This is a genomic window from Streptomyces sp. NBC_00386 (genome assembly GCF_036063235.1).
Taxonomy (GTDB): domain Bacteria; phylum Actinomycetota; class Actinomycetes; order Streptomycetales; family Streptomycetaceae; genus Streptomyces.
The window spans coordinates 5,348,674-5,406,205 of the sequence record NZ_CP107950.1 but is presented as its reverse complement, the minus strand read 5'-3'; the positions used below and the strand labels follow the sequence as shown (position 1 = coordinate 5,406,205).

The 57,532-nt window shown below is 72.4% G+C and carries 48 protein-coding genes (1 of these 48 cut by a window edge); 21 read left to right on the top strand and 27 right to left on the bottom strand.

What is annotated here, in order from left to right; genetic code table 11:
- Nucleotides 1–570: 570 nt before the first annotated feature.
- From OG780_RS23850 to OG780_RS23835, 4 genes are all read right to left on the bottom strand, one after another.
- Complete coding sequence (locus OG780_RS23850) at nt 571–1,032, bottom strand: ATP-binding protein (protein ID WP_326787140.1); 462 nt, start codon at nt 1,030–1,032, stop codon at nt 571–573.
- A gap of 479 nt (nt 1,033–1,511) precedes the next feature.
- Complete coding sequence (locus OG780_RS23845) at nt 1,512–2,525, bottom strand: acyl-CoA dehydrogenase (RefSeq protein WP_328451320.1); 1,014 nt, start codon at nt 2,523–2,525, stop codon at nt 1,512–1,514.
- A 9-nt stretch (nt 2,526–2,534) separates the two neighbouring features.
- Nucleotides 2,535–3,689, bottom strand: a complete 1,155-nt coding sequence (locus OG780_RS23840) for an acyl-CoA dehydrogenase (protein WP_328451318.1) — start codon at nt 3,687–3,689, stop codon at nt 2,535–2,537.
- The gene (locus OG780_RS23835) at nt 3,689–4,876 is read right to left on the bottom strand and encodes an amidohydrolase family protein (protein ID WP_328451316.1); all 1,188 of its coding nucleotides are present in this window, start codon (nt 4,874–4,876) and stop codon (nt 3,689–3,691) included. Before OG780_RS23835 ends, OG780_RS23840 begins: the two co-directional genes overlap by 1 nt.
- Before the next feature lie 166 nt (nt 4,877–5,042).
- On the opposite strand from OG780_RS23835, the gene OG780_RS23830 reads away from it, so the two are divergent.
- Nucleotides 5,043–6,575, top strand: a complete 1,533-nt coding sequence (locus tag OG780_RS23830) for a class I adenylate-forming enzyme family protein (protein WP_328451314.1) — start codon at nt 5,043–5,045, stop codon at nt 6,573–6,575.
- A gap of 24 nt (nt 6,576–6,599) precedes the next feature.
- Here OG780_RS23830 and OG780_RS23825 read toward each other — a convergent pair whose 3' ends face one another.
- Together OG780_RS23825 and OG780_RS23820 are read right to left on the bottom strand one after the other, a co-directional pair.
- The gene (locus OG780_RS23825; protein ID WP_326787135.1) at nt 6,600–7,112 is read right to left on the bottom strand and encodes an EF-hand domain-containing protein; all 513 of its coding nucleotides are present in this window, start codon (nt 7,110–7,112) and stop codon (nt 6,600–6,602) included.
- A gap of 247 nt (nt 7,113–7,359) precedes the next feature.
- Nucleotides 7,360–7,692 carry an STAS domain-containing protein gene (locus tag OG780_RS23820; RefSeq protein ID WP_326790909.1) on the bottom strand — a complete coding sequence of 111 codons (333 nt, stop codon included), beginning with the start codon at nt 7,690–7,692 and terminating at the stop codon, nt 7,360–7,362.
- 536 nt (nt 7,693–8,228) lie between these two features.
- Between OG780_RS23820 and OG780_RS23815 the strand changes: the two genes are divergently transcribed.
- Both OG780_RS23815 and OG780_RS23810 read left to right on the top strand, forming a co-directional pair.
- Nucleotides 8,229–8,810 carry a sigma-70 family RNA polymerase sigma factor gene (locus OG780_RS23815; RefSeq protein WP_328451312.1) on the top strand — a complete coding sequence of 194 codons (582 nt, stop codon included), beginning with the start codon at nt 8,229–8,231 and terminating at the stop codon, nt 8,808–8,810.
- A gap of 107 nt (nt 8,811–8,917) precedes the next feature.
- Nucleotides 8,918–10,201, top strand: coding sequence for a maleylpyruvate isomerase N-terminal domain-containing protein (locus OG780_RS23810; protein ID WP_328458328.1), 1,284 nt, complete (start codon nt 8,918–8,920; stop codon nt 10,199–10,201).
- A 56-nt stretch (nt 10,202–10,257) separates the two neighbouring features.
- Here the strand turns inward: OG780_RS23810 and purU are convergent, their stop codons facing one another.
- Entirely contained in the window at nt 10,258–11,142 is an 885-nt protein-coding gene (gene purU, locus OG780_RS23805) for a formyltetrahydrofolate deformylase (protein WP_328451310.1), read from the bottom strand.
- Between the two features lie 107 nt (nt 11,143–11,249).
- Complete coding sequence (locus OG780_RS23800; protein ID WP_328451308.1) at nt 11,250–11,750, bottom strand: SCO4402 family protein; 501 nt, start codon at nt 11,748–11,750, stop codon at nt 11,250–11,252.
- Between the two features lie 117 nt (nt 11,751–11,867).
- Between OG780_RS23800 and OG780_RS23795 the strand changes: the two genes are divergently transcribed.
- Nucleotides 11,868–13,169, top strand: coding sequence for an ABC transporter substrate-binding protein (locus OG780_RS23795; protein ID WP_328451306.1), 1,302 nt, complete (start codon nt 11,868–11,870; stop codon nt 13,167–13,169).
- A 201-nt stretch (nt 13,170–13,370) separates the two neighbouring features.
- Here OG780_RS23795 and OG780_RS23790 read toward each other — a convergent pair whose 3' ends face one another.
- Entirely contained in the window at nt 13,371–15,017 is a 1,647-nt protein-coding gene (locus OG780_RS23790) for a hypothetical protein (RefSeq protein WP_328451304.1), read from the bottom strand.
- Nucleotides 15,018–15,546: 529 nt separating this feature from the next.
- On the bottom strand, nt 15,547–16,932 hold the full coding sequence (locus tag OG780_RS23785) for a transcriptional regulator (protein ID WP_328451302.1): 1,386 nt from the start codon (nt 16,930–16,932) through the stop codon (nt 15,547–15,549).
- 306 nt (nt 16,933–17,238) lie between these two features.
- Here OG780_RS23785 and OG780_RS23780 point away from each other — a divergent pair, with 306 nt between their 5' ends.
- The 3 genes from OG780_RS23780 to OG780_RS23770 all read left to right on the top strand — a co-directional run bounded on the left by OG780_RS23780 (nt 17,239) and on the right by OG780_RS23770 (nt 20,434).
- The gene (locus tag OG780_RS23780; RefSeq protein ID WP_328451300.1) at nt 17,239–17,898 is read left to right on the top strand and encodes a bifunctional DNA primase/polymerase; all 660 of its coding nucleotides are present in this window, start codon (nt 17,239–17,241) and stop codon (nt 17,896–17,898) included.
- A 128-nt stretch (nt 17,899–18,026) separates the two neighbouring features.
- A complete protein-coding gene (locus OG780_RS23775) occupies nt 18,027–18,824 on the top strand; it encodes an ABC transporter ATP-binding protein (protein ID WP_328451298.1) in 798 nt (265 codons plus the stop codon).
- Nucleotides 18,821–20,434 (top strand): transporter, encoded by a 1,614-nt coding sequence (locus tag OG780_RS23770; protein WP_328451296.1) that lies wholly within the window; start codon nt 18,821–18,823, stop codon nt 20,432–20,434. Before OG780_RS23775 ends, OG780_RS23770 begins: the two co-directional genes overlap by 4 nt.
- 221 nt (nt 20,435–20,655) lie before the next feature.
- Here OG780_RS23770 and OG780_RS23765 read toward each other — a convergent pair whose 3' ends face one another.
- Both OG780_RS23765 and OG780_RS23760 read right to left on the bottom strand, forming a co-directional pair.
- Entirely contained in the window at nt 20,656–21,525 is an 870-nt protein-coding gene (locus OG780_RS23765; protein WP_328451294.1) for an alpha/beta fold hydrolase, read from the bottom strand.
- 703 nt (nt 21,526–22,228) lie between these two features.
- Nucleotides 22,229–22,921: a metal-dependent transcriptional regulator gene (locus OG780_RS23760; protein WP_326787123.1), complete on the bottom strand. Its 693-nt coding sequence runs from the start codon at nt 22,919–22,921 to the stop codon at nt 22,229–22,231.
- Between the two features lie 359 nt (nt 22,922–23,280).
- Between OG780_RS23760 and OG780_RS23755 the strand changes: the two genes are divergently transcribed.
- On the top strand, nt 23,281–24,036 hold the full coding sequence (locus tag OG780_RS23755; protein ID WP_328451292.1) for an SIS domain-containing protein: 756 nt from the start codon (nt 23,281–23,283) through the stop codon (nt 24,034–24,036).
- 52 nt (nt 24,037–24,088) lie between these two features.
- On the opposite strand, the gene OG780_RS23750 is transcribed toward OG780_RS23755, so the two are convergent.
- Nucleotides 24,089–25,471, bottom strand: coding sequence for a PAS domain-containing protein (locus OG780_RS23750; RefSeq protein ID WP_328451290.1), 1,383 nt, complete (start codon nt 25,469–25,471; stop codon nt 24,089–24,091).
- A gap of 754 nt (nt 25,472–26,225) precedes the next feature.
- Between OG780_RS23750 and OG780_RS23745 the strand changes: the two genes are divergently transcribed.
- Entirely contained in the window at nt 26,226–27,290 is a 1,065-nt protein-coding gene (locus OG780_RS23745; RefSeq protein WP_328451288.1) for an isopenicillin N synthase family dioxygenase, read from the top strand.
- Nucleotides 27,291–27,311: 21 nt separating this feature from the next.
- Here the strand turns inward: OG780_RS23745 and OG780_RS23740 are convergent, their stop codons facing one another.
- Nucleotides 27,312–28,412 carry a citrate synthase 2 gene (locus tag OG780_RS23740; RefSeq protein WP_328451286.1) on the bottom strand — a complete coding sequence of 367 codons (1,101 nt, stop codon included), beginning with the start codon at nt 28,410–28,412 and terminating at the stop codon, nt 27,312–27,314.
- A 453-nt stretch (nt 28,413–28,865) separates the two neighbouring features.
- On the opposite strand from OG780_RS23740, the gene pdxH reads away from it, so the two are divergent.
- A complete protein-coding gene (gene pdxH, locus OG780_RS23735; RefSeq protein ID WP_328458326.1) occupies nt 28,866–29,504 on the top strand; it encodes a pyridoxamine 5'-phosphate oxidase in 639 nt (212 codons plus the stop codon).
- A 55-nt stretch (nt 29,505–29,559) separates the two neighbouring features.
- Here the strand turns inward: pdxH and OG780_RS23730 are convergent, their stop codons facing one another.
- The 8 genes from OG780_RS23730 to OG780_RS23695 form a co-directional block, all read right to left on the bottom strand.
- A complete protein-coding gene (locus OG780_RS23730; protein ID WP_328451284.1) occupies nt 29,560–30,177 on the bottom strand; it encodes a TetR/AcrR family transcriptional regulator in 618 nt (205 codons plus the stop codon).
- Complete coding sequence (locus tag OG780_RS23725; protein WP_328451282.1) at nt 30,165–30,899, bottom strand: enoyl-CoA hydratase family protein; 735 nt, start codon at nt 30,897–30,899, stop codon at nt 30,165–30,167. The genes OG780_RS23730 and OG780_RS23725 overlap by 13 nt, the downstream gene beginning before the upstream one ends.
- Entirely contained in the window at nt 30,896–32,461 is a 1,566-nt protein-coding gene (locus OG780_RS23720; RefSeq protein ID WP_328451280.1) for a 4-coumarate--CoA ligase family protein, read from the bottom strand. Before OG780_RS23720 ends, OG780_RS23725 begins: the two co-directional genes overlap by 4 nt.
- A 17-nt stretch (nt 32,462–32,478) precedes the next feature.
- Nucleotides 32,479–33,639, bottom strand: coding sequence for an acyl-CoA dehydrogenase family protein (locus tag OG780_RS23715; RefSeq protein ID WP_328451278.1), 1,161 nt, complete (start codon nt 33,637–33,639; stop codon nt 32,479–32,481).
- Between the two features lie 113 nt (nt 33,640–33,752).
- On the bottom strand, nt 33,753–35,633 hold the full coding sequence (locus OG780_RS23710; RefSeq protein ID WP_328451276.1) for an acetyl/propionyl/methylcrotonyl-CoA carboxylase subunit alpha: 1,881 nt from the start codon (nt 35,631–35,633) through the stop codon (nt 33,753–33,755).
- Nucleotides 35,634–35,641: 8 nt separating this feature from the next.
- Nucleotides 35,642–37,240 (bottom strand): acyl-CoA carboxylase subunit beta, encoded by a 1,599-nt coding sequence (locus OG780_RS23705; RefSeq protein WP_328451274.1) that lies wholly within the window; start codon nt 37,238–37,240, stop codon nt 35,642–35,644.
- Nucleotides 37,237–38,910, bottom strand: coding sequence for an acyclic terpene utilization AtuA family protein (locus tag OG780_RS23700; RefSeq protein WP_328451272.1), 1,674 nt, complete (start codon nt 38,908–38,910; stop codon nt 37,237–37,239). The genes OG780_RS23705 and OG780_RS23700 overlap by 4 nt, the downstream gene beginning before the upstream one ends.
- Nucleotides 38,907–39,701: a TIGR03084 family metal-binding protein gene (locus OG780_RS23695; RefSeq protein ID WP_328451270.1), complete on the bottom strand. Its 795-nt coding sequence runs from the start codon at nt 39,699–39,701 to the stop codon at nt 38,907–38,909. The genes OG780_RS23700 and OG780_RS23695 overlap by 4 nt, the downstream gene beginning before the upstream one ends.
- A 150-nt stretch (nt 39,702–39,851) precedes the next feature.
- Here OG780_RS23695 and OG780_RS23690 point away from each other — a divergent pair, with 150 nt between their 5' ends.
- The gene (locus OG780_RS23690) at nt 39,852–40,622 is read left to right on the top strand and encodes an SDR family oxidoreductase (RefSeq protein WP_328451268.1); all 771 of its coding nucleotides are present in this window, start codon (nt 39,852–39,854) and stop codon (nt 40,620–40,622) included.
- A gap of 218 nt (nt 40,623–40,840) precedes the next feature.
- Here the strand turns inward: OG780_RS23690 and OG780_RS23685 are convergent, their stop codons facing one another.
- Both OG780_RS23685 and OG780_RS23680 read right to left on the bottom strand, forming a co-directional pair.
- Nucleotides 40,841–41,797 carry an EamA family transporter gene (locus tag OG780_RS23685; RefSeq protein WP_328451266.1) on the bottom strand — a complete coding sequence of 319 codons (957 nt, stop codon included), beginning with the start codon at nt 41,795–41,797 and terminating at the stop codon, nt 40,841–40,843.
- Between the two features lie 212 nt (nt 41,798–42,009).
- Nucleotides 42,010–43,257 carry an RNA-guided endonuclease InsQ/TnpB family protein gene (locus OG780_RS23680; RefSeq protein WP_328451264.1) on the bottom strand — a complete coding sequence of 416 codons (1,248 nt, stop codon included), beginning with the start codon at nt 43,255–43,257 and terminating at the stop codon, nt 42,010–42,012.
- Nucleotides 43,258–43,280: 23 nt separating this feature from the next.
- Between OG780_RS23680 and tnpA the strand changes: the two genes are divergently transcribed.
- Nucleotides 43,281–43,709, top strand: coding sequence for an IS200/IS605 family transposase (tnpA, locus tag OG780_RS23675; RefSeq protein ID WP_328451262.1), 429 nt, complete (start codon nt 43,281–43,283; stop codon nt 43,707–43,709).
- A 23-nt stretch (nt 43,710–43,732) separates the two neighbouring features.
- On the opposite strand, the gene OG780_RS23670 is transcribed toward tnpA, so the two are convergent.
- Nucleotides 43,733–44,884: a lipid II:glycine glycyltransferase FemX gene (locus OG780_RS23670; RefSeq protein WP_328451260.1), complete on the bottom strand. Its 1,152-nt coding sequence runs from the start codon at nt 44,882–44,884 to the stop codon at nt 43,733–43,735.
- 46 nt (nt 44,885–44,930) lie between these two features.
- Nucleotides 44,931–48,086 carry an FAD-binding and (Fe-S)-binding domain-containing protein gene (locus OG780_RS23665; RefSeq protein WP_443062196.1) on the bottom strand — a complete coding sequence of 1,052 codons (3,156 nt, stop codon included), beginning with the start codon at nt 48,084–48,086 and terminating at the stop codon, nt 44,931–44,933.
- A 228-nt stretch (nt 48,087–48,314) separates the two neighbouring features.
- Here OG780_RS23665 and OG780_RS23660 point away from each other — a divergent pair, with 228 nt between their 5' ends.
- The 7 genes from OG780_RS23660 to serC all read left to right on the top strand — a co-directional run bounded on the left by OG780_RS23660 (nt 48,315) and on the right by serC (nt 55,278).
- Nucleotides 48,315–50,102 carry an ATP-binding protein gene (locus OG780_RS23660; RefSeq protein ID WP_328451258.1) on the top strand — a complete coding sequence of 596 codons (1,788 nt, stop codon included), beginning with the start codon at nt 48,315–48,317 and terminating at the stop codon, nt 50,100–50,102.
- The gene (locus OG780_RS23655; RefSeq protein WP_261701833.1) at nt 50,099–50,506 is read left to right on the top strand and encodes a roadblock/LC7 domain-containing protein; all 408 of its coding nucleotides are present in this window, start codon (nt 50,099–50,101) and stop codon (nt 50,504–50,506) included. The genes OG780_RS23660 and OG780_RS23655 overlap by 4 nt, the downstream gene beginning before the upstream one ends.
- Nucleotides 50,503–50,859, top strand: coding sequence for a DUF742 domain-containing protein (locus OG780_RS23650; RefSeq protein ID WP_326787105.1), 357 nt, complete (start codon nt 50,503–50,505; stop codon nt 50,857–50,859). The genes OG780_RS23655 and OG780_RS23650 overlap by 4 nt, the downstream gene beginning before the upstream one ends.
- A complete protein-coding gene (locus OG780_RS23645) occupies nt 50,840–51,478 on the top strand; it encodes a GTP-binding protein (protein ID WP_443062195.1) in 639 nt (212 codons plus the stop codon). Before OG780_RS23650 ends, OG780_RS23645 begins: the two co-directional genes overlap by 20 nt.
- Nucleotides 51,475–52,695, top strand: coding sequence for a cytochrome P450 (locus OG780_RS23640; RefSeq protein ID WP_326787104.1), 1,221 nt, complete (start codon nt 51,475–51,477; stop codon nt 52,693–52,695). The genes OG780_RS23645 and OG780_RS23640 overlap by 4 nt, the downstream gene beginning before the upstream one ends.
- A gap of 108 nt (nt 52,696–52,803) precedes the next feature.
- A complete protein-coding gene (locus OG780_RS23635) occupies nt 52,804–54,027 on the top strand; it encodes a cytochrome P450 family protein (RefSeq protein ID WP_328451252.1) in 1,224 nt (407 codons plus the stop codon).
- 132 nt (nt 54,028–54,159) lie between these two features.
- The gene (serC, locus tag OG780_RS23630; RefSeq protein ID WP_328451250.1) at nt 54,160–55,278 is read left to right on the top strand and encodes a phosphoserine transaminase; all 1,119 of its coding nucleotides are present in this window, start codon (nt 54,160–54,162) and stop codon (nt 55,276–55,278) included.
- Nucleotides 55,279–55,414: 136 nt separating this feature from the next.
- Here the strand turns inward: serC and OG780_RS23625 are convergent, their stop codons facing one another.
- Entirely contained in the window at nt 55,415–56,416 is a 1,002-nt protein-coding gene (locus OG780_RS23625; RefSeq protein WP_328451248.1) for a WD40 repeat domain-containing protein, read from the bottom strand.
- 176 nt (nt 56,417–56,592) lie between these two features.
- Here OG780_RS23625 and OG780_RS23620 point away from each other — a divergent pair, with 176 nt between their 5' ends.
- The gene (locus OG780_RS23620) at nt 56,593–57,276 is read left to right on the top strand and encodes an SGNH/GDSL hydrolase family protein (RefSeq protein ID WP_328451246.1); all 684 of its coding nucleotides are present in this window, start codon (nt 56,593–56,595) and stop codon (nt 57,274–57,276) included.
- Between the two features lie 70 nt (nt 57,277–57,346).
- Nucleotides 57,347–57,532, top strand: the 5' end (the start) of a protein-coding gene (locus tag OG780_RS23615; protein WP_328451244.1) for an aldo/keto reductase. The gene runs 807 nt beyond the window's last position; only the first 186 of its 993 coding nucleotides appear in the window; it begins with the start codon at nt 57,347–57,349; its stop codon lies beyond the right edge, outside the window.

Genomic DNA, 57,532 nt, shown 5'->3' with positions numbered 1-57,532 from the left:
AGGACCGGCCCAGGGCTTCTCCGTCCGAGGGCCGGTCCAGAGCCTGTTCGTCCAAGGGCCGGCCGGCGGCGCGCCTCCCCCCACTCTCGACTGCGCCCGGCCGGAAGGTCCCCACCTCTCCCCGGGCACGGCATCGCGCGCCGCCATCCGCCTCCGGCGTTCCCGCCCTGCCTCCCCTGGCCGCGGGGAAGCCGACGCCGAATCACGACCCACACTCGCCGAGGGCCCCCGTCACCGGAACCCTCGTCGTCCCCTCGCGGTGAATCGCTGAACACAAGCGTGATCAAACGGACACGCCACGTCAACACCCGATCGGGGATTTGCGGTGCTCCACCCTATTTGAGACCACGCGTACGGAAGCACGACCCGGCGCATTCGGCCACAACCGCGGCTGTGTACAGCGGTTTCGTGCATACATGCACAAAACGCGAGATGTGCGCGAAGAGGAGGGATCGCCAGGACACCCTCGACCGCCCCGCCCCGCACGGCAGCGCACCGCGCGTCACGTCACGGCACGGCGCGGCACCCACGAGGAAGCGGGCCGGACGGGCCGGGCCGGACGGACAGGCCCTAGACCGCCTCGTACGCGAAGCCGCCATAGGCTCCGTACGGGGAGTCCTGCGCGGCGCCCGAGGCGCAGCGGTCCAGCTCGCACCAGATGCGCTTGCCGGCACCCTCGGGATTCCAGCCCCAGCGGTCCGCCAGGCCGTCGACCAGTTCCAGGCCGCGGCCGTTGGTCTCGTCACCGTCCGCGTGCCGGGGCATCGGCGGCCGGGCGCTGGAGTCGGCCACTTCGAGGCGCACGGTGGCGTCCCCGGCACCGCCCGGCAGACACAGGCGCAGCACGGCCGGACACCCGGTGTGCACGACCGCGTTCGTGACGAGCTCGGAGACGAGCAGGATCAGCGTCTCGGCGAGTGGTTCATCGGCGTCTATCCCGGACCCCGCAAGCCTCGAACGGGCCCACCGCCGGGCTCGCCCCACCTCTGCGGGGTCGGGCCGGATCTCCAGCTGCACTTGAAGCACCTGCACCGCTCACACCATCCGAACCGGCGGACACATCGCCTCGCGCCTCACAAGGGCCACGATCGTAGCCATTTTCTGCATGGCCAGAACAAGGATCACGGAACGTGATTCCCTTGCGAGACAGCATGGTTGACGTACAGTCACCCCAACAAGCGCTTCGGGCATATTCCAGCGCGAAGGAGTACGCGTGCGGCATACTGTGCGACGCTCGCCAAGGGGAGTCGAACAGGCAGGTACGGGGGTCCGTCCCGCCTTGCGAACGGCACGCATCGCCGGGTCCGGCGCGGCCTCGGGGGCAACACCGGGATGGCTCAGCCTCAGAACCACTCGCATCCCACACAAGGTACCGGAGCCCGGCGCCGACTCCAGGCCGTGACAAGTCACGCCTAGGACACAACCCGGTCTCAACGCTCCGTGATCCCGTTCTGCCACGATCCGCGACATCCGTCCCCGTTCCTCCCGCGCCGCCCCGGCGCGGCGGCCCTTCACGCCGTCCCGGCCACCAGATCGTCCGCCGACTCCTCCTCACTCCGCGTGGTTCCACCGGCACGGTGCGTCCGTGTCCACGCTCTCTTCAGGTGCAGATGGACGTCAGACTCCCAGGTGAAGCCCATGCCGCCGTGTACCTGGAGGCAGTCGCGGGCACCGCGCACGGCGGCCTCGTCGGCGAGCAGGCGGGCCGCCGCGATGTCCACCGGGTCGGCGGTGACGGAGGCGGCGTAGACGGCCGCGCGGGCCACCTCGACCCGTGCGAGCATGCCCGCGCACAGATGCTGCACCGCCTGGAAGGCACCGATCGGCTGCCCGAACTGTTCGCGCGTCCGGGCGTGTTGCACGGCGCTCTCGCAGGTTCGGGCGGCACTGCCGAGCTGTTCGGCGGCGGTGAACAGCGACGTGAGAAGCCCGTCCGGCGTCCGGGCCCCCCGGAGTGCGCCCCCGCCGGGCGGCCGGCCGTCGGTTGCGGGCAGCCGGTGCAGGGGGGTCAGCGGGTCCACGGGGACCAGCGGCTCGGCTCCGGTGACGTCGCCCCGGACGACGTCGGCCTCCTCCAGCCATTCCACGAGTGCTCCGTCGGCGGACGTCACGACCACCTCCCCGGCGGCGGCCCCGGCCACGACGCCCGCGGCGAGGTGCGTGGCGATCAGCGGGCCCGGCAGCAGGACCCGCCCCGCCTCCTCGAAGGCCAGCACCGCCTCCGGGAGGCCCTGCCCTACGCCGCCCTCGGCCTCGGGCAGGCGCAGCGCGAAGAACCCCGCCGCGCCCAGCTCGCGCCACAGCTCCCGGTCGAGAACCCGGCCGCCCTCCCGGCGCCTCCCGGCCGCCCCCTCTCTCCCGCCCGCCGTGGCCTTCCCGTCCGCCCTCTCCGGAGCCTCCGCCCCGCGCCTCCCGTCCGCCCGGTCCACGGCCGCGCGCAACGCCTCCCGTCCGAACCGGCCCTCGAACAGGTCGCGTATGCCCTGCTTCAAGGCCCGTTGGTCGTCGGTGAGCCGGAAGTCCATCTCTCGAACTCACCTCCCCCTGGGAAGGCCGAGGATCCGCTCGGCCACGATGTTCCGCTGGATCTGCGACGTGCCGGCCGCGATGGTGTACGACAGCGACGAAAGCCGGTCCAGGGTCCACTCCCGGCCCAGGTCCAGCGCCTCGGGACCGAGAACCTCCGCGGCGGCGTCGAACAGCTCCTGGCGGGCGTGCGAGTACCTCAGCTTGAAGACCGAACCGCCGGCACCGGGCACGCCCCCGGTGCTCTGCGCCTCGCTGACGTTCCACTGGGTGAGCCGCCACAGCGCGCGGAACTCGGCGTTCAGCCTGCCGAGACGGCGGCGCAGTACGGCGTCGTCCCAGCGGCCGTTCTTGCGTGCCTCGCGCGCGACCTCGGACAGGACGCGTCGGCAGGCGACCACCTCGCCCACGAAGGCGGTGCCCCGCTCGTAGGAGAGCGTCACCATGGTCACGCGCCAGCCGTCGTTCTCGGCGCCCACCCGGTTGGCGACCGGGACCCGCACCTCGTCGAGGAAGACCTCCGCGAACTCGGTGGAGCCCGCGAGCGTGCGCAGCGGCCGGACGGTGATCCCGGGTGCGTCCATGGGCATCGCGAGCCAGGTGATGCCCCGGTGCTTGCGGGCGGCCGGGTCCGTCCGCACCAGCAGCTCGCACCAGTCGGCGACCTCGGCGTGCGAGGTCCAGATCTTGGACCCGCTCACCACGTAGTCGTCGCCGTCGCGCCACGCGCGCGTGCGCAGCGCCGCGAGGTCCGAGCCCGCGTCCGGCTCGCTGAAGCCCTGGCACCAGACCTCCTCGCCGCGCAGCACGGGCGGCAGCCAGCGCGCCCGCTGCCCGGCGCTCCCCTCGGAGGCGATGGTCGGCCCCGCGTGCAGCAGCCCGACGAAGTTGGCTCCTACGTAGGGGGCGCCCGCCTTCTCCGTCTCCTCCAGGTAGATGAGGTGCTGCGTCGGGGTGGCACCCCGACCGCCGGCGTCGACGGGCCAGTGCAGCCCCGCGTACCCGGCGTCGTACAGCATCCGCTGCCAGCCGAGGTCGTACGCCCGTCGGGCGGGCCAGTCGCGCGGGGACGGTTTCGGCGGCAGCGCCGGCAGGACCCCGGCGAGCCACGCCCGCAGCCGCGCGCGGAACTCCTCCTCCTCGGGGGTGTACGCAAGGTCCACTACAGGTCCAGCTCCAGCATGCGGATGGCGTTGCCGCGCATCAGCTTGTGGATCGTCTCGTCGTCGAGGCCCTTCACATGGTCGAGGGCGACCTCCTTGGTGTGCGGGAAGGTCGAGTCGACGTGCGGGTAGTCGGTCTCGAAGGTGGCGTTGTCGCGGCCCACCACGTCCAGGGACGCCACCCCGTGCTTGTCGCGGAAGAAGCAGCAGAAGATCTGCCGGTAGTAGTACGTGGACGGGGGCTCCGGGATCAGATCCCTGACCCCGCCCCAGGCGCGGTGCTCCGACCAGACGTCGTCGGCGCGCTCCAGGGCGTACGGGATCCAGCCCATCTGGCCTTCGGAGTAGGCCAGTTTGAGGCGCGGGAACTTCACCAGGACGCCGCTGAAAAGGAAGTCCATCATGGAGGCCATCGCGTTGTTGAAGGACAGCGAGGCCTGGACGGCGGGGGGCGCGTCGGGGGACGCGGCCGGCATCTGGGAGGACGAGCCGATGTGCATGTTCACGACCGTCCCGGTCTCCTGGCAGACCGCGAAGAACGGGTCCCAGTGGCCGGAGTGGATGGAGGGCAGCCCCAGATAGGTGGGGATCTCGGAGAAGGTGACGGCCTTGACGCCCCGGGCGGCGTTGCGGCGGATCTCGGCGACCGCGAGGTCGATGTCCCACAGGGGGATCAGGCACAGCGGGATCAGCCGGCCGCCGCTGTCGCCGCACCACTCCTCGACCATCCAGTCGTTGTACGCCCGCACGCAGGCCAGGGCGACCTCCTTGTCGTGGGCCTCGGCGAAGGTCTGGCCGCAGAAGCGCGGGAAGGTGGGGAAGCAGAGGCTCGCCTCGACGTGGTTGAGGTCCATGTCCTTGAGCCGCTCGACGGGGTCCCAGCAGCCGCGCCGCATCTCCGCGCGGGTGATGCCCTCCAGCGTCATCTCGTCGCGGTCGAAGCCGACGGCGGCGATGTTGCGCTTGTACGGGAACTTGAGGTCCTCGTAGATCCACCAGTCGGTCGGCGGACCGTCCGGGTCCATGGTGATCTGGTACTTGCCCCCGACGTAGGCGAGTTCACCGATTCCGGCGGTCAGCGGCTTCGGCCCCCGGTCGTGGTACTTCCGAGGCAGCCAGGTCTCGAAGAGGTGCGCGGGCTCGATCACATGGTCGTCGACGCTGATGATGCGGGGCAGTTCGGTCATGGTCCCCTCCGCCTGGCGTACGTTTCTGATGGCCCGTCAGATTCAATTCCACAAGCAGGCTAGCCCCGCGCCTATGGACCGACAAGGCGCCGAGCCCTACGCTCTGCCCACGATCTGACTGCCTGTCAGTTACAGAGGTCGAAGTGACCGACCACAGGGGGTCGAAGTGACCGACACCGCACACGCCCTGAGCTCCGCGCGCACACTGTGGGAACTGGTCGAGCGCCGCGCCGACCTCACCCCCGACCGGCCCGTCCTGCTCCAGGGCGACCGCTCCCTGAGCTTCGGCGAGCTGCGCGACCGCGCCGAGCGGGTGGCGGCGGGCCTCCACGACAAGGGCGTACGGCCGGGCACGGTGGTCGCCTGGCAGCTTCCCACCCGGATCGAGACCGCCCTGCTGTCCTTCGCCCTGGCCCGCGTCGGCGCCGTGCAGTCGCCGGTGATCCCCTTCTACCGCGACCGTGAGGTCGGCTTCGCGCTGCGGGAGTCGAAGGCCGAGTACGTCGCCGTACCGGGCCGGTGGCGCGGCTTCGACCACACCGCGATGGCACACCGGCTGGACGCGAAGAACGTCTTCGAGGCGTACGACGATCTGCCCGACGGTGATCCCGCCGTCCTGCCCGGCCCGCCCTCGGACGGCACCTCCGTCCGCTGGATCTACTGGACCTCGGGCACCACCTCCGACCCCAAGGGTGTGCTGCACACCGACCGTTCGCTGATCGCGGGCGGCTCCTGCCTCGCCCACGCGCTGCGGCTGTCCGGGAGCGACGTCGGCTCGATGGCCTTCCCGTACGCGCACATCGCCGGGCCCGACTACACGGTGATGCTGCTGCTGTACGGCTTCCCGGCCGTGATGTTCGAGCACTTCGCGCTGCCCGCCGCCCTGGAGGAGTACCGCAGGCACGGCGTGACGGTGGCGGGCGGGTCGACCGCCTTCTACTCGATGTTCCTCGCCGAACAGCGCAAGCAGCCCGGGGAGCCGGTCATTCCCACGCTGCGGCTGCTCGCCGGCGGCGGGGCCCCGAAGCCGCCCGAGGTCTACCACTCCGTCGTCCGGGAGATGGGCGTACAGCTCACCCACGGATACGGGATGACCGAGGTCCCGATGATCACGATGGGCGCGCCGGACGACACTGCCGAGAACCTGGCCACCACGGAGGGCAGGCCCCCGCAGGGCATGGAGATACGGATCGTGGACGCGGCGGGCGCCGCCCGGCCGTGCGGTGTCGACGGTGACGTGCGGCTCAGGGGGGAGGCCGTCTGCCAGGGATATCTGGACCCGGAACAGACCGCGGAGGCGTTCGACGCGGACGGGTTCCTGGTCACCGGGGACGTGGGGCATCTGACCGGGAGCGGTCACCTCGTCCTGACCGGCCGGGTGAAGGACATCATCATCCGCAAGGGCGAGAACATCTCCGCGAAGGAGATCGAGGACCTGCTGCACCGGCACCCGGCGGTCGGCGACGCCGCCGTGATCGGACTGCCCGACGCCGAACGCGGGGAACGCGTGTGCGCGGTGGTGGAACAGCCGCCGGGTGCCCCGGAGCTGACGCTGGCCGCGGTGACGTCGTACCTGCGCGGGGAAGGGCTGTCCGTGCACAAGCTGCCGGAGCAGCTGGAGGTCGTGGACGCCCTTCCGCGCAACGAGACGCTACGGAAGGTGCTCAAGTACCGGCTCAGGGAGCGTTTCTCGGGGTGAGGCCCGCCCGACGGGCCGCTCCGGCTACTCCGGGACGGTGAAGTAGCGGGCGAACCCGCTCACGATCTCCGTCTCGCCGATCCGTCCGTCGGTGTCCGCGTCCAGGGCGGCGGCCACGGTGGCGGCGATGCCGTCGCCCACTCCCAGGGCCCTGAGGACGCGCGTGGTCTCCTCGACCGTGGCCGCGCCGTCCCCGTCGGTGTCCGCCACGGCGAGGGCCGCGTGCAGGAAGGGGCGGGCGATCTCGGCGAACCGGTCGGGGTTGTCGCGCAGCCGCTTGACGGCGCCGCTCACGAACTCCTCGCGCGTGATCCGCTGGTCGCCGTCCCGGTCCGCTATCCCCGCCATGCCCTGCCAGAACGCCTCGGCCCCGATGTAGAGGGCCTGACCCTTGTCCGACCGGGCCGGCGTGCCGAACTCGGCGAGGACCGCCTTGGTCGCGGCGTTGAAGTCCTCCCGGTCGATGTAGCCGTTGCCGTCCTGGTCGAAGCCGGCGAACCGGGCGGCGATCCTGCGCTCGTACTCGGAACTGACCATGGTGTGTCGGACCGCCTCACTTCTCAGCCGGCCTCGGCCGGACTGCGGTTCATCTGGGACGGAGCGTACGACGCCCGAACCGTCCGGGGCGCCGGAAAGCGACGGTTGTACCAAGACCGAAAGAATTCCGGGACAACGGCGTGCTGGTGTGCCGCGCGGTGATCAGGTGCTGTCGCTCCGGGCGAGGGGCCAGAGCCAGGGGTGGGGAAGGGGAGGCGCGGGCCGTGACCGGGCCGCGACCGGGCCGTCAGGCCGACAGCGGGCGGGACTCCTCGTCCGTGGCCGCGTCGACGTCTGGGTACACGTCGAAGAGCCGGCGCACGCCGAGGGCCCCGAGGACGCGGTTCACGTGGGAGCCGTCGACCGCGCCCTGAGCGGGCAGGATCAGCCGCAGACGCCCCCGGCAGGAGCGCATGAGACGGCGGGCGGCGATCAGGACCCCGACGCCGCTGGAGTCGCAGAACACGACCTCGGACAGGTCCAGGACGACGCTGTGCCGGCCCGCCGCCACCACGTCGTGGACGTTCTGGCGCAGCGCCGGCGACGTCACGAGGTCGAGCTCGCCCGACACCCGCAGCACGGCCCACTCGCCCTCGTGGCGGCGCGGAACGTCCGAACCGCCCGTACTCCCTCTCCCCGTACCGTCCGCGCCGCTCTCGCCGTCGGTCACGTCGGGCACGTCGGTCACGTGCGTCACCTTGAGCGTCACCGCCACGCCTCTCGCTCGCCTCGCCCAGCAGAAACGGAAGCACTCCGTACGCTTCCTTCCAGCGCGGCTGCCCCGCCGTAGTTCCATGAAACACGGATCCCGCCAGGAAGAAACGCCTGTCTACGGTCGAAAATGCTTCACGAGGGTTCTCTTTCGGTCGCATATGGCCAATTGCGATCAGGTACGAGGGTGGAACGGGTGCGCTTCTACCATCCACGGCCCGCCGAGGGGCGCACATTGACGCAAAGGGGCGTGCGCTGTCGGACGTGCCGACTACATTCAAGACAGCGGGTGCGCACAGGCTGGACGGCAGCAACCGCATGGCTGGACAGCGACAGGGGACACGGTCGGTACACCGGCCGGACGCAGGGACGGGCGCCGGGCACGACCAGGGGTGAGGGGGCCGTATGGCGACGCAGGACGCACCGCCCCGCTGGGACCGCAGGATGCAACAGCGGCTCTCGCGCGGGGAGGCCGCCGCGCTCGGCGAGCTCTACGACCGGTTCGCCTCGCTCGTGCACGGTCTCGCCCATCGTGTGCTCGGGGACGAGCGGGCCGCCGACGGGATCACCCGCGAGGTCTTCACCCATGTCTGGGAGAACCCCGACGCCTACGACCCCAAACAGGGCCCGCTGCGTTCCTGGGTCGCCACCCTGACCCACCGGCTGGCCGTGCAGCGCCTGCGCGCCACCGAGACCGCCGCGCTCGCCCGGAGCGGCGACGGCACCGCCGAGGAGCTGGAGCGCAAGGTGCGCAGCGCGTCCGTCGCCGCCCGCGCGGACTACATCGTCACGTCCATGCCCACCCCGCTGCGGACCGCTCTGGAACTGGCGTACTTCCAGCGCCGCGACTACCGCCAGGCGGCCGCCGATCTCGGCGTCACCGAGGACGAGGCCCGCCGCCGGCTGCGCCTCGGCCTCCAGCTGCTGTCCACCGCCCACGACACCGGGCCCGCCGCCGCACCGCCGGAACCCGGGGGTGCGGTGTGAGCGGGGAACCTGGCCGGTTCGCATCGTTCGACGACGAGGAGGGGCGCGCGGACGGGCACGAGGACGTGCACGGGAACACGGACGAGAACGAGGACGGGCACAGCGGCATGCACGAGGACGGGCACGAGGACGCCGACGGCGCCGGACGGGGGCCGGGCGGGCCGCCGCGCATCCCGCCGCCACGCGCCTCCGTGGAGGACACCGGGCTGCCGCTGCCCGAACCCGCCGCCCCCGGCCCCGCGCCGCTGGTCCTCGAACACCGGGTCCTGAAGTCGCTGCTCGGCGCGTGGGCGCTGGCCGCCTGCTCGGCGGACGAGACGAGTGCCGTCGAGGACCACCTCGGGGACTGCGGCTCGTGCGCGGACGAGGCGCTGCGGCTGCGCGAGGCGGTCGGGCTGCTGCACCCGCCGGAGAGCCTCGACCTGGACCCGACGCTGCGCACCCGTGTCCTGACGAGTTGCCTGGACCGGCGCCCGCCGCGCATCCCGGTACCCGAGTGGGCCGCTCCGTACGACGCGGAGACCGCCCGTCTCGACGCCCTGCTCCAGGACATCGGCGGCTCCGAATGGCACGCGCCCGTGCGGCTGCGCTGGTTCGAGGGCGACGGGCCCGTGAGCCGGCGCACGACCGTCGCCGGGGTCATCGCCCATCTGCTGAGCGTCGACGGACTGGTCGCCGTCGCGCTGGGTCTGGACGACCCGCTCGGCGGGTCCGACGCGAAGCGGCCGTCACCGCAGGAGCGCACCGAGGCGTACTGGCGCTCCTCGCGCGTCCCGCCCACCTGGTCCGTGCGCGGACCCTGGCGGGAGCAGAGCCACGGCATCGTGCGGACCGTGTCGTTCGTGGAGGAGGGCGCCCCGGCCGCGGGCGGGGTCGCCGGCGGGGAGGCCTCCGGGCGGCTCACCGTGCCGTACGGCGGTTTCGAGCTGCCGCTCAGCGACTCGATGCTGGACCGGGCCTTCGAGTGCTGGGTGCACGCGGGGGACATCGCCGACGCGGTGGACTACCCGTACGAACCGCCCGCTCCCCGGCATCTGCACCGGATGATCGACCTGGCCGCGCGGATGCTGCCCGTCTCGCTCGCCGAGCGGCGCCGGGCCGGGCTGTCGGCCCGGTCGGCCCGGCATCTCGTCGCGGCGGGTGCTCCGGGGCGCAGCCTGCGCCTGGAGATCGAGGGCTCCGGGGGCGGCGAGTGGCTCATCCCGCTCGACTCGCCCGGTGCCGTCGGCTCCGCCGATCACGAGGTGGCCCATGTCGCGCTGGACGGGGTGGAGTTCTGCCGCCTGGCCGCGGGCCATGTGTCGCCGGAGGAGGCGGCCGCCGGACAGGACGGCGACCGCGACGTCATCAGGGACGTACTGTCCGCGGCGGCATCACTGAGCCGCATGTGACCCGACCGTCAGGCGGTCGGGCGGTCGGGCGGTCAGGCGGTCAGGCGGTCAGGCGGTCAGGCGAAAACGACCGTCCGGCGCCCGTTGAGCAGGATGCGGCGCTCCGCGTGCCACTTCACGGCGCGGGCGAGCGCCTGGCACTCCACGTCACGGCCGATGGCGACCAGCTGGTCGGGGGTGACGTCGTGGCCGACCCGCTCGACCTCCTGCTCGATGATCGGACCCTCGTCGAGGTCGGCGGTGACGTAGTGCGCCGTCGCGCCGATGAGCTTGACCCCGCGGGCGTGCGCCTGGTGGTACGGCTTGGCGCCCTTGAAGCTCGGCAGGAAGGAGTGATGGATGTTGATGATGCGGCCGCTGAGCTGCTTGCACAGGTCGTCCGAGAGGACCTGCATGTAGCGGGCGAGGACGACCAGCTCGACGCCCTTCTCGCGCACCAGCTCCAGCAGCTGCGCCTCGGCCTCGGCCTTCGTGTCCTTCGTCACCGCGATGTGGTGGAAGGGAACGTCGTACGACCCCACCAGTTCCGCGAAGTCGGTGTGGTTGGAGACCACCGCGGCGATGTCGACGGGCAGCGCGCCGATCCGCGCGCGGAAGAGCAGGTCGTTCAGGCAGTGGCCGAACTTGCTGACCATGAGGACGACCCGCATCCGGTCCTCGGCCCGGTGGATCTGCCACTCCATGTGGAAGGCGTCGCCGATCGCTGTGAAACTCGCCCGCAGTTTCTCCACAGTCACCGGCGACTCCGCCGAGAAGTGGACGCGCATGAAGAACAGACCCGTGTCGTGGTCGCCGAACTGCTGGCTGTCCTCGATGTTGCAGCCGGTCATGAACAAGTAGCTCGACACGGCGTGCACGATGCCCTGCTTGTCGGGGCAGGACAGCGTCAGGACGTACTGCTCGGCGGCGGGCACGGTCTCGCGGACGGACGGCTCATTCATGCCGAACAGCGTTTCATATCAAGCGCCCGCACAGGAGTGCCGTTCCGCCACCCGGACGCCGCCCAGGGCAGGGCACGGCACGGCCGCCGGGCCACCGGCCCGACGGCTCAGGCGGACCGCGTCAGGATCCTCAGGACCTCGAGGGTGCGCGGAGGCGTGTCCGGGTCCTCTCCGTCGCTCGACGCCAGGCGTACGTGCGCGGCTCGCGCGGCCTGGAGGGCGTCCGGCCACGCCTGGTGGTCGAGATAGGCGGAGACCGGCGCGTCGGGCCCGACCTGGTGCATGATCCGCAGGACCCGCAGGACGGCACTGTCCACGAGGGCCGCCTCCTGGGAGTCCCGGAAGATCGTGCCGACGTATTTCTCGGCCGACCAGTTGTCCAGCCAGGTGTCCTCGACCAGGCGGTACACGGCGTCGGTGACGTCGCCGTATCCGTCGACGCCGGCGAGCCAGACGTCTCTCTGGAAGGCGGGGTCGGAAAGCATGTGCAGCGCGGAGCGCACATTGCTGCGCCAGCGCCACCACGGCATGTCGTTCAGTGGCATGCCGCCCATGGTGGATGAGCGACGGCCACGGCGGGAAGAGTTCTCCGAGTCTTGCACGGTCACCGATCGTACGTTCCCTGTGAAAAACAGTTCATCGACCCCTGCAATTCACCTCTGCGTCACCTGGTGTCGACCGCGGGTCACACAACGGTTCTCGGTGTGGGGGAATCGTGCATGCCCATGACCGGTAGGCGACGTACTCGCACCACCTCCCCCACTCCGCCCCGGCCCCGCAAGGCCAAGCTGCTGTACGCGAGCGCGCTGGTCGCGTGCGCGTCGGTCGCCGTCGGATGCGGGGTCATCCCTGGTGCCACGGGGGGCTCCGGGGATGGCCCCGTCAAGGTGATGACCTGGGCCCCCGAGAAGACCAACGCGACGAACAAGCCCGGAATGCCGGCGCTGGCGAAGGCCTACGCGCGCTGGGTCAACGCCCACGGCGGCATCAACGGGCGCCGCCTGGAGGTCCTCACCTGCAACGACCACAACGACTCGGTCGCCGCCGCGCACTGCGCCGCGCGGGCCGCCGACGAGGATGTCGTCGCGGTCGTGGGCTCCTACAGCCAGCACAGCCGGGCGTTCCTCGCCCCGCTGGAGAGTGCGGGCATCCCCTACATCGGCGGCTTCGGCGTCACCGACGACGAGTTCACCAGCCCCATCTCCTACCCCGTCAACGGCGGACAGGGCGTCCTCCTGGCGGGCCTGGGCAAGCAGCTCGGCAAGAGCTGCGGCCCCGTCTCGCTCATACGCCCCGACACCATCGCCGGTGACGAGCTGCCGGTACTGCTCGACGCCGGCCTGAAGGCGCTGGGCCACCCGCAGGCCGCGGACCAGCGGGCGGCCGAGGACGCCACCGAGTACTCCCGGCCGACCCAGCTCGCGCTCGAGCACGCGACCTCCGACCCGAGCCGGCAGGGCTGTGTGGTCCCCGCGCTCGGTGACCGCACGAACACCTTCATGGACTCCTTCCGGCGCGATGCCGAGGACTACCGGAAGGTGCACACCGGTACGGTCATCGGCAACATCGACCAGTCGCTGATCAACGCCACCGGCGGCAAGTCGGGCCCCTACGAGGGGTCGTACGTCACCGGCTGGTACCCCACCGCCGACGACGCGCGCTGGAACCCGATGCGCGCGGTGATCAAGGAGCAGGCCTTCGGCGACAACCGGATCGATCCCGGCGACGCCGGGGTGCAGACCACCTGGATCGCCTACACCGTGCTGAAGAAGTCCATCGAGGCCCTCGGCGCGGGCGAGGTCTCGGCGCTCACCCTCCGGCGCGAGCTCGACAACGGCCTCAAGGTGGACACGGGCGGGGTCACGCCGCCCCTCAGCTGGCGCTTCGACGCGGAGACCGCGGCCGCGGACTTCCCGCGCCTGGTCAACGCCGACGTCACCTTCCAGGTCATTCGCGGCGGTCAGCTCACCTCGCAGGGAAGCAAGTTCGTCGACATGGCGAAGACCCTGGCCACAGCGGAGCAGTAGCCGGCCGGAAGCGGGACCCCGCACACGACGAAGCCCGGTCTCCTCACCGTTCGGCGAGGAGACCGGGCTTTCGTGCTGGTGCCCCGGCAGGCAACGTCTGCCCGTCAAGGAGCGGCGTCATGGGGGTCCCCCTGCTCGAAGAGCTTGGGGGAGCGTGCTGGACGCCGCGACGGGGCGAACGCTGCCTGCCGGGGCACCAGGTCAGAGCTGGGAGCGGGTCCGCTGCGTCAGGCCGTACTTGGACGCGATGGAGTTCCACAACTGCGCGGCCTTCTCCTTCTGGGCGGAGGCCGTGCCGCTGGCCCGATCGCCCGCCTGGGTCTGCCCGGTGGTACGCGCGTTGCCCTTGCGGCAGCCCTTCTTGTCGTTGGCGACCTGGTCGGCCCAGGCCGCGTAGTGACTGTCGGCCGAGGCGGAGGCCTTCCAGCCGCTGTTGAGGGCGGCGGTCAGCTCGTCGTGGTTCGGCAGCTTGTCGACCGTGAGGCCGGAGAGCCGGGTGACCAGTTCCCCGCGCTGCTTGGCCGCGTTCCGCAGATCGACGGCCGCCTGGCCGAGGTTGTCGCACGCCTTCACGTTCGCCACGGCGTTGATCACCGAGCCGCGGCTGCTGGTGCTGTCCGCGAGGAGCTTGTCCAGTTCGACGGCCTGCGCCTTCACCGCGTCACCGGCGGGCGCCGACGAACCCGCCGTCGCGGGCGCGGTCGCGGCCACCGTCTTGCCGGTGTCGTCCTTGCCGTCGTCGCTGCCGCCGCCTCCGCTGAGCAGGGCGCCGGCGCCGACACCGAGCACGATGATGCCGATGCCGACGGCCGCGATCACCGGGACGCGCGAGCCCCTGCGGCCACCGCCGCCGCCTCCGTCACCGGCGGCGGGGCCACCACGCCGTCCGCCCGCCCGGCCGCCGGGAGCACCCGGCGCCGGCTGGGCTCCGTACATGTCACCCGCGCCGTACGGGGCCTGCGGGGCGCCCGCGTCGATACGGGGCAGCATCTGCGTCGACCCGGCCACCTCCGGCTCGCTGCGGAAGAGACTGTCGAACTCCGCCGGCGGCTGCCGATCCTCGGGCGCGCCGGAGGGCATCCCGAAGGACCCTGACGGCTGCGCGGGCACGGGCGGGATGTACTGCGTGGCGTCGGCGTCCGAACCGGCGCCGCCCTGCGCCGGCTGCCCCAGGTACTGCGGCGCGCCGGTGTGGATCTCCGGCGGCAGAGCGCCCGGCCCCACCGGCGGGATGAACTGGGTGGCGCCCTCGTCCGGCGCGGCGGCGACCGGCGGGATGAACTGCGTCGCCCCCTGGTCGCCACCCGGGGCAGCCGGTATGTACGGAATGTACTGAGTGGCGCCGTCCTCGCCGCCGGCCGGGAGCTGAACCCCGGGGCCGGCGTGCCCGCCCTGCTGCCCCTGGACCCCGTAGGAGCCGTAGCCGTCGTACCCGGCGGCGGCGTGCGAGCCGTGCGCCCCCGGCGCGTAGCCGCTCTGGGCGCCGTAGCCCGAGGACGGCGCGCTCTCGGGCGGCAGCGGTGCAGAGCCGGATCCCGGCGCGCCGAAACCCTGCGCCTGCTGTGCGCCGTGCGGGTCCGCCGCCGGCCAGCCCTGGGAATCGGAGGGCGCGGAGGCACCCCACGACGGAGCGGCGTTCGCGGGCGCACCCCAGCCGTCGGCGGACTGCGGAGCCGGGGCGGCCGACTGGTCGGGGCCCCACTGCCCACCCCAGGCCGGGCCACTGGCCGGGGTCACACGGTCGCCCGTCGTGCCCGGCAGCATCGGCTCGCTACCGTCGGAGGGCAGCACGATGCCTTCGCGCGCGGGCCGCGCCGAGGGCTCCTCGCCCTGTCCACTCTGCGTCACCGGGACTCCTACGAATGGGGGACCTTCGGAATCATCGGCTCACGCTACCGGGTCCCCACAACCCGGTGCTACGCAGCACCTGCGGTGACCGCGGTGCCTTGTGACATGGGTAACGAAACCGCCCCCGAATGCGCTGTATCTCACTCCTCTCCCTCACGGCGCCCCCGTTTTCCCGGCGTTCACTCCCGTACGGGCCATATGTTCATGAGCACGGGACCGGAGGACGCGGAAGCGAAATGATCACACCCCGTACCCGCGGCCGCCGCCCGACGCCCCCGGGCTCCCGTGCCCGGGTCCCGCACCGGATCGCACACACCCCCGCGCGCGGACCGCGGTCCGGCCGGGGGCGCACGCGGCGTGCGCCCCCGGCCGGCCCACACCGTCCGGCCGCACCGGACGACACACCTTCAACTCAGGCTCCCGAAGCCCCTCTCGTCCCCGAAATCCCCCAAGCCCCCCAGGACCCCCAGATCCCCCAGGCCCCATAGGCCCCTTAGGCCCCTTAGGCCCCTAGGTCCCCGACGTACGGTCACGCCGCCGCCTGCAATTCCATGCGCGCCCCGAACTCCCGCACCACGGCCTCGTCCTGGAACGGCTCCAGGCACTGCTGAAGGTCCTCCAGGTACTCGGCGCCGCGGTTGGAGCGGAGCGTGCCGAGAAGTTCGACGGCGCGCAGACCGGTGTGACAGGCCTGCTCCACCTCGCGCTGCTGGACCTGTGCCGTGGCCAGCAGGACATAGCCGATGGCCCGGCGGCGGGCGCGCGACTCGGGATGGCCGGCCAGGGACTCCTCGGCGCACCGCGCGGCGGCCTCGGCCTGGCCGAGGTCCCGGTGGCAGTGGGCCAGTTCGTCGGCCAGATAGGCCTCGTCGAAGTGCGCGATCCACGTCGGGTCGTCCCCGGACGCCGCGTCCGCGTTCTCCAGGGCCGTGACGGCCCGCCCGGACGCCACCTGCGCGGCGCGCGCGTCGCCCATCAGCGCGTGCCCCCGGGCCTCGGCGGCGAGGAACATCGACTCCGCCCGCGGTGTCACCCGCCCGCGCGCCCCTTCCTGGGCCGCGCGCGCCAACTGCGCGATCTCGCGCGGGTTGCCGAGCTGGGCCGCCAGGTGGCTCATGGACGCGGCGAGGACGTAGCCGCCGTAACCGCGGTCACCGGCCGCCTGCGCGAGCCGCAGCGCCTGGATGTAGTAGCGCTGGGCGAGCCCGGGCTGGCCGGTGTCGATGGCCATGTAGCCGGCGAGTTCCGTCAACCGGGACACGGCCGCGAACAGTTCGCGTCCGACCGCCTCACGGTAGGAGCCGGCGAGCAGCCCGGAGACCACGCTGTTCAGGTAGTGCACGACGACCGGGCGCACATGCCCGCTGCCGTACTGGTGGTCCAGGTCGACGAGGGCCTGGGTCATCGCGCGGACCGCCGCCACGTCCGAGAGCCCGACGCGCGGACCCGCGGACCGGGCCACCTGCGAGTCCGGCGACGAGATCAGCCAGTCACGGCTGGGCTCGACGAGCGCGGAGGCGGCGACGGACGAGCCGGACAGGAAGTCCCGGCGGCCCACGTCGCTGCGCCACAGCTCGCAGACCTGCTCGATGGCGCCCAGTATCGTCGGCGAGAACTGGAGACCGACACCGGACGCCAGGTTCTTGCCGTTGGCCATGCCGATCTCGTCGATCGTGACCGTCCTGCCGAGCTTGCGGCCGAGCGCCTCGGCGATGATCGCCGGAGCCCGTCCCCGGGGCTGCTGACCGCGCAGCCAGCGCGCGACGGACGTCTTGTCGTAGCGCAGATCGAGTCCGTGCTCGGCTCCGCACATGTTGACCCGGCGGGCCAGCCCGGCGTTCGAGCAGCCCGCTTCCTGGATGAGCGCCTGGAGCCGTTCGTTCGGCTGCCTGGCGATGAGAGGCCTTGCGGCCATGGCGTACCCCCTGTGGCTGCGGTGCCTGCCCACGCACCGAGTTGATGTGTCCTCACCGGCCGGTCGCACCGAAGGAAGCCGGCCACGAAGATCAATGCCCCGTAGACATGCCGAAGATGCGAGACATGTGAGGATTGCCGGGGTAAGGAAGGTCGCCCGGCCCCACCCCTGATTACCCGCTACCGGCTGCCGCTGCCCCCGCGCGCCCCCACACGTGCACCCATGCGCCCCAGGCGGGGAAACGATGCTCCTCCCCCGCGCGCGTGTCCCCCGTAACCCGGGGTGGACGCGGGAGTTGGGATCCACGTGGAAGAGACCATCGCAGGCACCGAGTCCGCACAGATCCCCCAGCAGCGTGGCGAATCGCTGCGGGACGCCGCCGTGCGCTATGCCGAGGAACGCCACTGGGACGTGTTCCCCGGCACCTGGCTGGAAGCGGCCGGCGGGGTGCAGCTCTGCTCCTGCGGCGAACCCGCCTGTGCCGTGCCCGGCGCGCATCCGGCGCGTGAGGACTGGGCGAGCCTGGCCACGGGCAGTGCGACCGTCGCGGGGCGGCTCTGGTCGATGCGGCCGACGGCGTCGATCCTGCTGCCCACGGGGCGTACGTTCGACACGATCGACGTGCCCGAGACCGCCGGGTTCCTGGCACTGGCCCGCATGCGGCGGATGGAGCTCACCCTCGGGCCGGTGACGTGCACCCCGGACCGTCGCATGCACTTCTTCGTGCTCCCCGGAGCCGTGGCGAAGACCCCCGACCTGGTACGGGCACTGGGCTGGCCGCCCGCCTCGCTCGATCTGACCACGCTCGGCGAGGGAGCCTATGTGGCCGCGCCGCCGACCCGGATCGGATCCCGGGGTGCCGTGCAGTGGGCCTGCCGGCCGACGCCCGCGAACCGCTGGCTGCCGGACGCGGAGGAGCTGATCTCGCCGCTGGCCTACGCCTGCGGACGCGACCGCGACCGGTAGGACCGGCGGAGGCCGGCAGCGACCGGCGGAGAACCGGAGGGGTCGGTGGAGGTCCGCCGGGACCGGTAGATCGACTGAGAGTCGGCCGAGACCGGTGGCGGGCGGGCCGGGGCGCTTAGGGTGCCTGTATGAGCGAGGGAGCGAAGGGCGGCGGCGTGCCCGCCGTACGTGTGCGGGGGCTCTGGAAGCGGTTCGGTGAGCAGGTCGCCGTGGCCGGGATCGATCTGGAGCTTCCCGCGGGGCAGTTCATCGGGCTCGTCGGGCCGAACGGGGCCGGCAAGACCACCACTCTCTCGATGGTGACCGGGCTGCTCAGACCCGATCACGGCACCGTCGAGGTCGTCGGTCACGACGTCTGGCGCGACCCGGCGGAGGTGAAGGCCCGGATCGGCGTACTGCCCGAGGGACTCCGGCTCTTCGAGCGGCTCTCCGGACGCGAACTGCTCGGGTACACCGGCCGGTTGCGGGGCCTGCCCGGCGCCGAGGTCGACAAGCGCGCCACCCAGCTCCTCGACGTCCTCGACCTCGCGGGCGCCCAGCACAAACTGGTCGTCGACTACTCGACCGGCATGCGCAAGAAGATCGGTCTGGCCTGCGCGCTCCTGCACAACCCCGAAGTCCTCTTCCTGGACGAGCCGTTCGAGGGGGTGGACCCGGTCTCCGCGCAGACCATCCGGGGCGTCCTGGAGCGGTACACCGCGTCCGGCGCCACCGTCGTCTTCTCCTCCCATGTGATGGAACTGGTCGAGTCGCTGTGCGACTGGGTCGCCGTCATGGCCGCCGGACGCATCCGCGCGCACGGTCCGCTCGCGGACGTGCGCGGCAGCGCCCCCTCGCTCCAGCAGGCCTTCCTGGAGCTGGTCGGCGCCCACGGCCGCGGCACCACGGCCGACCTGGACTGGCTGGGCGGCGGGGCTCCCCGGTGAGCGCCGGCACCGGCGTCTCCGCCGCGTCGATCACCCCCGTCGTCGTACGGCTGAAGCTGTCGCTCCTGCGCAACGGCCTGCGGCAGTCCGCCGGGCGGCGGGCCGCGTTCATCGCGTCCACGGTGCTCGTGCTGCTCTTCGCCGTGCTCCAGCTGCTCGGCCTGATCGCGCTGCGCGGCAACGCGCACGCCACCGCCGTCGGCGTCCTGCTCGTGGCGGTCCTGGCGCTCGGCTGGGCCGTGATGCCGCTGTTCTTCCCCGGCGGCGACGAGACGCTCGATCCGACACGGCTGGTGATGCTGCCGCTGCGGCCGCGGCCGCTCGTCCGGGCGCTGCTGGCCGCCTCCCTGGTCGGCATCGGGCCGCTGTTCACGTTCTGCCTGCTGCTCGGTTCGGTGATCTCGGTCGCCCACGGCGCGGCGGCGTACGCGACGGCGGTGGCCGCCCTCGTGCTGGCCCTGCTGGTCTGTGTGGCCCTCGCGCGGGCCGTCGCGGCCGCCAACATCCGGCTGCTGTCCAGCCGCAAGGGCCGCGATCTGGCGGTGCTCAGCGGACTGGTCGTCGCGGTCGGCGCCCAGCTGGTCAACTTCGGCGCCCAGCGGCTCGGTTCGGCGGGCGGGCTGTCGGAGCTGGACCCGGTGACGGACGTGCTGCGCTGGATCCCGCCCGCGTCGGCGATCGGCGCCGTGGACTCGGTGAGCGACGGATCGTACGGGGCCGGGATCCTCCAGCTCGCGCTGTGCGTGGCCGCCCTGGCGGGGCTGCTGGCGCTCTGGTCCCGTCATCTGACCCGGCTGATGACCTCGCCCGACGGGTCGACGCTCCAGGCCGCGGAGCCCGTGGGCCGCGAGCGCGGCTCGTCGGGGCTCGCGCGGCTGCTTCCGGCCGGGCGCACCGGCACGGTCATGGAGCGCAGCCTGCGGTACGTGTGGCGCGATCCGAAGACCAAGGCGGCCTGGGTGACCTCGCTGGCCATCGGTCTGATCGTGCCGGTGTTCAACGCACTCCAGGGCACCGGCTCGGTCTACTTCGCGTGCTTCGCGGCCGGGATGCTCGGGATCCAGATGTACAACCAGTTCGGGCAGGACACGTCCGCGTTCTGGATGGTGGCGCTGACGATCTCCTCGACCCGTGACGCGTACGTCGAACTGCGCGGGCGGGCACTGGCCCTGCTGTTGATCACCCTGCCGTACGCGACGCTCGTGACCACGGTGACGGCCGGACTGCTCGGCGCCTGGGAGAAGCTGCCCGAAGTCCTCGGTCTCTCCTTCGCGTTGCTGGGCGCGATGCTGGCGACCGGCGCGTGGTCCTCGGCCCGCTTCCCGTACTCGATCCCCCAGGAGGGCTACAAGAACGTGGCCCCCGGTCAGGCCGGTCTCGCCTGGATCGCCATCTTCGGCGGCCTGATCTCGGCCGCCCTGCTGGCGTCCCCCGTCATCGCCCTGACGATCTGGCTGAACGTGAGCGCCGACGGCGACGGCTGGACCTGGCTGCTGCTGCCCCTGGGCGCCGTCTACGGGGCGCTGATCACGCTGCTGGGGCTCCGGCTCGCGGCGCCCCGGACGGCGGGGCGGCTGCCGGAGATCCTGGCGGCGGTCAGCAAGGGGTGAACGTGCGCCGTTCCGGGCGCGGCCCCGCCAGGTGATCCGGGGGCTGCGCGCGAGGCACCGCTCACTCCTTCGCGGGTCGGTGCGTGTCTCCCTGGAAGGTGAGCTGAGCGGCCGAGACAGCGCACCGCACCGCAGGACTATTGGGCACAGCATGTGAACCAACTGTGAAGATCCCATGGACCTTCGTGATCATCTCGTGACGCGTCCGGGCGGCGACGGCCCTAGGGTCCGGTGAGGACTCCGTCCAGAAACGGCTCGATCGCGGCGCGCCACGCCTCGGGCCGGTCGTAGTGCACGAGGTGGCCGGCGTCCGCGACCTCGGCGTACTGGCCGCGCGGCAGGACCCGGACCATCTCCTGGGACTCGGCCCGGCCGAGCTCGCCGTCGAGGCCGCGTACGACCAGGGCGGGGCACTGGACCTGGGCGAGCTCTTCCCAGTGGGCGTCGTACACCCATGTCTGGCGGGACTTGAGCATCTGCTCCGGTTCGAAGACGGGGCGCCAGCCGTCGGGGGACTCGTGCATCACCTCGGCGTAGAACTCGCCGCGGGAGGGATTGCGGCGCTCCACCCAGGGGTCGTCCTCGCCGAACCACTTCCGTACGTCGGCGAGTGTGGCGAAGGGGACGGGCCAGGCCTTGAACCAGTCCTCCCATTCGCGCTGGGAGGCGGCGCCGAGCGCCGAGGCCCGCATGTCGCAGATGATCAGGGCGCGGACGAGGTCGGGGCGCTTGGCGGCGAGCTGCCAGCCGGTCAGCGCGCCCATCGCGTGGCCGACGACGACGGCCGGTCCGAGACCGAGCTGGTCGAGGGCGGCTTCGGCGTCCTCGACGTAGGCCTCACGGGTGTACTCGGCCTCCGGGGCCTTGTCGCTCTGGCCGTGACCGCGCTGGTCGAGGGCGACGGCTCGGTGCCGCTCGGAGAGCCAGCGGGCGGTGGGCGCCCAGTGCGAGGCACGGCCCATGAGGCCGTGCAGTAACAGCACGCCGGGCGCCTCGGACGCCTTCGGCTGCTCGTTCTTGGGAGGATCGGCGAACTCCCAGGCGGCCAGGCGTACACCGCCCGATCCCGTCACGTCGATGCGCCGCACCATCGGTAATGGCACCCCCCTAGCTCGCTCGGACCTCATTCCACCTCATCGTCACGTTATCGAATGGGGATTCGAAAATGGCCTTTCCGGCCGCAACACCCCTCGTTCGAGTGACCGCCCACAAGGATTGACCGCCGTCGCTCGGGGGAGATCTTCTGCGGGAGGCGGACCGCTCGGGGAAAACGGTCCGAAGGGAATGACCCTGGGAGCTCGGGGCTCCGGGTCAGCACAGGGGAGGACAGGCCCCGGCGCCGAACGGCGCCGGGGCCCTCTCCACATCTGCGGCACATCCTTACGCCCCCTCCCCGACCGTGCACCATCGCTCTCGGACACGGTCAAGAGCCCTCAGGTCATATGCCTCACGCGACAGCCTTGCACGCAAACGGTCCCGGCGCTGCGATTCCGCACACTGAATCTTCGTTTCGAGAAGGTCGCGAAGCCGTCACAACTGCCCCTGCTGTCACAGCAGTTGACACGCCCGTGGCAGTACAGGCCGGGTGCGTCCCACGGTGTCCGGCGTGCTCCCGGACGCCGACGTGGAGGTCAGCGACTGCCGGCCCCTCGGTCGGCGCCCGGGAACTGCCCCTCGCGGGTACCGGTGGCGCGGGTGGAACAAGGCCGGAATCCGGAACCGGGAATACCGGAGTCACGGATACCGGAAGTACGGCAACCGGCGGCACGGTTGCCGGTGGGCCCGCCGACCGTGTCAGCGCTTGGCGACGAACACATGAGAGGCAACGTCCGCCTCCAGCTCCGCGGCCTCGCCGCCGCTGCCGACGAGGACCCCGCCGGCCGACTCGGTCACGCTGACCACGGAGCCGGGCTGCACGCCCGCCCGCCGCAGCGTGTACATCAGCTGGGCGTCCGTCTGGATCGGCTCCCCGATCCGCCGGACGACCACGGTCTTGCCGTCCACACCCGGGTCCAGCTCGGACAGCGAGACCATGCCCTCGTCCAGGAACGGGTCCGCGCCGTCCTTCTCGCCCAGCTCCTCCAGGCCCGGGATCGGGTTTCCGTACGGCGACTCGGTCGGGTGGCGCAGCAGTTCCAGCACGCGCCGCTCCACCGCCTCGCTCATCACGTGCTCCCAGCGACAGGCCTCCGCGTGCACCTGCTCCCACTCCAGGCCGATGACGTCGACGAGCAGACACTCGGCGAGGCGGTGCTTGCGCATGACGCGGGTCGCCAGCCGCCGCCCTTCGTCGGTGAGCTCCAGATGCCGGTCGCTCGCCACCGCCACCAGACCGTCGCGCTCCATCCGCGCCACCGTCTGGCTCACCGTCGGGCCGCTCTGGTCGAGCCGCTCCGCGATCCGGGCGCGCATGGGGACAACGCCTTCCTCCTCCAGCTCGAGGATGGTGCGGAGATACATCTCCGTGGTGTCGATCAGTCCGGACATTCGTGCCCCTCGATTAGCTCTGCCGGAGACTCGATAGCCCACCGGCGTGTGCGCTGGCCCTGGACTCAATTCTGACGCATAGCACGGACAACCGTGCCTCGCCGTCGAAACCGCTTGACGGCGATCACCTCCACGATCCCCGCGGGCACGGTACCCGGCCGGCCCGCGGGCACCCTCGCCGCCGTGCTCGGGGCGCCCCCGGAAGCCGTATTGACAGGGCAGTGGTCCAGACCGCAACGTGATCCGCGACACGAGGGAGTACGGCCGCGCCGGGCGACCGGTTCAGCCGTCCGACCGCCCTGCGCCACCCGGCGCCGACGAGACGTCCGGACCGACGAGAGTTGTAAGGGGCTTCGCCGATGAGCGACAGCAAGCTTGCCGGGCAGTTCTTCGACGCCGCGATCGGCCTGCTGCGGCAGGTACGGGACGAGGACGCCGGGGAGATCGGGGCGGCCGGGAGCCTGATCGCGGACACCGTCGTGGACGGCGGCCGGCTCTTCGCCTTCGGCGCCGGCCACTCCTCGCTCGCCGCACAGGACATCGTCTACCGCGCGGGCGGCCTCGCCCTGATGAACCTGCTCGCCGTACCGGGAGTGGTGGGCGTCGACGTCATGCCCGCGACCCTGGGCTCCGCCCTGGAGCGCGTCGACGGGCTGGCGAGCGCGGTCCTGGACTGCAGCCCGCTGCGCTCCGGCGACCTGCTGGTGATCATCTCGCTGTCCGGCCGCAACGCGCTCCCCGTGGAGATGGCGATGAACGCCCGTGCTCTGGGGGTGAAGGTCATCGGCGTCACCTCCGTCGCCTACGCCACCGAGACGACGTCACGGCACGTGTCGGGCACCTACCTCAAGGACCACTGCGACGTCGTCCTCGACTCTCGGATCCCCGTCGGCGACGCGGAGCTGACCCTGGACTCCATCGAGGCACCCTTCGCCCCCGCCTCGACCGTCGTCACCTCGGCCCTCCTCCAGGCCGTCATGGCCACCGCCGCCGGAGCCCTCGCGGACCGCGGCATCGAACCGCCCCTGCTCCGCTCGGGCAACGTCGACGGCGGCCACGAGTGGAACGAACGGGTCATGACGGAGTACGGGGACCGGATCTTCTACCGGCGCTGAGGAGCCGGGTGCCCCGGGGGACAGGCCGCCGAGGGCGTGTCCCACGGCGGCCTCAGGACTTTCCCGCCAGCTCCTCCAGGTCCAGGGCCGTCGCGATCCGTACGGCCACGTCCTCCGCGTACATCGCGTCCGCGCGCTCGAACCGGCTGCGGCCCGCGCTCCGCAGGAACGTCACGACCCCCAGCGTCCGCCCGCGGCTGCGCAGCACCGCGCACAGGGCGTGCACGGAGTCCCGCGGCCACTGCCGGGCGAGAGCCCAGTCGCGCGCCTGTTCGACGTCGGCGGCGGCCGCGTCGGCCCGTACCGAACCGGCGCGGTCCACGCACTGGAGCGCGGGGTGCCCCTCCCCGTAGCGCAGGGGCAGTCCGGCCTTCCCGGTGATGTGGCTCGGCCCGGGTGCCCCGGCGGGCGTGGCGACCGTCCGTACGAGCAGCACGGGCCCCTCCCCGTCCGCCCGGCCGCCCCCGGCCACCCGGTCGACCAGGGCGTGGTCGGCGAAGCCGGCGAGGGCGAAGTCGAGGTGGACGGCGGCGGCCTCGCCCGGGTTCTCGCACTCGGCCGCGGCCCGCGCGGCGCGATGGAGCTGGTTGGCGCGGAAGCGCAGCAGCGCCGCCTCCTGCTCGGTCTGCTTGGCCTCGGTCACGTCCTGGAAGAGCCAGCCGACACCGAGCGGCACGGGTTCCTCCGCGAGCGGCGAGGCGAGCCGCACGAAGCCGCTGAGCCAGCACCGCCGCTTCTCGCCCTCCGGCGTGCGCAGGCCGACCCACATCTCCGCGGGGGCCGGCGGCGCGCCCTCGGACAGGACGTGGGTGAGGGCGCTCTCCAGTTCCTCGACGCCCCGGGAGAGCAGGTCCCCCAGGGGCCGGCCGAGGACGGAGCTGCGTCCGGTCCCGAGGGCCTGTGCGGCGTGCGCGTTGACCACGGCGGGCCGCAGGTCCGCGTCGACCAGGACCACGCCCCAGCCGGCGTCCTCGAAGAGCGCCTCGCTCAGGGCGATGGACCGTTCGAGGTCGATCTGGGTGTGCACCTCGCTGAAGGCGCAGTACACCCCGGCGGGCTTGCCCTCCGGGCCGCGGACGGCGGCGGACTGGGTGCGGACGAGCACCCTGCCGCCCTCCTTGGTGAGGAGGGCGAACTCGTGCACCTGGCGGCCGGGCGCCTCCATGGCGGACATCAGCCGGCCCTCGACCTCTTCGGCGTCCGCGGTCCGCACGGCCCAGCCTGCGAATCCGCGCCGCCCCACGGCCTCGGCCGCCGTCCACCCGAGAATGCGCTCGGCCTCGCGGTTCCAGTGGGTGAGGACCCCGTCGGCGTCGAAGGCGCACAGGGCCGCGTCCATGCCGTCCAACAACGCGGCAAGCAGATCGGAGCCGTCCGGCTCGGGCTCGTCCGGCCCCAGCTCGTCCGTGGTCCCACTACGCCGGGAAGCACTCACCTGGACCCCCTGCAGGCTGCGTCCGTGTGTACGGCGCGACAGTTCGCTCACTCACCACCATTCAACTCGAACGTGACCCAGCCCACACCTCGTTCCCCGAAGATGGGGGGAAATCGATGTACGCCGGATTTCCGCACCTCCCGCCCCAGAAGCCCCGGACCCGCGCCTCCCGCCCCAGGAGTCCCGGTCCCGCACCTCCCGATAAATCGCTTGAGGCTCCCGGGATGCCTTCCTAAAGTGGTTCTCACGTAGGAGAGGAGGTGGTTCGGCTCATGACGGAAACCCGGACATACGAGGTGGCTGCGGGCTAGCGGCCCGTTGTCGGACTCGGTTCGGCGCCGGACCAGCGTGTGTGAAGTGCGCGCAGCCGGCCCAATCCAACGCAGTCACCCGACCCGTGAGCTCGCCGGTGCGTCCGGCCGGCCCCGTCGCCGCGAGGCGGAGGGACCAGAGCTCACGGGTCGTCTGCGTTTTCGGCCCGCGCCCGCCTCCGGACGGACCTCCGAGCAATCGCGGACCGCCGAGTGATCCAGGCCACAGGTGGTTCGCGGGGAGAGCAGTACTCTGTGGCCATGCTTCCGATGCTCGTCCGACGCCGCCACGTGGATTTCGTGCGCGTCACGAGCATGGGCTGTCGGCGCTCAGCCTGACCCAGCCCCTTTCGCACGGCTTCTCCCCTTCACCCGGCACCCGTGGCCCCCGCCCCACCCCCGGCGGCCGTCCCGGGCACCCGTAGACCTCGCGGACGCACCTCATGACGACGAACACGTCTTCCACGCTCTCCACGCCTGCCCCGAACGGGCGGCCGGCCCCCTCGTACCAGCAGCTTCCGATCATCGACCTCTCGGCGGCCGACCGCGGCCCCCAGGCACGGGCGCTGCTGCACGCGCAGTTGCACAGCGCCGCCCACGACGTGGGCTTCTTCCAGCTCATCGGGCACGGAGTGACCGAGGCCGAGACCGGCGCGCTGCTGCGGGCCATGCACCGGTTCTTCGCGCTCCCCGAGGCGGACCGGCTGGCCCTCGACAACGTCGGCTCACCGCACTTCCGCGGGTACACGCGGACGGGCGACGAGCGCACCGGCGGCAGCCGGGACTGGCGGGACCAGCTCGACATAGGCGCCGAACGGCCCGCGCGGACGCCCCGCCCCGGTGAGCCCGCGTACTGGTGGCTCCAGGGCCCGAACCAGTGGCCGGCCGCGCTGCCGGAGCTGCGGACGGCCGCGCTGACCTGGATGGAACGGCTGAGCGAGGTCGCGGCCCGGCTGCTGCGCGAACTGCTGACCGCCATCGGGGCCCCCGCCGGCTTCTACGACCCGATCTTCGGCGAGCGGGCGCACCCGCACCTGAAGCTGGTGCGCTATCCGGGCAGCGCGGGCGACGGAGCCGATCAGGGCGTGGGCGCGCACAAGGACTACGGATTCCTGACGCTGCTGCTCCAGGACCGGGTCGGCGGGCTCCAGGTGCAGCGCGAGGACGGCCGCTTCCACGACGTGCCGCCGCTGCCGGGTGCCTTCGTGGTCAACCTGGGCGAGCTGCTGGAGGTCGCCACGAACGGGTATCTCCTGGCGACGAACCACCGGGTGGTGAGCCCGGCCGGGGCCACCGAGCGGTTCTCGGTGCCGTTCTTCTACAACCCGCGCCTCGACGCCCGGATCGAGCCGCTGCCCTTCCCGTACGCCTCGGCCGCGCCCGGCGTCACCGACGACCCGTCGAACCCGCTCTTCGCCGAGTACGGCTTCAACGAGCTCAAGGGCAAGCTGCGGGCGCACCCGCTCGCCGCCGCCCGTCACCACGCGGAGCTGCTCGCTCCGGCGTGATGACCGGCGGCCCGCACGAGGTCAGCGCGTGATGCCCTCGTGCCCCTCGATGTCCCCGACGGTGCGCGAGCCGGGGCCCACGTAGCGCGCGGAGGGGCGCACCAGGCGGCCGGTGCGCTTCTGTTCCAGGATGTGCGCCGACCAGCCCGCGGTACGGGCGCACGTGAACATGGACGTGAACATGTGCGCGGGGATCTCGGCGAAGTCCAGGACGATGGCCGCCCAGAACTCGACGTTCGTCGCGAGGACACGGTCCGGGCGGCGGGAGTGGAGCTCGGCGAGGGCGGCCTTCTCCAAGGCTTCGGCGACCTCGTAGCGGGGGGCGCCCAGCTCGCGCGCGGTGCGGCGCAGCACCCGCGCGCGCGGGTCCTCGGCGCGGTACACGCGGTGGCCGAAGCCCATCAGGCGCTCGCCGTTGTCGAGGGCGTGGCGGACGTAGGCGTCGGCGTCCCCGGTGCGCTCGATCTCCTCGATCATGCCGAGGACGCGGGAGGGGGCGCCGCCGTGCAGCGGGCCCGACATGGCTCCCACGGCTCCGGAGAGCGCCGCGGCGACGTCCGCGCCGGTCGAGGCGATCACGCGCGCGGTGAAGGTGGAGGCGTTCATGCCGTGCTCGGCGGCCGAGGTCCAGTAGGCGTCGACGGCGGCGACGTGCTTGGGGTCCGGCTCGCCGCGCCAGCGGATCATGAACCGTTCGACGACGGAGTGGGCCTTGTCGATCTCGCTCTGCGGGACCATCGGCAGGCCCTGGCCGCGGGCGGACTGGGCGACGTACGACAGGGCCATGACGGCGGCGCGGGCGAGGTCCTCGCGGGCCTGTTCCGCGTCGATGTCGAGGAGGGGTTTGAGGCCCCATACGGGCGCGAGCATGGCGAGCGCGGACTGCACGTCGACGCGGATGTCACCGGAGTGGACGGGGATCGGGAACGGCTCGGCGGGCGGCAGACCGGGGTTGAAGGCTCCGTCGACGAGGAGTCCCCACACGTTGCCGAAGGAGACATGGCCGACGAGATCCTCGATGTCGACGCCCCGGTACCGAAGAGCGCCGCCCTCCTTATCCGGTTCGGCGATCTCCGTCTCGAACGCGACGACTCCTTCGAGTCCGGGTACGAAGTCGGACATCAGGCGGCTCCTCGTGATGTTTACGACGGATGGTGTTGTCGGGGTTTGGGTGACCCTGCGTCCCTGTGGGGGCGACGGTCGACGGTGAGGCGCTTCGCCGGCCGGTTCCACGGTCATCTGCGAAGACTCCCGAATGCTCTTCGATCAGTCTGCGCCGACTCGCGGTCCGAAAGCGGTCACCCCGGTGATGCCCCGTACGGCTGGTCCTCCAACCGGAACGGCACCAGCACGATATCCCTGAGTGCCACCTTCCGGGAGAGCAAGCGGCACTGAGTGCCACCGCGTGACGAAGCACACCTGCCCGCACACCCGCCCCGGAAGGGGGCCCGGATGCGGCAGGATGAGACCGTGAACGATCGTTTCGCGGACGAATCCACGACCGAGCCCCTCATCCAGGCCGCGGCCGAGGCCGCCGAGGCCTCGCACGAGGAGATCGCCGCCGATCCCGCCTCCATGCGGGCGCACTACCGCGCCGAGGGACTCGACGAGGGTGACCTCGCCGCGCACCCCATGGCGCAGTTCTCCCGCTGGTTCGAGCAGGCGGCCCAGGCCGCGGTGCACGGTTTCGTGCACGAGCCGAACGCGATGGTCGTCTCCACGGCGGACGCCGAGGGCCGGCCCAGCTCGCGCACGGTGCTGCTCAAGCAGTACGACGACCAGGGCTTCGTCTTCTACACGAACTACGACTCGCGCAAGGCCCACGAGCTGGCCCGCAACCCGTACATCTCGCTGCTCTTCCCGTGGCACCCGATGGCCCGGCAGGTCATCGTCACCGGGACGGCACGGCGCACGGACCGGAACGAGACCGCCGCGTACTTCCGCACCCGCCCGCACGGCTCCCAGCTCGGCGCCTGGGCGAGCACCCAGTCCGCGGTCATCTCCGGGCGCAGCGAACTGGACGTCACGTACGCGGAGCTGGACGCCCGCTACCCGGAGGGCGAGCAGGTGCCGGTACCGCCGCACTGGGGCGGTTTCCGGATCGCCCCGCAGACGGTCGAGTTCTGGCAGGGCCGCGAGAACCGTCTGCACGACCGGCTCCGCTACGTGGCCGAGCCCGACGGCGGCTGGCGGATCGAGCGGCTCAGCCCCTGACGGCGGCGCCGGGACCGATGCCCCTGAACCCGGGCCGGCCGGGCACGGCCGCGGCTCAGCCGAGGGTCTCCTCCACGATCGCCCCCCACTGCGCCACGACCCGCTCGCGGCGCGCGGTGTCGTCGGTGAGCAGGTTCGCGAGGCCCAGACCGCGCGCCATGTCGAGCAGGCCCTGCACCGTCTCGCGCACCCCGGGCCGGGACTCGTCCGCGCCCAGCAGGTCCACCGCGATGCGGTGGCTCTCGCGGCCGACGCGGCCTTCGAGCTCGGTCACCCGCGCACGGAGCTGGTCCTCGTTCGAGGCCGCGACCCACAAGTGGAGGGCGGCGCGGAACAGCGGCCCGGTGTAGAGGCCGACGAGGGCCTCGACGACGGCATGCCGGTCGGCGGGGCCGTCGGGGAAGAGGTCGCGCAGTGCGCTGGAGCGCTCCTCGGCGACGTACTCGACCGCCGCCGTGAAGAGGTCCTCGCGGGTGGGGAAGTGGTGCTGGGCGGCACCCCGGGACACTCCGGCGCGCTCGGCGACGACGGAGACCGTGGAGCCCGCCCAGCCGTGTTCGGCGAGGCAGGCCACGGCGGCGGCCAGGAGCCGCTGCCGGGTGGCCCGGCTGCGGTCCTGTTTGGGGACGTGCGGAGTACGTGCCGCGTGTGCCGTCGCGCTCACACCACCCATGCGGGATCCCGTCGTTCGAGGAAGGCCGTCATCCCCTCGCGGGCCTGCGCGGAGGAGAACAGCCGGGCCGAGAGCGCGGTCAGGTCCGCCGCGTCCCGGTCGAAGGTCTCCAGCACCTTAGCCGTGAGCAGCGCCTTCGTCTCGGCGAGGGCTTCGGGGGCCGCCCTGCGCAGCCCGTCGAGAACGGGTGCGAGTACGGCGTCCACGTCGTCCCCGGCCTCGGTGAGGAGCCCGGTGCGGACGGCCTCGGGTGCGTCGAAGCGCTCCCCGGTGAGGTAGTACCGGGCGAGTGCGCGCGGGTCGGTGCGGGGCAGCAGCGGCAGCGAGATGACGGCGGGCGCGACCCCGATCCGTACCTCGGTGAAGGCGAAGCTCGCCGCCTCGCCCGCCACCGCGATGTCACAGGCCCCGAGCAGCCCGAGGCCGCCCGCCCGGACGTGTCCGGCCACCCGGGCCACGACGGGCTTGCGCAGCTCGACGATCCCCCGCAGCAGGCCGACGAACGCGTCCGGGGGCGGGGGGTCGCGCAGGTCGGCGCCCGCGCAGAAGGTGTTCCCGGTGTGGGTCAGGACGACGGCGCGCACGTCGCCGTCCTTGCCGCAGCGGGTGAGCGCGTCGGTGAGCTCGCCCACGAGGACGGCCGACAGGGCGTTGCGGGTGGAGGGCGAGTCCAGGGTGAGCGTGGTGATGCCGCGCTCGTGTTCCGTGCGGACGACGGTCATGACAGGCCTCTCAGTTCGCGGCGCAGGATCTTCCCGGAGACCGCCCTCGGGATCGCGTCGATGAAGGTGACGATGCGGACCCGCTTGTACGGGGCGACGCGCTCGGCGACGTACAGCATGATCTCGTTCGCCAAGAGGCCGGCGGCCGAGGGCTGGCGCACCACGAAGGCGTGCGGGACCTCGTTGTTGTCCTCGTTGTAGGACCCGATGACGGCGGCGTCGGCGATGCCGGGATGAGTGAGCAGCAGTGCCTCCAGTTCGGCGGGGGCGACCTGGAAGCCCTTGTACTTGATGAGTTCCTTGACGCGGTCCACGACGAACAGCCAGCCGTCCTCGTCCACGTGCCCGACGTCGCCGGTGTGCAGCCAGCCGTCCGGGTCGATCATCGCGGCGGTCGCGTCGGGCCGGCCCAGATAGCCCTTCATGACCTGCGGTCCGCGGACGACGATCTCGCCGCGCTCGCCGACCCCGAGGTCCTTGTCCGGGTCGTCGAGGGAGACGATGCGCATCTCGGTGCCCGCGACGAGCTTGCCGACCGTTCCCGGGGGCGGGTTCTCCGCGTCGAGCGGGACGACGTGCGTCCCGGGCGACAGTTCGGTCATGCCGTAGGCCTGGCCCACCGGCGGAAGCCCGAGCCGGGCCGAGCAGGCGGCGGCCAGCGCGGCGTCCAGGGGCGCGGCCGAACAGACGATGTACTCCAGGGAGGACAGGTCGTACTCCGCGACGGCGGGGTGCTTGGCGAGCGCCAGGACGATCGGCGGCGCCACGTACAGGCCGGTGATGCGGTGTTCCTGGATGGCGCCGAGGAACGTGTCGAGGTCGAAACGGGGCAGGACGACCACGGTGGCGCCCTGCCGCAGGGGCGCGTTCATCAGGGCCGTCAGTCCGTAGATGTGGAAGAACGGCAGCACGGCGAGGATGCGGTCGCCCGGGTTCATCGGCATGGCCGGGGAGAGCTGGGCGAGGTTGGTGGCTATGGAGCGGTGGGTGAGCATCACGCCCTTGGGGACTCCTGTGGTGCCCGAGGAGTACGGGAGGGCCGCCACGTCCTGAACGGGGTCGATGCCCACCTGCGGTTCGGGCGCGGTGCTGCCCAGCATGTCGAGCACGGACCGGTGGCCCTCCGCCTGGTCGCACACGAAGATCTCCCGTACGCCGCCCGCGAGTTCGGCGGCCCGGCGGGCCGTCTCCAGCAGGGGCGAGACGGTCACGATCCAGCGGGCCGAGGAGTCGCGCAGCTGCTTGGCGAACTCCTCCGGTGTGGCGAGCGGGTGCACCGTCGTGACCGAGGCACCCGCGCGCGTGGCCCCGTAGAAGACGACGGGGAAGGCGATGGTGTTGGGGCTGTGCAGGGCGAGCACGTCGCCCTTGCGCAGTCCCGCCTCGGCGAGCGCGGCGGCCAGTCGCCGGTGGTACTGGTCGACCTGGGCGTAGGTGAGCGTGGTGCCGTCGACGCCGTCGACGAGCGCGGGCGTCTCGCCGCGCTCGGCGGCGCGGCCCAGCACGGCGTCGTGGATCGGTTCCTCGACGGCCGGGACATCTGCGTACTCGCTGCGGAACACGGTTCCTCCTAGAGCGCTCAGTACGACTTGGGCAGACCCAGGGTCTGGTGGGAGACGTAGTTGAGAATCATCTCCCTGCTGACGGGCGCGATACGGGACACGCGCGCCGCCGTGATCAGGGAGGCGAGGCCGAACTCACGGGTGAGGCCGTTGCCCCCGAGGGTGTGCACCGCCTGGTCGACAGCCCGTACGCAGGCCTCTCCGGCCGCGTACTTGGCCATGTTGGCAGCCTCCCCCGCCCCGACGTCGTCCCCCGCGTCGTACAGGTAGGCGGCCTTCTGCATCATCAGACGGGCCAGTTCGAGCTCGATGTGGGCCTGCGCGAGAGGGTGGGCGATGGCCTGGTGTGCGCCGATCGGCGCCTTCCAGACGGTACGGTCCCGCGCGTACTCCACGGCCCTGGCGAGGGCGAAACGGCCCATGCCGATGGCGAACGCGGCCGTCATCACCCGCTCCGGGTTGAGCCCGGCGAACAGTTGCAGCAGTCCCGCGTCCTCGTCGCCGACCAGCGCGTCGGCCGGCAGCCGCACCTCGTCCAGGGTGAGCTCGAACTGCTTCTCGGCGCTGGACAGTTCCATGTCGATCTGGCGCCGGCCGAAGCCCTCGGCGTCGCGCGGGACGATGAACAGGCAGGGCTTGAGGCTGCCGGTCCGCGCGTCCTCCGTACGGCCCACGACGAGCGTCGCGTCGGCGATGTCGACGCCGGAGATGAACACCTTGCGGCCGGTCAGGACCCAGTCGGTGCCGTCGCGGCGGGCCGTGGTGGTGATGCGGTGGGAGTTGGAACCGGCGTCGGGCTCGGTGATGCCGAACGCCATGGTGCGGGTGCCGTCCGACAGGCCCGGCAGCCACGTCCGCTTCTGTTCCTCGGTGCCGAAGCGGGCGATGACCGTTCCGCAGATGGCGGGCGAGACCACGAGCATCAGCAGCGGACAGCCCGCGGCGCCCAACTCCTCCAGCACGATGGACAGTTCGGCGATGCCGCCGCCTCCGCCGCCGTACTCCTCCGGCAGGTTCACCCCGAGATAGCCGAGCTTGCCGGCCTCGGCCCACAGCTCGTCGGGGTGACGGCCTTCGGCGATGGCCTTGGTCATGTACTCACGGCCGTAGCGCTTGCCGAGAGCGGCGACCGCGGAACGGAGCGCCTTGTGTTCGTCGGTCTCTGTGACAGGGCTCATGAGGGCTCCTCGGTACGGAGAGTACGGAAAACGCGTCCTGTACGTAACTGTTCGAGCCCGCGCGGCACAGCCGCGCGGTGGTCCGTCCGGGCGCCCCGCGGCGGGGCGCCCGCTCACCGGGCGTCGTCCGCCGGCGCTTCCCCGGGCACCGCTTCCTCCCGCACGACGGCCAGCAGCGCGCCCACCTCCACCTGCTGTCCGACCACGGCGTGCAGGGCGGTGAGCGTGCCCGCCGACGGCGCCGAGATCCTGTGCTCCATCTTCATCGCCTCCAGCCACAGCAGCGGTTCCCCCGCCCGCACGGCGGAGCCCTCGGCGAGCCCCTCGGCCACCCGGACCACGGTGCCGGGCATCGGCGCGAGCAGCGATCCCGGAGCCCGGTCCGCGGCCGGATCGGGGAACCGGGGGAGCTCGGTCAGCGCGGTCGCGTTCACGAAGACCCGGCCGCCGGCGTACCGCGCCACCTCGAACGTCCTCCGCACGCCCCCCACTTCGAGGACGACCCGGCCCGCGTCGGCGCCCAGCACACGCACCCCGTCGGCCGCGAGGCCCTCGCGGGTGTGCCGGTACGCGGCCTCGTACTCGGCTCCGTGCATCCGGTAGCGCTTGGTCTGCGGCCCCGACGCCAGGTTCCGCCAGCCGCCGAACCGCGAACGCCCGTGCGCGTCGGCCAGGGCCGCGGCCAGCGGGGCGTACGGGTCCGGGGCGGGCTCGGTCAGCGCGGCGAGGTGACGGTCGTAGAACCCCGTGTCCATCCGGGCCCCGGCGAACTCCTCGTGGCGCAGCGACCGTACGAGCAGATCCCGGTTGGTGACCGGGCCGTGGACCGTGGCCCGCTCCAGCGCGCCGGCCAGCTTCCGCACGGCCTCCGCGCGGGTGCCGGCGTGCGCGACGACCTTCGCGAGCATCGGGTCGTAGTGGATGCCGACCGAGTCGCCGTCGGTGAACCCCGTGTCCAGCCGGACACCGTCCGGGACGGCGATCCGGTGCAGGGTGCCCGTCTGCGGCGCCCAGGCGCCCGCAGGGTCCTCCGCGTACAGCCGGGCCTCCACCGCGTGGCCCCGCGCGGGCGGGGGCTCGCTCTCCAGCCGCTCCCCCTCGGCGACCCGCAGTTGCAGGGCGACCAGGTCGACCCCGAACACCGCCTCCGTCACGGGGTGTTCGACCTGGAGGCGGGTGTTCATCTCCAGGAAGTGCGCGGTGCCGTCGGCGACCAGGAACTCGACCGTGCCGGCGCCGACGTAGTCCACGGCGCGGGCGGCGCGCACGGACAACGCGTAGAGCTCCCGGGTGAGTTCGTCCCCGAGCCCGGGGGCCGGCGCCTCCTCGATCACCTTCTGGTGGCGGCGCTGGAGGGAGCAGTCCCGGGTGCCGAGGGGCCAGACCGTGCCGTGCGCGTCGGCCAGGATCTGCACCTCGACGTGCCGGCCGCCCTCCACGTACGGCTCGACGAACACCTCGCCGTCGCCGAAGGCGCTCAGCGCCTCCGCGCGGGCCGCCTCCAACTCGGCTTCCAGGTGCGCCAGTTCACGGACGATCCGCATCCCGCGGCCGCCGCCGCCCGAGGCGGCCTTGACCAGCACCGGCAGGTCCTTCGCGGTGACCCGCTCCAGGGGTTCGAGACCCATCAGCTTCTTGGCCCGGGTCTTGGACGCCATCGCCTCGATCGCCTCCGGCGACGGACCGACCCACACCAGCCCCGCGTCGATCACCGCCCGCGCGAAAGAGGCGTTCTCCGACAGGAACCCGTACCCCGGGTGCACCGCGTCAGCGCCCGCCTCCAGCGCGGCCCGTACGACGAGATCGCCCCGCAGATACGTCTCCGCGGGTGTCGCGCCCGGCAGCCGTACCGCAGCGTCCGCCTCGCGCGTGTGCAGGGCGTTCTCGTCGGCGTCCGAATACACCGCGACCGTGCGCACCCCGGCCTCACGGCAGGTGCGGAAGACCCGGCAGGCGATCTCGCCCCGGTTGGCGACCAGCAGACTCGAAATCACGGAAACCCTCACATCCGGAAGACGCCGAAGCCACCGCGCGCGCCCTCGAAGGGCGCCGTGTGGATCGCGGACAGGCACAGGCCGAGGACGGTACGGGTGTCGCGCGGGTCGATGACCCCGTCGTCGTACAGCCGCCCGGACAGGAACATGGGCAGCGACTCGGACTCGATCTGCTGCTCCACCATGGCGCGCAGCGCCGCGTCTGCGTCGTCGTCGTAGGGGTGGCCCTTCGCGGCGGCCGACTGCCGGGCGACGATCGACAGGACGCCCGCGAGCTGCTGGGGTCCCATCACGGCCGATTTGGCGCTGGGCCAGGCGAACAGGAAGCGGGGGTCGTAGGCGCGACCGCACATCCCGTAGTGGCCGGCTCCGTAGGAGGCGCCCATGAGCACCGACAGATGCGGGACCCGCGAGTTGCTCACCGCGTTGATCATCATCGCGCCGTGCTTGATGATGCCGCCCTGCTCGTACTCCCTGCCGACCATGTAGCCGGTGGTGTTGTGCAGGAAGAGCAGCGGGATGTCGCGCTGGTTGGCGAGCTGGATGAACTGGGCGGCCTTCTGGGACTCGGCGCTGAACAGCACGCCCTGCGCGTTGGCGAGGACGCCGACCGGATAGCCGTGCAGGCTCGCCCAGCCGGTGGTCAGGCTCGTCCCGTACAGCGGCTTGAACTCGTCGAAGTCCGAGCCGTCGACGATCCGGGCGATCACCTCGCGCGGGTCGAACGGGTGCTTCAGATCCCCCGGGACGATCCCCAGCAGCTCGTCCTCGTCGTACTTGGGGGGCTCGGCGACGGCCGGATCGCCGTACGCCTTGCGGTGGTTCAGCCGGGCGACGACCCGGCGGGCCTGGCGGAGCGCGTCCCGCTCGTCGACCGCGAAGTAGTCCGCGAGGCCCGACACGCGCGCGTGCATCTCCGCGCCGCCCAGCGACTCGTCGTCGCTCTCCTCGCCCGTGGCCATCTTCACCAGCGGCGGCCCGCCGAGGAAGACCTTCGCCTTCTCCTTGACCATGATCACGTGGTCCGACATGCCGGGGACGTAGGCGCCTCCGGCCGTCGAGTTCCCGAAGACCACGGCCACCGTGGGGATCCCGGCGGCCGACAGCCGGGTGAGGTCGCGGAAGATCGCGCCCCCGGGGATGAAGATCTCCTTCTGCGAGGGCAGGTCGGCGCCGCCCGACTCGACCAGGCTGATGCAGGGCAGCCGGTTCGCGAGGGCGATGTCGTTGGCCCGCAGCGCCTTCTTCAGGCTCCAGGGGTTGCTGGCGCCGCCGCGCACGGTCGGGTCGTTGGCGGTGATCAGGCACTCGACGCCCTCGACCACCCCGATGCCGGTGACCAGGGAGGCGCCGACGGCGTAGTCGCTGCCCCAGGCGGCCAGCGGGGACAGCTCCAGGAACGGGGTGTCCGGGTCGAGGAGCAGTTCGATGCGCTCGCGGGCGAGCAGCTTGCCGCGCTTGCGGTGCCGCTGGACGTACTTCTCGCCGCCGCCCGCGAGGGCCTTGGCGTGCTCGGTGTCGAGGTCGGCGAGCTTGCCGAGCATGACCTCGCGGTTCGCCCGGTAGTCCGGGCCGCCCACGTCCAGGGCGGACGAAAGGACCGTCATAGCAGGACCTCCGGGATATCCAGGTGACGGGAGCGGAGCCATTCGCCGAGGGCCTTGGCCTGGGGGTCGAAACGGGCCTGGGAGGCGACGCCTTCGCCGAGGATCCCCTCGACCACGAAGTTGACGGCTCGCAGGCCGGGCAGGACGTGCCGGACGACCTTCAGCGGGCGGCTCTCCGGGAGCAGCTCCCGGAAGCGGTCGGCCGTCAGCTCGTGGGCGAGCCAGCGCCAGGCCTCGTCGGTGCGGACCCAGACGCCGACGTTGGCGTTGCCGCCCTTGTCTCCGCTGCGGGCACCGGCGATCAGGCCGAGGGGGGCGCGGCGGGCCGGACCCGCGGGCAACGGCTCGGGCAGGGACGGTTCTTCGAGTGTCTCCAGTACGAGCGTGTCCTGGGCCGGGATCACCGGGAGGCGGCTCCCGTCGTGGAGGACGGCCCTGTGGTCGACGGCGTCCTGGGGGACGTACACATCCTCGAAGACCCCATAGGGCGCGCCCTTCCCGGGTGGCGCCACCACATGGAATCCGGGGTAGCTGGCGAGCGCCAGCTCGATGGCCGCCCCGCTCAGCGCGCGCCCCACGGTGGCCTGGTCGGGGTCGCGGACGACGAGCCGCAGCAGGGCGCTCGCCGTCTCCTCGGTGTCCGCGTCGGGCCGGTCGGTGCGCACCAGTTCCCACCGCACGTCCGCGGGCGGCGACTTGGCGAGCGCGTCACTCATCTGCTCGCGCACCAGCGCGGCCTTGGCCTCGATGCCGAGTCCGGTCAGGACGAAGGTCACCTCGTTGCGGAAGCCGCCGAGCCTGTTGAGGCCGACCTTGAGGGTGGGGGGCGGTGCCTCGCCGCGCACGCCCTCGATCCGCACCCGGTCCGGGCCGTCCTGGACGAGCCGTACGGTGTCCAGGCGGGCGGTGACGTCGGGTCCCGCGTACCGGGCGCCCCCGGTCTCGTACAGCAGCTGTGCGGTGACCGTGCCGACGTCGACGAAGCCGCCGGTGCCGGGGTGCTTGGTGATGACGCAGCTGCCGTCCTCGTGGATCTCCGCGAGCGGGAAGCCGGGGCGGCGTACGTCGCCGTCGCCGAAGAAGGCGTAGTTGCCGCCGGTGGCCTGGGTCCCGCACTCCAGCACGTGCCCGGCGACGACGGCTCCCGCGAGCCGGTCGTGGTCCGTGGGCCGCCAGCCGAAGTGGGCGGCGGCGGGCCCGGTGACCAGTGCCGCGTCGGTCACCCGGCCGGTGACCACGATGTCCGCGCCCGCCCGCAGGCACTCCGCGATGCCGAAGCCGCCGAGGTAGGCGTGGGCGGCGAGGCTGCCGGGGTTTGCGGCGGTGAGGTCGTCGCCCTCGACGTGGGCGACGCGCACCGGGATGCCGAGCCGGCCGGCCAGGGTCCGCACCGCGTCGGCCAGCCCGGCCGGGTTGAGGCCGCCGGCGTTCGTCACGATCTTCACGGACCGCTCGTGCGCCAGGCCGAGACAGTCCTCCAGCTGGCGCAGGAAGGTACGGGCGTATCCGGCGGCGGGGTCCTTCAGCCGGTCCCGGCCCAGGATCAGCATGGTCAGCTCGGCGAGGTAGTCGCCGGTGAGGACGTCGAGTTCGCCGCCGGTGAGCATCTCGCGCACGGCGTCGAAGCGGTCGCCGTAGAAGCCGGAGGCGTTGCCGATGCGCAGCGTCACTCCGCGTCCCCCTTCGGCGGGCGTCCGTCGCCGGGCGGGCCCGCGAAGGCCTGGGCGATGTCGAGCCAGCGGCCGGCGTCGGGCCCCTCGGCGCGCACGTCGACGTCGGCGCGGTGCGCCCGCTGGGTGACCAGCAGACAGAAGTCGAGGGCGGTGCCGGTGACGCGCTGGGGGGCGTCCTCGGGACCGTAGGTCCAGGTGTCGCCGGAGGGGGCGAGGATCTCCACCCGGAACTCCTCGGCGGGCGCGGCGAGCCCGCGCGCGGCGAAGGCGAAGTCCCGGGTGCGGACCCCGATGCGGACCACATGCCTGAGCCGGTCGGTGGGGGGACGCACCACACCCAGGGTGTCGGCGACGTCCTGGCCGTGGGCCCAGGTCTCCATGAGCCGGCCGGTGGCCATGGAGGCACCGGACATGGGCGGGCCGTACCAGGGGAAGCGGGTGCCCGGCACGGACGCCCGCAGCGCCCGGTCCAGCGCGGCGCGCCCGGTGCGCCACCGGGCCAGCAGCTCGGCGGACGGGAGCCTGGCTCCCTCCTCGGCGCCCTCGTCCACGAACGTCGTGGGCGCCGCGAGCGCCTTCTCGACGAGGCCGTGGAAGGCGCCGGCGTCCGTGACGGAGAGGAGGGCGGAGTGGTCGGTCCAGGCGAGGTGGGCGATCTGATGGGCGACGGTCCAGTGGGGCGCGGGCGTCGGGAGCGCCCACCGCTCCGGGCTCAACTCGGCCACGAGCAGGTCGAGTTCTTCGCTTTCGTCACGCAGATCGTCGAACACGGGCGTCGGATCGGACATGGGGGGAGCATGTCAGCGCCCCCAGAAACAATCAAGCATGCTTGCATCAATTTATTTCCCCGCGATCCGCCGCCGCCCGTCACATCTCCTGTCCCCGGTCCGTCATACCGATGACGACGCGGCAAGAAGGACGCAGAGGGAGACGTGAGCATGAGCGGGACCAAGAAGATCGCGGTGGCCGGGGCGACCGGGCGGCTCGGGCGGCATGTCGTGGACGTGCTGACGGAGCGCGGGCACACCGTCGTACCGATGTCCCGGGCCACCGGGGTCGACATCGTCACCGGCGCCGGGCTGGCCGAGGCGCTGGAGGGTGTGGACGTCGTGATCGACGCGTCCAGCACGCCCTCGCCCGACCGGGAGGTGGCGACGGAGTTCTTCACGGCCGCGTCCCGCAATCTGCACGAGGCCGGGCAGAAGGCGGGGGTCGGCCGGCTGGTGGTCGTGTCGATCATCGGCATCGACGCCTCGGTCGCCGGATACAACGCGGCCAAGCTGGAGCACGAGCGCGCGGTGCTGGCGGGACCGGTGCCGGTGCGGGTGCTGCGGGCGGCGCAGTTCCACGAGCTCGTGGAGCAGTTCACGCAGTGGGGGCGCCAGGGCGACACCGTCCACGTCCCGAGGATGCGGACCCAGCTCGTCGCGGCGCGGGCCGTCGCGGAGGCGCTGGTGGAGCTGGCGGAGGCGCAGGACGCACCGGGGGCGCGGGCCCCGTTCCCCGAGGTGGCCGGTCCGCGCGAGGAGAGCCTGGAAGAGGCGGCGCGGCTGCTGATGGCCCGCCGGGACCCGGCCGTGAAGGTGGTCGCCGTGAGCGACCCGGACAACCCGGAGCGGGACCTGTTCGAGAACGGCGGCCTGCTCCCGGGGGCGGACGCCAGGCTCGCGGGCCCGGCGTTCGCGGAGTGGGTGGAAGCGGCTTCCTGAGCCGGGCGCGCCCCGGGTGCCGCCGGGGCGCATCGCACCGGGGGCGCCGGGTGGGCGTGGACGTCGGGGCGTCGCACCGCGAGGTCGGCGGCCCGCGCCGGGCCGCCCGGCCGTGACCGTACCGGGGAGCAGCCGGGTGGATGTCAGGGCCCGCCACGTGACCCGGAGCGCCCCGGGTCCCCGTGGCGGGCCATGATGCGGTGCCGGGCCGGGTGAGGTCAGGGCGCGTCGACCGGGACCGTCGCCTTCCCCCGGCCCACCTGGGTCCGCACCGCGCCCATGCTCGCGCCGATGACCAGGGCGATCGCGGCCGCCTGGGTCGTGGACAGGGACTGGTCGAGGATCAGGAAGCCCGCTGTCGCCGCGATGGCGGGCTCCAGGCTCATGAGGATCGCGAAGGTGGAGGCCGGCAGGCGGCGCAGGGCGAGGAGTTCGAGGGTGTAGGGGAGGACCGAGGACAGGACCGCCACCGCGGAGCCCAGGGCCACCGTGGTCGGGTCCAGCAGTCGGGTGCCGGACGAGACGATCCCGAGCGGCAGGAACAGCAGCGCCGCCACCGCCATGGCCAGGGCCAGGCCGTCGGCCTGGGGGAACCGGCGGCCCGTACGGGCGCTGAAGACGATGTACGCCGCCCACATCGCACCCGCCCCGAGCGCGAAGGCCGCGCCCACCGGGTCCAGGTCCCCGAACCCTCCGCCGCCCAGCAGGAAGACGCCGCACAGGGCCAGGCCCGCCCAGACCGCGTTGACCGCGCGGCGGGAGGCCAGCACCGAGAGGGCGAGGGGGCCGAGCACCTCCAGGGTGACGGCGGCGCCGAGGGGGATGCGGGCGACCGACTCGTAGAAGAGGCCGTTCATCGCGCCCATGGCGATGCCGAAGACGGCGACCGTCCCCCAGTCGGCGCGCGAGTGGCCGCGCAGCCGGGGTCGGCAGACCACGAGCAGGACCACCGCGGCGGCGAGCAGGCGCAGGGTCACCACGCCGAGCGCGCCGGCCCTCGGCATGAGGGTCACCGCGAGGGCGCCGCCGAACTGGACCGAGATCCCTCCGGCCAGCACCAGCCCGACGGGCCCGAGGGAACCTAGACGGCCGGGAGCCCCGCCCGAGGACACGGGGGCGTGCACCGTCCCGGAGACGGGCGCGGACGACGAGGTGGTGGCGCTGGGGGTGCTCACGGGCGGTCCTGGAGGCTGGCTCGGTCAGGGTGTTCATCACGATGTACTGCCGAGTCCAGGGTAGTGGACTTCGTCAGGAGTGTGAACTGCTTACGTAACTGTCCTGGATGCTGAGACCCGGATCGGGACGCTCCGCCTCGGCGGCGGCCGTCCGGCGACAGACCGTCCGGCGACGGCCGTTCAGCGACGGGACATTTGACATCCTCCCGGTCCTAAAGGGCCAGGATTCCTACTGCGGTCGGCTGACCGTCTCGGCGGGTTGCTGCTTCATCGCGCGGTGCCGGGACGGATCCCGGGCTTACCTGCACTCCACGGCCGTTTACGGTCTCCGCCTGTCCGGCGGCGACCTTGCGTCCTTCGGTCTTGATGTTGATCGCGGCGTTCACGTCGCGGTCGTGGACGGTCCCGCAGCCCTGGCACGTCCACTCGCGGACGTTCAGCGGCTTGGGGCCGTCCTTGAAGCCGCAGGCGGAGCAGAGCCGGGAGGACGGGAAGAACCGGTCCACGCGGGCGAAGACCCGCCCGTACCGTGCCGTCTTGTACTCCAGCATGCTCACGAACGCCGACCATCCGGCGTCGTGCACCGACTTGGCCAGGCGCGTGCGGGCGAGACCCTTCACCGCGAGGTCCTCGACGTACACCGCTTGGTTCTCGCGGACGATCGTCGTGGACAGCTTGTGGTGGAAGTCCCTGCGTGCGTTCGCCGCGTGCGCGTGAGCGCGGGCGACCTTGACGACGGCTTTCCTGCGGTTGTTCGAGCCCTTCGTTTTGCGGGCGAGGTTCTGCTGCGCCTTCCTCAGCTTGCGCTCGGCGCGGCGGAAGAACTTCGGCGCGCTCACCTTCCGGCCGTCGGAGAGAACCGCGAAGTAAGTGAGGCCGAGGTCGATGCCCACCTCGTCGGCGGTCGTCGGCATGCGGTCCAGGTCGGCGGCCGGGTCGGTCTCCACGACGAAGCTCGCGAAGTACCGGCCCGCCGCGTCCTTGGTCACGGTCACCGTGGACGGCGTGGAGGGCAGAGACCGGGACCATTTGACCGGGATGTCGCCGATCTTGGGCAGGCGCAGACGGCCACCTGGCGTGATCTTCCAGCCGGCGTTGGCGGTGAAACGGATCGTCTGCCGGTTGTCGCGCCTGGACTTGAAGCGGGGTGCGCCCATGCGAGGGCGCTTGCCCTTGAGGCCGTCGAAGAAGTTCTTGTACGCGGTGTCCAGGTCCCGGAGGGACTGCTGGAGGACCACCGACGACACCTCGCCGAGCCAGGCCCGGGGCTCGGTCTTCTTCGACGCGGTGAGCCGCTTGGACAGTTCGGCCGAGGTCACGAACGGCAGTCCGGCCTTGCGGGCGTCCTCGCGGATTCGCAGGGCGTCGTTGTACACCACCCGCACACAGCCGAACGCCTGGGCCAGCGCGGTGCGCTGACCCGGCGTCGGGCTGATGCGGAAGTTGTACCGGAGCTGCATGACCGGCACCCTACCGTTGGTCTATGTCACCGCGATGGGAACCTGACCCCGATATCCGCCGAGGTCGAACAGTCGTCTACAACCTGCACGCCCATTTGGTATTCGTCACCAGATACCGACGGAAGGTCATGGACGACGCCATGCTCCGCACCTGCGAGGAAGCCATGCGTAAAGTCTGCGAGGACTTCGGCGCGGAACTGAAGGAGTTCAACGGCGAAACCGACCACGTACACCTGCTCGTGCACTATCCGCCGAAGGTCGCTCTGTCCGGCCTGGTGAACTCCCTCAAGGGCGTCAGCTCCCGGCGTCTGCGCGCCGAGTACACGGGGCGGGTGAACCGCGCCATCATGCACGGCCGTTTCTGGTCGCCCTCATACTTCGCCGGCTCATGCGGTGGAGCCCCGCTGCAAGTGGTCAAGGACTACATCGCGCAGCAGAAGCAACCGGACTGACCGACCCGCCGCCATGAGGCGATTCACCCCCGGCCTGAAGGCCGGGGCACTCTCGTCTGCGAGAGGTAGACGTCCAGCGCCTTGTGCAGCACCCGGTTGATGGGCAGGTCCCACTCCCCGAGGTACTCCGCGGCCTCGCCGCCCGCGCCCGCCTTGAAGCGCAGGAGGCCGACGAGGTGGTCGCTCTCGTCCAGGGTGTCGGTGATGCCGCGGAAGTCGTACACGGCGGCGCCCAGCGCGTGGGCGTCGGTCATCATGCGCCACTGGATGGCGTTGTTGGGCTGGACCTCGCGTTTGCGGCTGGTGGAGGCGCCGTAGGAGTACCAGACATGGCTGCCGACGGTCAGCATGGTGGCCGCGGCGAGGACGTCGCCCTCGTGGCGGGCGAGATAGAGCCGCATGCGGTCGGGGTCCTCGGCCGTCAGCGAGGTCCACATCCGCTGGAAGTAGGACAGCGGGCGCGGGATGAAACGGTCGCGTTCCGCCGTCTCCGCGTAGAGCTCGTAGAAGGCGGGCAGGTCGTCGTAGCCGCCCCGGACCACCTCGACGCCGGCCTTGTCGGCCTTCTTGATGTTGCGCCGCCACTGCTGGTTGAGGCCCTTGTGGATCTCCTCCAGGGACCGTCCGGCGAAGGGGACCTGGAAGACGTAGCGCGGCTGTCCCGCCGCGAAGCCGTCCTCGCCGCCGGGCTCGGTCCGCTGCCAGCCCATCGCCCGCAGCCGGTCGGCGATCCCGTCCGCGCCCGGTTCGTACGAGGTCGCCGTCACCTCGCCGAGGCGCCGTGCCGCCGGGTCGGCGATGGCCGTCTTGACCGTGTCCGCGCTCCAGCGGCGCGCGACCACGGGCGGGCCCATCTTCACGGTGAACGCGCCGCGCGACTTCAGATGCGCGACCATCGGCCGCAGCCAGCGTTCGGCGAGGTCCGGGTCGTGCCAGTCGATGACGGGACCCTCGGGCAGGTACGCGAGGTACCGCTTGATCTTCGGCAGCGGGCGCAGCAGCACGAGGCCGGCCCCCTGGAGGCGGCCGTCCGCGTCGAACCAGCCGAGGCTCTCCGCACGCCAGTCCGGCTTCACGTCCCCCCAGGACGGCACCTGCATATGGCTGGCCGAGGGCCGCGAGCGGACGAACGCCAGGTGCTCGTCGCGGGTGATCGCCTGCAGGCGGAGAGTCATGCGCGTCGCTCCTCGAACGTCTTCGGCCGGTGAAATCCCAGCGTACTTACGCGGTGGGCGCGGACCCGTCGGCCCGCGGGCCGTTCTCCAGCGCCTCGGCCAGGACCTCCGCCAGGTGGCGGCCCCGGCGGCCGGAGAGCTGGGCCAGCTGGGTGCGGCAGGAGAAGCCGTCGGCGAGGATCACCGCGGTGTCGTCGGCCGCCCGTACCGCCGGGAGCAGCTGCTCCTCCGCGCAGGCCCGCGACACCTCCTCGTGGCCCCTCTCGAAGCCGAAGTTGCCCGCGAGTCCGCAGCAGCCGCCCGCGAGGGTGCCGGTCAGGCCCGCCGCGTCGCGCAGCCGGCGTTCGGCCGCGTCGCCGAGGACCGCGTGCTGATGGCAGTGCGTCTGGCCGGCCGCCGGGCGGTCCAGGCGCGGCGGCGTCCAGGCCGGCGCGTGCCGTTCCAGTGCCTGCGCGAAGGTCACCACCGCCGCCGCCAGCCGCACCGCGCGCGGGTCGCCGGGCAGCAGTTCGGGCAGGTCCGTGCGCAGCGCGGCGGCGCAGCTCGGTTCCAGGACGACGACCGGGATGTCGTCCATGGCGAGGTAGGGCTCCATGAGGTCGAGGGTGCGGCGGAGCACGGTGCGGGCGCGGTCGAGCTGGCCGGTCGAGACGTACGTCAGTCCGCAGCAGACGCGGTGGCGGCGGCGCGGGAGCAGTGTGCCGAGGCGGAGGGGGCCCCGGGTCACGCCGTCGCCGACGGGCCCGTGCCTCCACACCGCCCTCGGGGGCAGCAGCACGGCCAGTCCGGCGGACTCCAGGACCCTTACGGCCGCACGTCCGACGGAGGGTTCCAGGTGTTCGGTGAAGGTGTCCGGCCACAGGAGGACCGTCTTGCCGCCGAAACCCGGGAACAGCTCGCCGGCGGGCCGACCGCCCCCGCGCCTCTCCCCACCCGGTCCGCCCTGGGTGTCGTGCCCGCCCAGGCGCCGTTCGCGCTCGCGCGCCCGTGCCCGGTCCCGGAACCGGGCCGACCACCACCGGCTGAACGTCTCCGGCGCCAGCCGCGGGATCTCCCGTCCGGGTGCGACACCGGCCAGGCGCTTGGCGAGGGCGGCCAGCGGACGCATGGACGCGAGGGAGTTGACGAGCCGGGCCGAGCGGGTACGGGTCACCGCCGCGAGCCAGAAGGGGAGCCGACCCAGGGTGTAGTGCGCGGCGGGACGGCGGCGGCCCGCGTAGTGGTGGTGGAGGAACTCCGCCTTGTAGGTGGCCATGTCGACGCCGACCGGGCAGTCGGACCTGCATCCCTTGCAGGACAGGCACAGGTCCAGCGCGTCCCGGACCTCCGTCGAGCGCCACCCGCCGGTGACGATCTCGCCGGCGAGCATCTCGTGCAGCAGTCTGGCCCGCCCGCGCGTGGAGTGCTCCTCCTCGCCGGTCACCCGGAAGGAGGGGCACATGACGTCCGCGCCGCCCGGCACCGATGCCGTACGGCACTTGGCGACGCCCACGCAGCGGCGCACCGCCGCCGAGAAGTCGCCGCCGTCCGCCGGGTAGCCGAACTCCACGTCCACCGGGCGCCGCGGCAGCACCGCGAACCGCAGGTTCTGATCCAGCCGGTGCGGGCGCACGAGCATGCCGGGGTTGAGCAGGCCGCGCGGGTCCCAGAGGTCCTTCACCCGTTCGAAGAGGCGGACCATCTCAGCTCCGTACATCGTGGGCAGCAGTTCCGCGCGGGCCTGTCCGTCGCCGTGCTCGCCGGACAGCGACCCGCCGTGCGCGACGACGAGGCGGGCGGCCTCCTCCGAGAAGCGCCGGAAGCGGGTGACGCCCGCCGCGGTGATCAGGTCGAAGTCGATCCGGACGTGGATGCAGCCGTCGCCGAAGTGGCCGTACGGGGTGCCGTGCAGCCCGTGGGCGGCGAGCAGGGCCCGGAAGTCCCGCAGGTACGCGCCGAGGCGGGCGGGCGGCACCGCGCAGTCCTCCCAGCCGGGCCAGGCCTCTTCGCCGAGCCCGCGGCCGGCGCCGGGCGGGGAGCGGTCCCCGGCGTACGGCATCCGGGTCGCCGTGCCGCTCGCGTCCTCGCGCAGCCGCCACAGCGCCCGCTGCCCCGCCGGGTCGGTGACCACCAGGGCGTCCCCCACGTCCGCGGCCCGCACGATCGTGTCCGCACGCGCGCGTGCCTCCGCCGGCGATCCGCCGCCCGTCTCCACGAACAGCCAGGCCCCGCCGCGCGGCAGCCCCGCGTCGGCGGGCACGAGGTCGGCGGCCATCCCCTCCACGGTCAGCGGCCCGTACCCGAGCAGACCGGCCGCGGCGTCCGCGGCGGCGCTCTCGTCGGGGTAGGCCAGGACGGCCAGCGCCCGTGCCCGGGGTGCCTCGACCAGGCGTACGACCGCCTCGGTGAGCAGGCCCCAGGTGCCCTCGGAGCCGCAGAACGCGCGGGCCACGTCCGCGCCGCGTTCGGGCAGGAGCGCGTCGAGGGCGTACCCGGAGATCCGTCGCGGGAGGTCCGGGAAGCCGGTCCGCAGCAGCGCCAACTCGCTCTCGACCAGGGCCTTCAGCCCGTCCGGGGCGCCCTGCCAGTCCCGGCCGAGGCGGCGGGTGTCCCCGGCCGCGCCGACGACCGAGAGCTCCCGCACGTTGTCCGCCGTGGTGCCCCAGGCGACCGAGTGGGATCCGCAGGAGTTGTTGCCGATCATCCCGCCGAGGGTGCAGCGGCTGTGCGTGGAGGGGTCGGGGCCGAAGCGCAGTCCGTGCGGGGCGGCGGCTTCCTGGAGGCGGTCGAGGACGGCACCGGGCTGGACGACGGCCGTACGGGCGTCCGGGTCCAGCGCGAGGATCCGGTTCATGTGGCGGGTGAAGTCCAGGACGACGCCGGTGCCCGTGGCCTGTCCGGCGATCGAGGTGCCGCCGCCGCGCGCCACGACCGGCACCGCGTGGGCGCGGCACACGGCGAGCGCGGCGGCCACGTCCTCGGCGTCCCGCGGGGCCACCACACCGAGCGGTACGCGCCGGTAGTTGGAGGCGTCCATGGTGGTCAGCGCCCGCGCCGTCGTGCCGAAGGAGACCTCGCCGCGCACGGCCCCCGCCAGTTCGGACCGGAGCCGACCGGCCGACCCCGCCGACTGCCCCTCCGGCTGCCCTGCGGGCCGTCCGTCCGGCCGTCCGCTCGGCCTTCCGTCCGGTCGTCCGTCCGGCCGTCCACCCAGATCCGTCATGTCTCCAGGATGCCGCCGGACACCGGCGGCGGCCCTGTGGCCGGTACCCGAAAGGCACCGATATGCCGGGGCGATCATGAAACCGCTTCCCGAAGCCTCCCAATCGGATCACGAACTCTCATATAGTGACCGCGAGTTGAGCATCGAGTGTCCCTTCTCGCCCAGGACCGACCGAGGACACGACCGAGGACACGTTCTCCCCCCAGGAACACGACCGAGGACCGATTGATGACCCCGCCCCTGCCCTCCGGCGAACGACCCACCCCACGCACCACGGCGAAAGCCGTGCTGGCCGCCGCCGTCCCGGCCGCGGCCGCGGTGGTGGCCGCCGTCCTGCTCGCCCCCGAACCGGCCCGCGTGCCCCTCGCCTGGGGCACCGGCGCCGCCGCGGTGCTGCTGTGCGCCGCCGTCGCGGTGGCCGCCCACGCCGTGCAGACCAGGCGCATCGCACTGCGTCGCCTCGACAGCGTGGCCAAGGACGCCGGCCGGCTCCTTCAGGAACGCGCCAGGCTGGCGGAGGAGTTCGGCCAGGAACGGGCCAGGCTCGCCGACGATGCCGCCCGCGAACGCGCCCGCGCGGCCGAGACCGCGGCCCAGGAGCGGGTCCGTCTGACCGAGACGGCAGCCCGCGAACACGCCCGCCTCACCGAGGAGTTCACCAAGGAGCGGGAACTCCTCACCGGCGACCGCGCCCGGCTCACCGAGCGCAACGCCGAACTCTCCGAGCGCACCCGGCAGGCCGCCGCCGACCGCGCCGCCGCGATCTCGGCGATCGCCAACGCGGCCGGACGCATGCAGGCGCTGTCCACCGGCATGCTGGCCGACCTGCGCGCGATGGAGGAGAGGCACTCCGACGAGGACGTCCTCACGGACCTGCTCCACCTCGACCACCGCACCGCGCAGGCGGGCCGTCTCGCCGACTCCGTCGCCGTCCTGGCGGGCGCGCGCTCGGGGCGCCGCTGGGCCCGCCCGATCGTCATGGAGTCGATCCTGCGCGGCGCCATGGGCCGTATCGGCGGCTACCAGCGGGTGCGCGTCCACTCCGCCAGCGAGGTCGCCGTCGCCGGACACGCAGCCGAGGGCGTCATGCACGCACTGGCCGAACTCCTCGACAACGCCGCCAACTTCTCGCCGCCCACCGCCGAAGTGCATGTGTACGTCGAGGAGGTCCCCGCGGGTGTCATCGTCTCCGTCGAGGACAGCGGCCTGGTGATGGGAGACGTCCAGCTGCGCCGCGCCGAACGCGCCGTCACCGGCCCCGTCGGGCCCCGGTCCGGGCTCGGTGGCCTCACCGGCACCCGCCTCGGCCTCTCGGTGGTCGGCCGGCTCGCCCGCAAGCACGGCCTGAAGGTGTCCTTCCGGCCTTCCGCCCGCGGCGGCACCGGCGTGCTGGTCCTCATACCGCAGGACATCCTCACCCAGCCCAGCCTTCACCTCACCGGGGCGCCGCTGCCGGCCGGGTCCGAGCCCGTCCCCTCCGCCCCGACCGGCGTCGACGGCCACACCACCGCGCCGAGGCCGCCGGACGGCCGGGAATCCCCGGAATCCCCGTGGTCCCCGGACCCGCAGGAGTCCCGTACCTCCCAGGAATCCACGGCGTCCCCCGTGTCGTACGCCGCCGCCCGCGCGGCCGGCGACCTCGACCCGGACCCCGTCCCGACCCACGACTCCCCCCGGCACGAGCAGGGCCTCCCTTCCACCGGCGGCCTGCCCAAGCGCCGCCGCGGACGCACCCTCGCCCACGCCGAGCGCAGCCGCTCACACGTCACACCCCCGGCCGCCCCCGAACCCCGTACCGGCGACGACCCCAAGATCCGGTCCGCCGCCCGCTTCGGCACCTTCCGCCAGGCGGTGCGCGGCACGGCACCGGGCGCCCCCGGACCCGTACCGGCCGACGATCCGCCCCGGGCCGAAGCACCGGCACGGCCCGAGGACCACGCAACCGCGTCCACCAGTTCCCCCACCCCGACTCCCACCACCCCCACCGCGCTCCCGGAAGGCGACACCACCCCATGACCGGCACCATCACCGCCGACGAGAAGCTCACCTGGCTCATCGAGGGCCTCCTTGAGCGCACCCCGGGCGCACGGCACGCGCTCGTGCTCTCCCGCGACGGACTGAAGCTGTGCCGCACTCCGGAGCTGTCGGTCGACCAGGCCGACCAGCTCGCCGCCATCGCCGCCGGCATCCAGTCGCTGTCCCACGGCGCCTCCGTGGAGTTCGGCGACGGCAGCGGAGGCGTGCGCTCGGCGATGGCCGAGTTCTACGGAGGGGTGCTGTTCATCGTGGAAGCGGGCGACGGCGCGCACCTCGCCGTCGTCACCGCCGAGGACGCCGACGCCGGACTGGTGGGACACAACATGAGCGAACTCGTGGAACAACTCGGCGAACACCTGACCTCGCCGCCCCGGTCGTCATGAGCCGTCCTGGCAGGGACGACGCGCCCGACCGGCTGTACACCCTCACCGGAGGGCGCACCCGTTCCGGCCCCGACACCCCCTTCGACCTGGTGACACTGGTGGTCGCCGAGTGCGATCCGGCGGTGGGCATGCAGTCCGAGCACGCCGCGATCCTGCGGATGTGCGAGCGGCCGACGGCCGTCGTGGAGATCGCGGCGGAGCTGAGACTGCCGGTGTCGATCACCCGCGTCCTGCTCTCCGACCTGCTCTCCACGGGCCGGGTCAGCGCCCGTCACCCGCACACCACTGTTCCCTCCGGTCTTCCCGATCCCGACATCCTGGAGCAGGTGCTCGTTGGACTCCGTAACCTCTGACGCTCGTGCGCCCCTGTCCGCGTCCGCCGACAACGGCCTCAAGATCGTGATCGTGGGCGGCTTCGGTGTCGGCAAGACGACCCTCGTCCGCTCGGTCAGCGAGATACGTCCCCTCAACACCGAGGAGACGATGACGCAGGCCGGCGAGAGCGTCGACGACATCAGCGAGGTGCGCGGCAAGTCCGCCACCACCGTCGCCTTCGACTTCGGACGCATCACGCTGGACACGCGCAACATCCTGTACCTGTTCGGCGCACCCGGGCAGGAGCGGTTCTGGTTCCTGTGGGACCGGCTGTTCTCCGGAACGCTCGGGGCGATCGTCCTGGTCGACACCCGCCGCATCGACGAATCCTGGTACGCCATCGACCGGCTGGAGCACCACGGCACGCCCTTCATCGTCGCCTGCAACGACTTCGGCGGGCCCCCGCACACCCCCGCCCAGATCCGCGAGGCCCTCGACCTCGACCCGCACGTACCGCTGCTCGACTGCGACGCCCGCTCCCGGGAGTCCAGCAAGCAGGTGCTGATCACGCTGGTGGAGCACCTCCAGTCCCGCTACGCCCGTCACGGCGCCGCAGCCGCGGAAGGCGCCCTTCAATCACCGGAGCCCGCGCTGTGACCCCCGCCTCCGCCACCGCGCCCGTCCCCCTCGGCGGGCCGCGGTTCCAGACCGAACCCGCCGAGCTGTACCGGGAGATGCGGCGCGACCACGGATCCGTCGTGCCGGTCGTCCTCGACGGCGACATCCCCGCCTGGCTCGTGCTCGGCTACCGCGAACTGCACCAGGTCACCGGCGATCCCCAGCTGTTCAGCCGGGACTCGGACCTGTGGAGCCAGTGGGACCGCATCCCCGACGACTGGCCGCTGCTGCCGATGATCGGCCGCAAGCAGCCCTCCATCCTGTACACCGTCGGCGAGCGCCACCGCGAGCGCGCCGCGATGATCAGCGACGCCCTCGAAGCCATCGACCCCTCCGAACTGCGCTCCCAGGCCGAGAAGTTCGCCGACGAGCTGATCGACGCGATCTGCCCCAAGGGCGAGACGGACCTCATCGGCGACTACGCGGCCCTGCTGCCCGTACGGGTCCTCGCGACGCTCTACGGCTTCGCGGACGAGCAGGGACCCGGCCTGGTCACCGCCCTGAACGACATGATCAACGGGCGCGAGGGCGCGCTGGCCGGACAGCAGCATCTGGCCTCCTCCATGGCCCGGTTGATCGCCGACCGCAAGGAAGCGCCCGCCGACGACGTCGTGTCCCGGATGCTCGCGAACACCGCGGGCTTCGACGACATGGAGATCGTCCAGGACCTCATGGTCATGATGGCCGCCGGCCACCAGCCCACGGCCGACTGGATCGGCAACTCGCTGCGCCTGATGCTCACCGACGAACGGTTCGCCGCCTCCCTGTTCGGCGGCCGGCACAGCGTCGCCGAGGCCATGAACGAGGTCCTGTGGGAGGACACCCCCACCCAGAACGTGGCCGGACGCTGGGCCTCCCGCAACACCCAGCTCGGCGGCCGCCGCATCCGCGCCGGCGACCTGCTGCTGCTCGGCCTCCAGGGCGCCAACTCCGACCCCCAGGTCCGCACCGACAGTTCGGCCCTCACCGGCGGCAACAACGCCCACTTCTCCTTCGGTCACGGGGAGCACCGCTGCCCGTTCCCGGCACAGGAGGTCGCCGAGGTCATCGCGCGGACCGGCATCGAGATCGTCCTGGACCGGCTGCCGGACATCGACCTGGCGGTACCCGCCGACACGCTGACCCGGCGCCCCTCCCCGTGGCTACGGGGCCTGAACGAACTGCCCGTGCGGTTCACGCCCGTACCCGTCCTCTGAGACACCGTTGCCACCCGGCCGGCGCACACGCCCGGCCGGGGCCCGGGGCTGTCCCCATGCCCCGGGGAAGACGCGTCACCCCACCCCAGCCCTTGGAGGCACCCCCGCATGACCACCGGTACCGAAGAGACCCGCATAGTCCTGGACCCCTTCGTCACCGACCTGGACGGCGAGAGCGCCGCGCTGCGCGCCGCGGGACCGCTCGCCGCCGTCGAACTGCCCGGCGGTGTCCCGGTGTGGGCGGTCACCCACCACGCCGAGGCGCGCGCCCTGCTCACGGACCCCCGTCTGGTGAAGGACATCAACGTCTGGGGCGCCTGGCAGCGCGGCGAGATCGCCCCCGACTGGCCGCTGATCGGACTCGCCAACCCCGGCCGCTCCATGCTCACCGTGGACGGCGCGGACCACCGGCGGATGCGCACCCTGGTGGCGCAGGCACTGACCCCGCGCCGGGTGGAGCAGATGCGCGAGCGGATCTCGAAGATGACGGAGAGCCTGCTCGACAACCTCACCGGGGACGTCGTCGACCTGAAGGCCGACTTCGCCTACCCCCTGCCCATGTACGTGATCGCCGACCTCATGGGCATCGAGGAGTCCCGGCTGCCGCGTCTGAAGGAGCTCTTCGAGAAGTTCTTCTCGACGCAGACCCCGCCCGCCGAGGTCATCGCGACCCTCACCGAGCTGGCCGGGATCATGGCGGACACGGTGGCGGCCAAGCGCGCCGAGCCGGGCGACGACCTGACCAGCGCGCTGATCCTGGCTTCCGAGGACGGCGACCACCTCACCGACGCGGAGATCGTCTCCACCCTCCAGCTGATGGTCGCGGCGGGCCACGAGACGACCATCTCCCTGATCGTCAACGCGGTGGTGAACCTCTCCGCCCACCCCGACCAGCGCGCCCTCGTGCTGTCCGGCGAGGCCGACTGGTCCGCGGTCGTCGAGGAGACCCTGCGCCACTCCACCCCGACCTCCCACGTCCTCATCCGCTTCGCCACGGAGGACGTCCCGGTCGGCGACAAGGTGATCCCGGCGGGCGACGCGCTCATCGTGTCGTACGGCGCGATCGGCCGTGACGAGAACGCCCACGGGCCCACCGCGGGCGAGTTCGACGTCAGCCGCACCGGCAAGAACCGGCACATCTCCTTCGGCCACGGGCCCCACGTCTGCCCCGGCGCGGCCCTGTCCCGCCTGGAGGCGGGCGTCGCCCTGCCCGCCCTGTACGAGCGCTTCCCCTCCCTGGACCTGGCCGTCCCGGTGTCGGAGCTCCGCAACAAGCCGGTGGTGACGCAGAACGACCTGTTCGAGCTGCCGGTCAAGCTCACCGCCGGATAACCGGACCCCATGAGCCGCCGGCCGCGGCAGGGCCCGTGACGGGCCCTGCCGCGGCCGCCGCCGTCAACACGCCCCGTCTCAGCCGACGGACGACGTTTCACCGAGGTTTCCCGGAACGGCTAGGCTCCTGGCGTGGCTGATATCCAGATCCCCGCTGACCTCAAGCCCGCCGACGGACGATTCGGCGCCGGCCCCTCCAAGGTGCGGACGGAGGCACTGGACGCGCTGGCCGCGACCGGTGACTCTCTGCTCGGCACATCCCACCGCCAGGCCCCGGTCAAGAACCTGGTCGGCAAGGTGCGCGAGGGCGTGCGCGAGCTGTTCTCCCTGCCCGAGGGGTACGAGGTCGTCCTCGGCAACGGCGGCTCCACCGCGTTCTGGGACGTCGCGACGCACGGCCTGATCGAGAACAAGTCGCAGCACCTCACGTTCGGCGAGTTCTCCTCCAAGTTCGCGAAGGCGGCCAAGCTCGCCCCGTGGCTCGCCGAGCCGACCGTGGTCTCCTCCGACCCGGGCACGCACCCCGAGCCGGTCGCCGAGGCAGGCGCCGACGTCTACGCCTTCACCCACAACGAGACCTCCACCGGTGTCGCCGCCCCGATCAAGCGGGTCGCGGGCGCCGACGAGGGCTCCCTCGTCCTGGTGGACGCCACCTCCGGCGCCGGCGGCCTGCCCGTCGACATCGCCGAGACCGACGTCTACTACTTCGCCCCGCAGAAGTCCTTCGCCTCCGACGGCGGACTGTGGATCGGCGTGTTCTCCCCGGCCGCGATCGAGCGCGCCGAGCGCATCCACGCCTCGGGCCGCCACATCCCGGAGTTCTTCTCGCTGCCCACGGCGATCGACAACTCCCGCAAGAACCAGACGTACAACACCCCGGCGCTGGCCACGATCTTCCTGCTCAACGAGCAGATCGAGTGGATCAACGGCCAGGGCGGCCTCGCCTGGTCGGCCGCCCGGACGAAGGACTCCTCGACCCGCCTGTACCGCTGGGCCGAGGACAGCAAGTACGCCACCCCGTTCGTGACGGACGCGGCCAAGCGCTCGCAGGTCATCGGCACGATCGACTTCGCCGACGAGATCGACGCCGCCGCCGTCGCCAAGGTCCTGCGCGCCAACGGCATCGTCGACACCGAGCCCTACCGCAAGCTCGGCCGCAACCAGCTGCGCGTCGCCATGTTCCCGGCGATCGACCCGGCGGACGTCGAGGCGCTGACGCACTGCATCGACTACGTGATCGAGAAGCTGTAACCGTCCCGGCCTTCGAGGGGCGTCCGGCGCGCGAGCGTGCCGGACGCCCCTTCGCCGTGTTTACGGGGCCTCGGCCCCCGTCCGTCGCGTACGGGCCCGCGGCCGCCGTCCGTCGTGACGCGGGCCGCGGCCGTGTTCAGCGGCGGCGCAGCAGCCGCTTGAAGCCGAACACCACGGCGAAGAGGGCCGCGACCGCGATGGCGCCGATCTTCACCTGACCGCTCGTCCCGTCGCCGCTCCCGCCCCCGGCGGCCGAACCGCCGCCCTTGGAGGGCGAGTCGGAGCCGGACCCCGCGGCACCCGGCGCGTCCTCGGGCTCCACACCGCTGTCCGCGCCCTCACTGCCGTACAGGAGCTTCGATCCGTCGGGGGTGTAGGTGATCGACTCGCCCTGGCCCTGGAGGGGCACGTTCAGGCGCTCCAGGCGCTTGATCCGCCCGCCGTTCCAGGAGTAGGCGATCCCGCCGAAATAGCCGCGCACGGCGAGCTGACGGCCGTCGGGGGAGAAGGCCCCGTCCGTGACCCACAGATCGACGGTGGCGACGGGCTTGAACACGTTGGTCGCGGAGACGCTGAGTTCGGCGGGGCCTTCGTAGAGGTGGCCGCCGTCCTCGTTCTTGTCGGCGATGTAGACGCGCCCCGTCTTGGGGTGCACCATCAGCGCCTCCGCGTTGCGGGGACCGTCCGAGTACTTCACGACGTACTGGGTGGCACGGATCGTCTGGTCCTTGAGGACCTTCGGCTCGGGGAGCTTGTAGATCCACACGTGGTCCCACGAGCCGCCGAGGTTGTCGCCGATGTCACCGACGTACAGGTCGCCGTCGGGGCCGAGGGAGATCGCCTCGACGTCCCGGGGCGCGCCGACCCCGCTCATGGTGACCGTGGCGACGGTCCGGCCCGTCCTGCTGTCGACCGCGTACAGGTAGGGCCCGTCGTCGCTGTCGTTGTGGGTCCAGTAGACGCCCGGGTGGAGGCGTGAGGCGGCGAGACCGCTGGACTCCTTGATCCGGGGATCCTTGATGGTGAACCCACCGTCCCCGCCGTCGGCGAGGGCGGGCGCCGCCAGGGCGAGGACGAGGGCCGCTCCGGCAAGGGCTCCGGCGGCGGCTCCGGACACGAACGAGTGCGATCGGCGCATGGCCCAAGCCTGCCATCCCACCGGCCCGTTCATGTGACCGGCGCCCGCCCGGACCCGCCCCGCCCGGCCCTCGCGCCCCGCCCGGCCCCGCGCACCGCGCCGGACCGCCCGCGGGCGTGTCCAGCTTCACACCCTGGCGGCCCGTGGCGCCCGGGCCGATCGTCCATGATGATCGGATGCTCAGGTTCATGCCCGTCGGCGACTCCATGACGATCGGTAGCGCGGGCGAACACACTTGGCGCTACCGGATGTGGCAGCACCTGCGCGCGACGTACGGGGGCCCGTTCAAGATCGTCGGGCCGCGCGAGACGCTCTACGACAAGTCGACGGGCTCTCCCGACTCGCACGAGTACGCGGACCCGGAATTCCCCCGCGCCCACCTGGCCGGCTGGGGCGAGGGCTGGCTGCACATGGCCCCGATGATCCGCGAGACGGTCCGCGCGCAGCGCGCCGACGTCCTGCTGGTCTCGCTCGGCCTCATCGACCTCGGCTTCTACACCAACGCCGTGCAGACCGCCGACAACGTCCGCGTCTTCGTCGAGGAGGCCCGCGCCGCGAACCCGCGCATCCGCATGGTCCTGCTCCCGGTGATACCGAACGTCCGCGCCGAGTCCGACGCCCCCTTCGCCGCCGAGGTGGCCGCCTTCAACGAGCTGCTCGCCAAGGCGGTCGCCGACCTCGACGAACCGCGCTCCCCCCTGCTGCTCGCGTCCCCGCCCCCCTCGTACGACATCACCTTCGACACGTACGACGGCACCCACCCGAACGCGAGCGGCGAGCACAAGATCGCGGAGGGTTTCGCGGAGGCGATGCACCAGGCCTGGGACCTGGCCGAGCCGTACACGGCCCGGCCGGCCTGAACCCGGGGCGCCGTCGGTCACCCGGCCCGCTCTTGCCTAGAGCGCACTCCACGCCGTTGGCTGGTGAACCATGAAGTACACACAGCTCGGACGCACGGGGCTCAAGGTCAGCCGGCTCGTCCTCGGCACGATGAACTTCGGACCGCAGACGGACGAGGCCGACAGCCACGCCATCATGGACGCGGCGCTGGACGCCGGAATCAATTACTTCGACACGGCAAATGTGTACGGCTGGGGCGAGAACAAGGGCCGTACG

Coding starts and splice junctions, on each gene's coding strand:
- OG780_RS23745 (WP_328451288.1), top strand. CDS start 26,226: ATGACGACGAACACGTCTTCCACGCTCTCCACGCCTGCCCCGAACGGG.
- OG780_RS23785 (WP_328451302.1), bottom strand. CDS start 16,932: ATGGCCGCAAGGCCTCTCATCGCCAGGCAGCCGAACGAACGGCTCCAG.
- purU (WP_328451310.1), bottom strand. CDS start 11,142: ATGAATGAGCCGTCCGTCCGCGAGACCGTGCCCGCCGCCGAGCAGTAC.
- OG780_RS23690 (WP_328451268.1), top strand. CDS start 39,852: ATGAGCGGGACCAAGAAGATCGCGGTGGCCGGGGCGACCGGGCGGCTC.
- OG780_RS23730 (WP_328451284.1), bottom strand. CDS start 30,177: ATGGGTGGTGTGAGCGCGACGGCACACGCGGCACGTACTCCGCACGTC.
- OG780_RS23705 (WP_328451274.1), bottom strand. CDS start 37,240: ATGACGGTCCTTTCGTCCGCCCTGGACGTGGGCGGCCCGGACTACCGG.
- OG780_RS23715 (WP_328451278.1), bottom strand. CDS start 33,639: ATGAGCCCTGTCACAGAGACCGACGAACACAAGGCGCTCCGTTCCGCG.
- OG780_RS23825 (WP_326787135.1), bottom strand. CDS start 7,112: ATGGTCAGTTCCGAGTACGAGCGCAGGATCGCCGCCCGGTTCGCCGGC.
- OG780_RS23845 (WP_328451320.1), bottom strand. CDS start 2,525: ATGGACTTCCGGCTCACCGACGACCAACGGGCCTTGAAGCAGGGCATA.
- OG780_RS23625 (WP_328451248.1), bottom strand. CDS start 56,416: ATGCGCCGATCGCACTCGTTCGTGTCCGGAGCCGCCGCCGGAGCCCTT.
- OG780_RS23755 (WP_328451292.1), top strand. CDS start 23,281: ATGAGCGACAGCAAGCTTGCCGGGCAGTTCTTCGACGCCGCGATCGGC.
- tnpA (WP_328451262.1), top strand. CDS start 43,281: ATGTCACCGCGATGGGAACCTGACCCCGATATCCGCCGAGGTCGAACA.
- OG780_RS23765 (WP_328451294.1), bottom strand. CDS start 21,525: ATGGTGCGGCGCATCGACGTGACGGGATCGGGCGGTGTACGCCTGGCC.
- OG780_RS23815 (WP_328451312.1), top strand. CDS start 8,229: ATGGCGACGCAGGACGCACCGCCCCGCTGGGACCGCAGGATGCAACAG.
- OG780_RS23695 (WP_328451270.1), bottom strand. CDS start 39,701: ATGTCCGATCCGACGCCCGTGTTCGACGATCTGCGTGACGAAAGCGAA.
- OG780_RS23740 (WP_328451286.1), bottom strand. CDS start 28,412: ATGTCCGACTTCGTACCCGGACTCGAAGGAGTCGTCGCGTTCGAGACG.
- OG780_RS23665 (WP_443062196.1), bottom strand. CDS start 48,086: ATGACGGATCTGGGTGGACGGCCGGACGGACGACCGGACGGAAGGCCG.
- OG780_RS23680 (WP_328451264.1), bottom strand. CDS start 43,257: ATGCAGCTCCGGTACAACTTCCGCATCAGCCCGACGCCGGGTCAGCGC.
- OG780_RS23635 (WP_328451252.1), top strand. CDS start 52,804: ATGACCACCGGTACCGAAGAGACCCGCATAGTCCTGGACCCCTTCGTC.
- OG780_RS23795 (WP_328451306.1), top strand. CDS start 11,868: ATGACCGGTAGGCGACGTACTCGCACCACCTCCCCCACTCCGCCCCGG.
- OG780_RS23620 (WP_328451246.1), top strand. CDS start 56,593: ATGCTCAGGTTCATGCCCGTCGGCGACTCCATGACGATCGGTAGCGCG.
- OG780_RS23655 (WP_261701833.1), top strand. CDS start 50,099: ATGACCGGCACCATCACCGCCGACGAGAAGCTCACCTGGCTCATCGAG.
- OG780_RS23660 (WP_328451258.1), top strand. CDS start 48,315: ATGACCCCGCCCCTGCCCTCCGGCGAACGACCCACCCCACGCACCACG.
- OG780_RS23775 (WP_328451298.1), top strand. CDS start 18,027: ATGAGCGAGGGAGCGAAGGGCGGCGGCGTGCCCGCCGTACGTGTGCGG.
- OG780_RS23760 (WP_326787123.1), bottom strand. CDS start 22,921: ATGTCCGGACTGATCGACACCACGGAGATGTATCTCCGCACCATCCTC.
- OG780_RS23670 (WP_328451260.1), bottom strand. CDS start 44,884: ATGACTCTCCGCCTGCAGGCGATCACCCGCGACGAGCACCTGGCGTTC.
- OG780_RS23650 (WP_326787105.1), top strand. CDS start 50,503: ATGAGCCGTCCTGGCAGGGACGACGCGCCCGACCGGCTGTACACCCTC.
- pdxH (WP_328458326.1), top strand. CDS start 28,866: ATGCGGGCGCACTACCGCGCCGAGGGACTCGACGAGGGTGACCTCGCC.
- OG780_RS23725 (WP_328451282.1), bottom strand. CDS start 30,899: ATGACCGTCGTCCGCACGGAACACGAGCGCGGCATCACCACGCTCACC.
- OG780_RS23835 (WP_328451316.1), bottom strand. CDS start 4,876: ATGACCGAACTGCCCCGCATCATCAGCGTCGACGACCATGTGATCGAG.
- OG780_RS23810 (WP_328458328.1), top strand. CDS start 8,918: ATGCACGAGGACGGGCACGAGGACGCCGACGGCGCCGGACGGGGGCCG.